A 57,671-nucleotide genomic window follows, 5' to 3' on the forward strand; every position below is an offset into this window, starting at 1 on the left:
AACACACCTGGCGCTGGTACGGCCCCAACGATCCGGTGTCGCTGGATGATGCCCGCCAGGCGGGCGCGACCGGTATTGTCACCGCCCTGCACCACATCCCGAATGGGGAAGTGTGGAGCATTGAAGAGATTAAGCAACGTCAGGCGTTGCTGGCGGAAAAAGGGCTGACCTGGTCAGTGGTGGAAAGCGTGCCGGTGCACGAATCCATCAAAACCCAGACCGGCGACTACCGGCGTTATATCGCCAATTACCAGCAGTCGCTGCGCAATCTGGGTGCCTGCGGTATCGATACCGTGTGCTACAACTTCATGCCGGTGCTGGACTGGACCCGTACCGATCTGGAATACCCGCTGCCAGACGGCTCCCGGGCGCTGCGTTTTGATCACACCGCTTTCGCGGCGTTTGAGCTGCACCTGCTAAAACGTGACGGTGCCGCGGCCGACTATACCGATGAAGAACAACGTCAGGCTGCCGCGTATTTCGCCGCCATGACCGATGCTGACAAAGACAAGCTGACCCGCAATATTATCGCCGGTCTGCCGGGTGCTGAAGAAGGCTATACGCTGGAGCAGTTCCGCGCCCAACTGGCGCAGTACGACGGTATCGACAAGGCGAAACTGCGCGAGCACATGGCGGAATTCCTGCGGGCAATCGTGCCGGTGGCGGAAGAAGCCGGTATCGTGCTGGCGGTACACCCGGACGATCCACCGCGTCCGATCCTCGGCCTGCCGCGCATCGTGTCCACCATTGAAGACATGCAGTGGCTGAAAGAGGCGGTAGACAGCATCCATAATGGCTTTACCATGTGTACCGGGTCTTACGGCGTGCGGGCAGACAACGATCTGGTGAAAATGATCGAAACCTTCGCTGATCGCATCCATTTCACCCATTTACGTGCTACCTGCCGTGAAGACAACCCGAAAAGTTTCCACGAAGCAGCTCACCTGAATGGCGACGTGGACATGGTGAAAGTGGTGAAAGCCATTCTGGCGGAAGAGTACCGTCGCCGTCAGCAGGGCAATACTCGCTCCATCCCGATGCGCCCCGACCACGGCCACCAGATGCTGGATGACCTGAAGAAGAAAACCAACCCCGGTTACTCTGCCATTGGGCGGCTGAAAGGGCTGGCGGAAGTGCGCGGCGTCGAACTCGCCATCAAACAGACGTTCTTTAACGACTGACCCGCACACTCCACATCTTATACCCTAAATAATTCGAGTTGCAGGAAGGCGGCGACGCAGCGAATCCCCAGGAGCTTACTCAAGTAAGTGACTGGGGTGAGCGAGGAAAGCCAACGCATCTGCAGCTTGAAGTATGACGGGTATATTCGTTTGGCCCGCCTGCGCCGGGGGTCAAACGTTCAACACAAACTTCTCAATCGCGTAAGCTACGCCATCTTCACGGTTAGAGCGGGTAACGAATTGGCTCACCGCTTTGACACTATCAATCGCATTGCCCATCGCTACACCCAGCCCGGCAAATTCGATCATCGCCAAATCGTTTTCCTGATCCCCCAGTGCCATCACTTCATCACGCTCCAGACCGAGGTGCTGCGCCAGCATTTTTACCCCTTCGCCTTTATTCACGCGCTTGTCCAGAATCTCCAGATAGAACGGCGCGCTTTTCATGATGGTATAACAGGCGAAATCGGGCGGTGGAATACGGGCGATAGCGGCATCCAGCACCTCGGGTTCATCGATCATCATCACCTTTGGAAAACGCAGGTTGCGGTCCATTTCCTCTACTGCACGGTATTTCAGTGGCATGCTGGTCAGGTGAGACTCATGCACGGTGTAGGCGCTAATGTCTTTGTTGGCGGTATACACATTATTGAAATCAAGCGCGTGGAAATGCACGCCCAGCTCGCGCGACAACGCCTCGAAATAGAGGTAATCCTCAAAGCTCAACGTCGTTTGTGCCACGCACTCACCCGTCAATGTGCTCTGCACTAACGCGCCATTGTTGGTGATGCAGTAATGTCCGTCCTGCTGCAACGCCAGTTGTTTCAAATAGCGCTCGATACCAATGAACGGACGTCCGGTCGCCAGTGCCACATACACACCCTTTTCACGGGCAGCCGTAATCGCTTGTTTTACCGCAGGCGAAATATGGTTTTCCGGCGTCAGTAACGTGCCGTCCATATCAATCGCAATCAGTTTTATCGCCATGAATAATCCCCAATAATCAACCTCATTGCCCGCATGCTAACGCGATCTTGCCGGGCGAAGCCAGAAAAACAGCCGCAAATCATGGTGCGAAAATTAAAGGAGCGTGCGGGTACGCCGATACTATAAATGTGATGTAGTTCACAATACGGACATCGTTCAGACTGCACACATTCACCTGCTGTTGATTTTTCTTTCATCCATTTGAATGGCTTCACACAGGGGAGTTCTTATCATGTCCATTGAACTGGTTTCCCATCTATCCTCTACTCAGACGCCGCTATCTTCACGCCCTGCCGCCAGCAAGGGAAAGTTATCTACCCGAGCGCTGGTGCTGATGGCCACGGTATTCATCATCATCTGCGGTTTTATCCTGACTATCGGTTTCCTGCTGTGGCAGTCCGGCCAGCAGCAAAAGGCCACCGCCCAGCAACTACTGGAACAGACGGCGTATACCAGCGCCTACTCGGTACAAAACCGGCTGGATGTCGCCCTGTTTGCCGCCCGGGATTTAGTGCAGAGTGTCATTAGCCTGCGGGAAGCCGGTGCGCCGGACCGTGCAGTTGCTGAGCGGTTGCTGGAAAATGCGCTCAAAAGCCACCCGGATTTACTGTCAATGTCGCTGGCATGGGAACCGAACGCGTTTGACGGTAAGGACCAGCAGTACGCCAGTCAGCCAGAACAAGACCCGAAAGGCCGGTTTGTTCGCTATGTGGACCGCGATAACGCCGGTCACGTGGCGTTGCACAACCTGACCGATTACGAAACCCCCGGCAGCGGTGATTACTACCTGTTGCCGCGAAAACTGCAAAAAGAGGTGATCCTCGAACCCTACAGCTACCCCTATAACGGGGTTGATGTTCTGCTCACGTCTATTGCGGTCCCTATCATCATTGACGGTAAGTTTTACGGTTCGGTCACCGCTGACTTCTCGCTGGACACGCTGCAAAAAATGGTCAACGACATTAAGCCGTTTGGCGGTGCCGGTTACGCCATGATGTTTTCATCAAGCGGCAGCTACATCACCCACCCGGATGCCAGCCGTATTACCAAAAAGCTCGATGATGACCCGAAACTGCTGGAAAGCATCCAGTCCGGTACGCCGCTTACCTCAATTCTTATGAGTTCCTTTACTCACCAGGAAATGATGAGCGCCTATCTGCCGATTGCTATCGGCAATACCGGCACGCCGTGGATGTTGGGCGTCACGGTACCCGAGCAGGTGGTCATGGCAGAATCCGTACGGTTGCGCTACATCGGCGCGGTCATGACGCTACTGAGTATTCTGGTTGTCTCCGGGGTGATTAGCGTTATCTTCACCCGCAAGGTGTTGCGCCCGATAGGTGGTGAGCCGACGGAAGCTGCTCGAATTGCCCTGGCGGTGGCGCAAGGTGACCTGACATTCCACATTCCGGTGCAGCCCAAAGACACCAGCAGCATCTTCTATGCGATGTCGGAAATGCAGCAGCAGTTACGCAATATTGTGGAGCAACTGATGTCCACCAGCGAATCCGTCAGCCACGGTGCCGCAGAAATTTCAGCCGGTAACGTCGACCTAGCTTCCCGCACCGAACAGCAGGCCGCGGCACTGGAAGAAACCGCCGCCAGCATGGAGCAAATCACCGCCACCGTGAAGCAAAACGCCGATAACGCCCACAGCGCTACCCGGCTGACACAAAACGCGGCGCACATTGCCCAGCGCGGTGATGAGATTGTCGGTCAGGTGGTGAGCGTGATGGGTAGCATTGACGACAGTTCGAAGAAAATCAGCGAAATCACCACCATCATCAGCAGCATTGCCTTTCAGACCAATATTCTGGCGCTCAATGCGGCGGTGGAAGCCGCCCGCGCTGGCGAACAGGGTCGTGGTTTCGCGGTAGTGGCAGGTGAGGTACGCAGTCTGGCCCAACGCAGCGCGGATGCCGTCAAGGATATCACGGCGCTGATCGGTGAATCTGCCGAACGGGTCGGTCATGGGGTCAGTATGGTGGAGAATGCCGGGAAAACCATGCGGGACATGCTGGCCGCCGTCACCTCGGTCAACGATATCATGAGCGAGATTGTCGCCGCCTCCGATGAACAATCACGCGGCATCAGTCAGGTCACGCAGGCGGTGCATGAAATGGACGGCGTCACCCAACAGAACGCCGCACTGGTACAACAGGCAACGGCGGCCGCGGCTTCTCTGGAGGATCAGGCCCGGCAACTGGCGCAACTGGTGCAGGTGTTCCGTATCCATTAGCTCAGGATAACGCTTACATCATAGCCATTGCTCAATAACAAACCTCCATAACAAATAAGGGCATAGTCATCGCTATGCCCTTATCGTCGGTTTGGTCTATCGTCGTCTATCTGTGCGCATCAGCCTGTGCAATCAGCACCGTTTTGGCTGCTTACACCTCTTCATCACGCAGCGGCACAATCAGCATGTCGATATGTACCGTATTGATCAACTGACGCGCGGACGACATCAATTTGCTCCAGAAATCCTGATGATGACCACACAACACCAGATCAACATCATATTTGCGAATCGCGTCGACCAGCACCTGACCCAGATCACCGCTGCCGCTCAGGGTTTCCGAAATAGGATAACCGGCACCGTCCGCCAGGTCTTTCAGGGCATTCTGGGTTTCTTCGGAAATGCGTTGCTGCATATCGCCCAGATTGACATCAATAAGCCCGGTGTAGAGATCGGAGTAATTCACGTCAACATGGATCAAAGAGACTTTGGCATCATACGGCCGCGCCATGGAGACCGCTTTTTCCACTAACACCTTACTTTCCGGTGACAAGTCAACCGCAATAAGGATGTGTTTGTAAGCCATGATTAAGCTCCTTCCTAATGACTAACTGATGGGTCAGCAGATATTTCTCCTGCCAGTCTGACAACCTATGGCAGTCATGAGCATAACACCCCCTCAATTTCGGGTTATGTTCAACGGATCACAACGCCACACATTTTGTAACGGTTCTGCGACGGCGGATAACCACTTCCCCTGAAGTGACCACCCATTTGCGCCGATAACTCTTTATACCCGCCATACTTCACGCTATACCCGTCATGTTTCACGTTGCAGGTGTAGTGGTTCCTGTAACACGAATAATTGAGGTATGCAGGGGGAAGCCTCTCGCCCGTGCGTAAAGTGTAGCTGAAAAGAACAAGGTCTATGGCAGAGAAAACAGCGCCAGATCAAAAGAAGTCATGATGTTTTTAGCTATCAGGAACCTTGCGCAAGGTATGGAAAAAAAGCGTCAGGCTCTTCTACAATGAAATTGGAGGGGGACTTTTCGGGTTCTTTTCCAGACAGGGATATCGAGGTGAAGAAGAATACCTGGGCAACTCGCCATGGTCTGGCAGCCCCATAACATCGCGTGAATAACGTGTGGCATAAATACCCACAGATGTGACGTCAGCAGGACCCGACGCCTACCCGCATCTGGAGGGTCATAATCCGGGAGGGAAGCATGATGATTAGTACATTTGCGCTTTTCTGGGCTTTATGTGTCGTCTGTGTCATCAATATGGCGCGATATTATTCTTCGTTGCGAGTGCTGCTGCTGATTCTGAGAGACTGTGATCCGCTGCTGTACCAGTATGTGGACGGAGGCGGTTTTTTCACCTCTCACGGGCAGCCCAGCAAGCAGTTACGGCTGGTTCGCTATATCTACGCACAACGTTATCTTGACCATCACGATCCGGAATTTATCCGTCGCTGCGCACGGGTACGCGGTCAGTTCTTGCTGACCTCCGCCTTGTGCGGGCTGGTGGTAGTTAGCCTCATCGGCCTTATCATGTGGCACTGAGGTTAACTACAGCAGCGGCGACAACGGACGCCTCAACCGGTCGTGTACCCCTATCAACCCTTAAATAACGTAACACTGAAAGCAGAAAGGCGACCGGGTGGCCGCCTTTCTTATTTGGTGATAACAGTCTTATTTAACGATAACAATGCGGTATCGTGGTGGCATATCGCCACCAGTCAGATAACCTTCAACGCCAGCCAGTACAGAACCCCGGACAGCACCATCGACACTGGCAGGGTAAACACCCAGGCCAGCATAATGTTTTTCACCGTTTTCCCCTGCACACCGCCGCCATCGACAATCATGGTTCCCGCCACGGCGGACGAGAGCACGTGTGTGGTAGAAACCGGCATGCCGGTATAACTGGCGATACCGATGGACACCGCCGCCGTTACCTGCGCCGAGACCCCCTGCGCATAGGTCATGCCTTTTTTACCGATCTTCTCACCGATAGTGACCGCCACGCGCTTCCAGCCCACCATGGTACCAAGCGATAACGCCAGCGCGACTGCGACAATAATCCACACGGGTGCGTACTCGACCGTGTAGAGCAGGTCACCGCGCAGATTGTTGAGCAGACGTTTGTCGTCAGCCGAGGTTTCCGGCAGTTTGACGACGCGATCCAGGGTATCGGAAATGCACATCAGTAGGCGACGAGCCCGGGCGCGATCGTCTGCGGCCAGCTCATCATAACTTTTCACATTATTCAGCAGCGTCAGGGCGCGGTCGACGGCGATCGACGCACGCGAGGTATCGCAGTGAAAATCCGGTTTGTTGCCGGTGGAAGGGATCACATTTTCCGGTGCCGGAATGATCGGCTGAGACAAATCAATCACATGAGCCAATGTCGCCTGATGAGACTGATAGTAGGTTTGCAGATTCGCCACCGCGTCGCGGGTACGGCTAATGTCATAACCGGAGGCACTCATATTCAGCACAAACCCGGCAGGAGCCACGCCAATCAGCACCAGCATGATAAGGCCAATGCCTTTTTGACCGTCGTTTGCGCCGTGAGAGAAACTCACCCCTACCGCAGACAGGATCAGCGCAGTACGGGTCCAGAACGGTGGCTTACGTTTGCCATCTTGTTTTTCACGCTCAACCGGCGTCAGGTGAATCCGCTGGCGCTTCTGATTGCCGCTCCAGTAACGACGCAGCAGATACACCATCAACCCGGCGATGATCATGCCGACCACTGGTGATACCAGCAGCGACAGGAAAATACTGACCATTTTGGGAATATTGAGTGCATCCACCACCGAGGTGTGGCTCACCAGCGCGTTGGTTAAACCAATACCGATGATGGCACCGATCAGGGTGTGGGAACTGGAAGCCGGTAAACCAAAGTACCAGGTTCCCAGGTTCCAAATGATCGCCGCCAACAGCATGGAAAACACCATCGCCAGCCCGTGGGTGGAACTGACGTTCAGCAGCAAATCGGTTGGCAGCAGGTGGACGATGGCATACGCCACACTCAGTCCCCCCAACAATACCCCGAGGAAATTGAAAATACCGGCCATGACAACCGCCAGTTGGGCACGCATCGCACGGGTATAGATAACTGTGGCTACCGCGTTGGCGGTATCGTGAAAGCCGTTGATGGCTTCGTAGAACAGAACAAACAGCAGGGCGAGAACCAGCATCAGACCGGTATGGAAATCAAGCCCGGCAAATAAATGTAACATAAGTGTTAGGCCATGTAGTGGTCATGAACGCGGCGCATTATCGGTGACAAGCTGAAACGGGAAAAGCAAAATATGACATTATTTTGACTTAAATTACGCCACTTCTGCCGGTGAATTTTATTTAGTTAATTAAAATCAATGCATTATTGATTTCACCCCTCCACATACTCTGTTACGGGTAAAGGCATCACCCCGCTGTCACGACATGGCGTCAGGCACCGGCAGGCAGATGACCGACGAAGGGACATCACCTATAATCGGCCACCCGGATATCACCGGCGCAAGAGCGGGAGAGCAATGTGGAACAGTTTGACGTCATCATCATTGGCGCGGGAGCAGCCGGGCTATTCTGCGCGGCACAGGCAGGCCAGAGAGGGTTACGTGTGCTGCTGGTGGACAATGGGAAAAAACCGGGCCGCAAAATTTTGATGTCCGGCGGCGGCCGCTGCAACTTTACCAATCTGTACGCCGAACCGGCGGCTTACCTGTCGCACAACCCGCACTTCTGTAAATCCGCCCTCGCGCGCTATACCCAGTGGGATTTCATCAGTCTGGTTAGCCGCCACGGCATCGCGTATCACGAAAAAACGCTCGGCCAGTTGTTCTGCGACGATTCCGCGCAGCACATCGTCGATGTGCTAATGAAAGAGTGCGATGCCGGTAAAGTGACGCTGCGCCTGCGCAGCGAGGTGCTGTCGGTAGAAAAAAACGCGCTGTTCCAGGTGAAGCTCAATACCGGTGTGGTAAAAGCGCCTGCGCTGGTTATCGCCACCGGCGGGCTATCGATGCCCGGTCTGGGTGCCACGCCGTTCGGTTATCAACTGGCGGCACAATTTGGCCTCAACGTGTTGCCAACCCGCGCCGCACTGGTGCCGTTTACCCTGCACAAACCGCTCCTCGAGCAATTGCAGACGCTCTCCGGCGTGTCGGTACCGGCGGTGGTCAGCGCCGCAAACGGCACCACCTTCCGCGAGAATATCCTGTTTACCCACCGCGGCTTGTCCGGCCCGGCCATTCTGCAACTGTCCAGCTACTGGCAGCCGGGGGAATTCGTTACCATCAATCTGTTGCCCACGCATGATCTGTCGGAATGCCTGAACGCCGAACGTCAGGCGCACCCGAACCAAAGCCTGAAAAATACGTTGTCGCAATGGTTGCCGAAACGGCTGGTGGAATGTCTGCAAGCATTGGGGCAGCTACCGGATGTCACCTTAAAGCAGCTCAATAAGTCGCAACAGGCCGAGGTGGAAGCGACGCTACAACAGTGGCGGGTACAGCCCAACGGCACCGAAGGTTATCGTACGGCGGAAGTGACACTCGGCGGGGTCGATACCCGCGAACTGTCGTCAAAAACGATGGAAGCCAGCAAGTGCCCGGGGTTGTATTTTATCGGCGAGGTCGTGGACGTCACCGGCTGGCTTGGCGGCTATAACTTCCAGTGGGCCTGGAGCTCCGCCTGGGCGTGCGCGCAGGCATTAGGATCAGCGCCCGTCATCACGTAACTCTCGATCACGCAACTTTCGCCTCCCAATCATACCCCCCCCAAAACAACAAAGCCGCCCGAAGGCGGCCATTGCGTACGTGATACTGGTGTTAGCGAATATCGGCGTTATTTTTTATATCGATGGGATTAGTTGTACAGTTCGGCCACACCGCGCAGTTGGCTATCGCTGCCAGTCGCGGAGATGATGCGGAACGATTTGGCACCCGCGGCACTCGCTTTTTCAGCCAGGTTAGCCTGCAGGCCGTCCAGAGTATTAGCGCTGGCACTGACGGTACCGACGGACTGGCTGGCAGAGTGCTGCACTTCTGTCGCGGCGAAGGTGCCGAAAGAAACGGTAGCCAGGGTGATAACTGCAACAATATTTTTGATAGCGTTCATGGTCTATATCCTTCACGTTGAATTCGGTTAACTTTCTTTTTGAAAGCGCCTTCGCTTTCGATGGAAGTGATAATAGACCTGTTATCTCGGCGTTAAAACCGGGTTTATTTGCAGATATCATTCAAATTTTATGAATTAAAAACACCCCTTTGTACTGTCTGCCACCTGCCTGTTTTTAGCGCAGATGGCAGAGCGGCTGGTTATTGCAGTTCGACCCACAGCGGGTGGTGATCGGAACCCTGATTCTCCGTATCGACCCAGCAACGACGCACCGTCACCCCCAGTGAGGGCGTCAGCAGGCAATGATCGATCCGGCCGCCAACATTCGGGTGCGTAGAGCCGCTACTCTCCAACTGACCTGCTGCAACCCAGGCATCCATCAGCCCGCGATGGCGAACCAACCGGCCGTGATGCGGTGACACTGGCCCCACCAAATGGCGGTATTCGTCGCTGTCCGGCAGGCAGTTCAAATCACCCATCAGGATCATCTCCTGTGGCATCACCGGCATGCGGCCTTCGGTCCAGCCCGCAGTCGGGTCAGGATGACCACCGCACCAGGCACCACCTTCCTCCGGGGCGCGGGCAAAAATCCCCAACATCGCGTCTACCTGCGGTAATCGGGTCTCGGCACACAGATGACTGAGATGGGTGTTATAAACGCGGATCGCCCCGCCATCGGTGTCGACAACCGTTTCCAGCACACCTTGCTGAATGGAGTGCTGGGTGAGCGTGCCGAATTTCGGCAGTGGGAAGTTGCGGCTGGAAAGAATTGGTCGGCGCGACAACGTCAGGGTACCAAACTGGCGACGGCGATTGAGAACCCGGCCGTCCGCGACCACAGTACTCGCGTCCATATCCAGATTAGCGCCATACACCCAGTGATACTCGCCCAGCAACGCGGCCAGTTCCGCCGGTTGGTCTGTCATACCGGAGCGCTGCCAGAAGCGTTCCACTTCCTGCATACAGATGATATCCGCACCGCGCACTTCATCGGCAATGCGAGCCAAATCGTAACGGCCATCGCGGCCAAGACCGTATTGAATGTTGTAGCTGACAATGAGCATGAGGCAACCTGTTGGTAAGAGAGGAAGATTAACCTGCCGTGCGGCAGACGGAAAACACATTGGCGGGCAGCACCACGCCGACATCACAAAGACGATTGCCGTCGGCATCAAACAGCAGCAGCGTGTCTGCCGACAGCGATACCCCGACGCGCATTCCCACGTCATACTGCGCTATCGAACCGGCTACCAACGCCTGCAAGGGGCCAAGCGGCGTGCGCAGGCGGTAGAGGATTTCCCGCCCCATCGGCTCAACGTGTTCGATATCCCCGGCCAACAGACCAGGTACTGCTGCCGTCAGCGTGACGTCTTCCGGCCGGATGCCGAGCGTCAAAGCACCCTGACAGGCCGATGACAGCCCCCAGCCAACCTCACCCACCGTCAACTGATGTCCACTGGCGTACCCCGGCAGCAGACAAATCGGCGGCGAGCCGATAAAGCTGGCGACAAAGGTATTGGCCGGCTGGCGATAGAGCTGTTGCGGGGTGCCAATTTGCTCCACCCGCCCCTGATTCATACAGATAATGCGGCTGGCAAGCGTCATCGCTTCCAGTTGGTCATGGGTGACCATCAATGTGGTGGCGCGCGAGCGTGCGTGAATCGCTTTCAACTCGGTACGCATCGTCATACGCAAGGTGGCATCAAGGTTGGATAGCGGTTCATCCAGTAATAGCAGCGATGGCCGTTTTACCAGCGCCCGTGCCAGCGCCACCCGCTGTTGCTGACCGCCGGACAGAGCCGACGGCTTGCGATCCAGCAATTCTGATACCTGCACCAGCGCGGCCGCCTCCCGCACCCGCTGGTCACGCCCGGCGCGCTCGTCGGGTTTAAAACGCAGCGGAAACGCAATGTTGTCGTACACATTCAGATGCGGGTAGAGCGCGTAAGACTGGAACACCACACCAACGTTACGATCGCGCGCATCGACGCCATTTACCCGCTGACCGTCGAACAGAATCTGCCCCTGTGTCGGCGCATACAACCCGGCCAGCAAGAATAAGGTGGTGGATTTACCACACCCCGACGGCCCGAGGATCGCCACAAACTCGCCGTCAGCCAGCGTCAGATTCACCGGGTACAACACCGGCGTATCGCCCCAGGCTTTGGTTACACCATCAAGCACAATCTCTGCCATCATTCAGCCTTTAATTCCGCCGACGCTCATCTGCGTCAGGTATTGTTGGGTTAACAGGTACAACGCCAGTACCGGCAGGATATAGACGACGCCAACGGCAGCAATAAGCCCGGAATCCGCGCCCATACTGTCTTGCGATGCCCAGAACAGGTACAGGCTCATGGTCATCCTGCTGCTGTCAATCAGCAGGGTGCGCACAAAAATGTACTCCTCCCAGCCGCGCAAAAAGGCAAAGGTGGCGATAGCGATGATGCCGCCGGTCACTTGTGGCAATACCACCAGCCGGAATGCCTGAAAACGACTGGCACCGTCGGTAATGGCGCTCATTTCGATGTCCCACGACACGCCGTCGAAAAAATTCTTCATCACGAAAATGGCGAACGGTAGCTCAAGGGCGCACATCACCAGCATCACACCCCACAGGCTGTTGAGCAGCCCCATCCAGTAGAGCTGAATAAAAATCGCCACCGTCAGCGCCATCACCGGAAAGGCGTGCAGCAATAACAAGGCTTTCAGCACCCCTTCGCGCCGTCGAAAGCCAAGCCGGGATAAGGCATAGGCGGCAGGTACCGCCAGTACAGTCACCAACACCGTATGGCCGGTCGCAAACAGCAGCGAATTGCCCAACGCCGTCCAGACAGACGGCAACGTACCGCTCTGTACACCGGTAGCCTGCACATCCGGGTTCCATAAAAAACGGTAGTTGTGGAATGTCAGTTCGGGAGCGACCCACAAGCCGCCCACCAGTAATGCCGCCAGACCAACCAGCCAGCGCAAACGACGGGCATGCTGTTCGGTACGCGCCCGCCAGGCGATCGCCAGCAACAAGGCGTATGCCAGCGCGGCAATCGTCAGTAATCGCCACAGCACCTGATACTCGCTGCCACCATCGCGGTGGGTAAACGAGATGGCCAACAGCCACAGGTACGGCGTCACAATCGGTATCGATACCAACGTCAGAAACAGCACCACGCTCGCCAGAAATCCCACCCGATTCCAGCGCGAACGCGCCGCCTGACGCGCCCAGTCAACCGTGTTCATCGTCGTCATCGCATCACCTCTATACGTGGCGGAGAAAACTGCGCACGCATGTTCATCATCCGCCACTGCAACAACGTCAGCAGCCCGCCGAAGACCATCAACCCCAGTGCCAGCATAGCGCCATAGCCATAAGCGCCGGACTCGAATGCCCGCCGGTAGATATAAAGTGCATAGGTGGTGGTGTCGTACACCGGGCCACCGCCGGTAATCAGCAGGATGTACTCGTAGGTCACCATCAGCGACAGCGCCTGATACAGCGCAATAAAGCACACCGGGCTTTTTAACGCTGGCAGCACCACATGACGAATCACCGACCATTCGCCAGCACCATCAACACGTGCGGCATGCCACAGGTGAGCCGGAATAGCGCGAATGGTGGAGGCAAGGATCACCATGGCAAAAGACGCACCCACCAGACCGTTAGCCACCACAATCAACACCATCGGATGGTCATTACGCAGGTTGAGTGGCGGCAACCCGAACACCCCCACCACCACCTGATTGATCAGGCTGTGGGGCGATGGGTCTGCCGCCCAAATCCACAACAGCGCGTACAACACCGAGGGGGAAATACGCGGCAAAAACCAGATACCGCGAAACAATGCCCCCAGCGCTGGCGGTACCGCCGTGGTGGCAATCGCCAGCACAATCCCCAGCCCCAGGTTGAACAACAGCAACGTACTGACCACATACACCAACGTGGTCAGCAAGATAGCGGGCAGGCGCTTGTCCGACACCAGCAACCGCATCAGGTTGTCGGTACCAAACGCGCTTATCTGCACGTTGCTGCCCATATCACTAAACGCAATCACCAGATTGAGCAGCATGGGCGCGACAAAAAACACCACCAGCACCGAGATAGCCGGGGCCAGCCAGCGCGCCGGATGTACCCCGGCCGTGCGGTTCGACAACGTCACAGACATACGCCACCTCGTTCATCAACGCGGATAACACCCGCGCCCACGACACCTGCCATCAATGCAGGCTATCGACGATTTCCACATCCTTGCCCAACTGGGTTTCCAGTTCGTCGGCAATAAAGTCCACCGCCTGCGCTGGCGTCATCCGTTTGGTTTCCACCGCCTGCAAGCCTTTAAACAGCACACGGTTATAGTCGCCAAACCGGGCATGATTCGGCACAAAGGTAATGTTTTTCATCATCTTGCCAGCTTCGCTCAGCGCCCAATTATCGGTGTACTGTGGCATGGCGGCCTGAGCGTGGCTGATAGCGGTGTGATAGGAGCTGATGTCGTGGCGATTGTTGTAGTAAGGCAGGCTGGCGATAGCCACCAACTGTGCCGCCAGATCCTTATACTGGCTCTTGTTGCTGACCACGTAAGCGATAGGGTGCGACAGGTTGGCGGGTTTACCGCCTTTCACCAACGCCGGGGCGGCTATCCAGCCAATCTTGTGGGTGTACCCTGCTTTATCGGCAGGCCACGCCGGGCCAAAGTTATCGTTCACCTGCCAGGCCATCGCCCAGATCCCCTGATGGAACAGGAAGGCTTTTTCCTGCTTGAACGCCGTCTGGATAGCGTCCCAGCTCATGGCGGTGTTATCAGTCGGCGTGACACCTGCTGCGACATTGCGGGCATACCAGCCGAGAGCCGCCTGGGTTTCTTTTTTCGCAAATAACAGTTTGCCAGTCTTCTCATCCATAAATCTGGCACCGCACGCGGCAAACACCATCAGGTAATCGATACCGACATTGGGGCGGTGCAACATGCCGATGGGCGCCACCTGACGGTCAACCACCTCTTTAGCCAGCGCCGTCAGGTCATCCAGCGTGAACTCACCGCTGTCGACACGGGCAGGCAGGCTATCGATAAACGTCTCGTCTTTGCCTATCTTGCGCAGCATGTCCTTGTTATAGAAAAACATGCGAATTTCAGCATCCTGCGGTATGCCGTACACCTTGCCCTGATACTTCATCGCCTCCCACAATACCGGCAGAATATCGGCGTACACCCACGGGTTCGCTTTGATTTGCGCCTCCATCGGCATGGCGTAACCATTGCGGGCAAACTCGCCAATCCACTCGTGCGGCAGCAGCACAATATCCGGCCCCTGATTCACACCAAAGGCTTTCAGCGTATCCAGCGCCAGATCATCCCAGCCCTGTACCGCGCTGGCATGGGTATCGATAACGATTTTGCGATCCACACCCGCATCGGCAAATTGCTGGTTGAGCACCGCCGCCGCCTCTTCAATATTGACGGTGCGCATCGGCGCGTTTCTGTCATTCAGGGTCCAGAGCTTGAGTTTGATAACATCCGCTACCGCCGTGTGGGCCATTAGCCCGCTCACCAGTAACGCCGTCAGAGATAACGAGACAAGTTTACGCACGGGTACCACCATCCTGTTATTGGGGTTGACGAATTAATTAAGTAGCTTAATTATATTGCAGACGTGTGAAGGAAACCGGACAGAACCGGGACAACGGTACCCATGGAAAAGCGAGAACTCACCACCACCCACCGCAAGCTGCTGGGGTTACTGCGCCGCTCGGGCAGCCTGTCACGCAGCGCATTGGCCGCCGCCAGCGGCCTGACGACCGCCGCCGTCAGTATGATGACCAGAGACATGTTCAACCTTGGCCTGCTGGAAGAAAGCGATCGGGCGCAAGGGCGGCGCGGCCCGCCGCAAATCAACCTGCGACCGGCGGCTCAGGCGGGCTATGTGCTGGGGGTGTACGCGGAATACGACCTGATTTGCCTGATCCTGATGGATTACGCCGGGCAATCCGTGGCACAAACCACCTTGCGTGGCGATTTCCGGATGGTGGCGTCAGTCGCGGACACACTGTCCAATGCGATTAATACCCAGCTTGATGCGCTACCACAGGCACGCGAGCGACTGCTGGCCGTCAGCCTGGCGCTGCCCGCCCGCTTTGACGGCGGTGCTATGCCGGTGTGGATCGCACCCGGTCTGGCGGCCTGGCGTGGGGTCGACATCGCCCGGCAATTGAGTGAGCGGCTGGGCTGCCCGGTGCTGGTGGAAAACGACGCCAACTGCGCCGCCATCGGTGAACTGCATTTTGGCTCCGCTGCCCCGGATGACAGTTTTTTTTACCTGTATATCGGTAAAGGGATTGGCGGTGCCCTGATCTTCAACGGTGAGCTCCACCGCGGCCGACTGGGTAACGCCGGTGAGATAGGCGCACTGCGCACGCGCGCGCAATCACGCCCGTCGTTTGACGATCTACAGGATTACCTGTTGGCGGCAGGCGAACCGCTGCCCGCCATAACTGCCGACGTCAACTGGCAGGCACTGGCAGCCTCACCCGCCGGAGTGCGCTGGGTTCAACGCGCGGCGGGCGAACTGTATCCGCTACTCTATGCCGTCACCGCGCTGCTCGACCCACCCAGCCTCTATCTGGGCGGCACTCTGCCCACCCCGTTCATGGCCGGTTTGCAAACCGCCGTCATGGCTCAGGTACCGGCACCAGACGATGACGCACCGCTCACGCTGCCGCCGGTACGCCTTTCCACATTACCCACACAAAATAGCGCCGCTTTCGGTGCTGCTGCGCTGGCATTGAGCCAGTACTGAAAACAACAAAGCCGCCCGAAGGCGGCCATTGTTGCGCATGATAACGATAAACCGGTTATCAGTTATAGAGTTCAGCCACACCGCGCAGTTGGTTATCACTGCCAGTAGCGGAGATGATGCGGAACGATTTGGCACCGACGGCACTCGCTTTTTCAGACAGGTTAGCCTGCAGACCATCCAGGGTATTGGCGCTGGCGCTGACGGTACCGATGGACTGGCTGGCTGAGTGCTGCACTTCTGTCGCGGCGAAGGTGCCGAAAGAAGCGGTAGTCAGAGCGATAACTGCAACAATATTTTTGATAGCGTTCATGGTCTATATCCTTCACGTTGAATTCGGTTAACTTTCTCGTTGAAAGCGTCTTCGCTTTCGATGGAAGTGATAATAGACCTGTTATCGCAGCGTTAAAATCGGGTTTATTTGCGCATAACTGTCAATTTTTTTGAATAAAATTCAGCGTTATCTGATCGCCATATCTTCCGCCAGACTTACTGCGGCGGGCACACCCACCGCATGTCGACGCACGGACTGCGCTTGCCGTTATCCGCTTTCGGATGTGACGGCACACAGCCGCCGCTCATCGTCGCCGACGTGTTCACCGTCCCATTGGACGGGTGCGCCAGCAGTGATTCCATCACGATCCGCCGGATTTCCGCTCGCTGCGCCTCGGTGAATTCATGGCTGCCATCAGCCGGATAAGGTGCGATAGCCAGCCCGTATAATGGCAGCAGCATGAGTATGCCGCCTGCCGCTAGTTTAGTGACGTTCATGGTGACGTCCTCCCCCATTGGGGGGTGCGCTATGGCAGACTCACTCCCCCTGAAATGAACCTGCCGCACAGCGTACCTGAGCTGTATCAAAGCCCATTATTTCGCCCCCGATACGACGTTCAGCCCGCCTTTGGTTGACGTCGCCCCACCCGGGGACACGTCATCAGATTACGAGCCAGACGGTAAATTTGTCGTAAAAGCCGTTTGTGTGGGTATAAAAATTCTGTATAGAGAACCCAAACACCTATCAATATGATTAAAAAAAGGAAAATCATAAAAATAGTATCTCAGCCACCACGCTGGCGGGCAAAACCCCGTCAATACGGGCATGATAAATAACAGGACAGGAAAAACGATGCAGACAGGAGACCACGATGACAGGTGATGCCTTGCACGGTAAAACGTTGCAGCAATGGTTCCACGACTTTCCACTACTGGCACCCCTGGTGAGTCGCCAGCCGGTATGCTGGTTTAACCCGGCCGCCGCATCCGTACATGAAGCCTTGCGTGATGTGCCGCTCACCCACGCCGATGTGACCGATGCCAGTCAGCGGTTACAGCGATTCGCCCCCTTTCTGCAACAAGCCTTTCCGGAACTGCAAGCCAGTGGCGGCATCATCGAGTCCGAGCTGGTGGCGGTGCCGACATTCGCGGCGGCGATCGCCCGACAGGCTGGTTTGGATACACCGCCAGCGGTGTTGCTGAAGCTGGACAGTCACTTACCGGTCGCGGGGTCCGTTAAAGCCCGCGGCGGTATTTACGAGGTACTGTTCCATGCGGAACAACTGGCGTTGCGTCACGGTTTGTTGCGCGAAAGCGATGATTATCGTCGCTTACTGGACGACGACTGCCAACGGTGTTTCCGCCGCCATAAAGTCGCTGTCGGCTCCACCGGCAATCTGGGTATGTCTATCGGCATCACCAGCGCCCGGCTGGGTTTTGACACCACCGTACATATGTCCGCCGACGCCCGGCAGTGGAAAAAAGACCGGTTACGCACACACGGTGTGCGAGTAGTGGAATACGATGGCGACTACGGTCAGGCGGTGGCGCAAGGTCGCCGGGAAGCCCAGTCCGACCCACTGTGCCACTTTATCGACGATGAAAACTCCACCTCGCTGTTTCTTGGCTACGCCGTAGCAGGCGAGCGACTAAAAGCACAGTTTGCCGCACAAGGCCGGGTGGTGGACATCGATCATCCGCTCTTCGTTTACCTGCCGTGCGGCGTCGGCGGTGCGCCCGGCGGCATCAGCTTTGGGTTAAAGCTGGCGTTTGGCGATCACGTACACTGTATTTTTGCCGAACCCACCGAATCACCCTGCATGCTGATGGGCGTTTACACCGGCCTGCTCGACAAGCTGGCGGTGCAGGATTTCGGCATCAGTAACCGTACCGCCGCCGACGGGCTGGCGGTCGGTCGTCCTTCCGGTTTTGTCGGCAAAGCCATGCAACGACTCATCGATGGTTACTACACGCTGACGGATGACGAGATGCTGGCATTGCTACATACCATGCACGACACGCAACAGATTCTGCTGGAGCCGTCGGCACTGGCAGGCGCGCCGGGCTTTCTGCGTCTGTTGCAGGAAAATCAGGGCTACCGCCAGCGTGCCCCGCTCACACCACTGCGTTGTCAGCAAGGCACGCATGTTATCTGGGCCACCGGCGGCGGCATGGTGCCGGAAGACGAAATGGCGCACTACCTGCAAGCGGGTGCCGCCTGTCGCCAGTCGACAACGCCGTAAATAAGCACAAAGGACACACTGCTCATGCCTCTTATCGATTTTACACCGGCAGATTACCCACGGCTGATTCGCTGGATAGACAGCGCTGAGCTGAATCTGTTGTGGGGTGGCCCCAGCTACTCGTTTCCGCTTACGGCCACACAAATTGCCGAGCATCTGGTACATCCCCAGTTTGCACCATACCTGTTCGAACATCAGGGCGATATGGTGGGGTTTGTCGAGCTCAATCAGGTGGAACCGGGTCATAGCCGCCTGTGTCGGGTGTTTATCGACCCGGCCTACCGTGGGCGAGGGCTGGCACAAGAGATGTTGCGGGCGACTATCCACCGCGCAGCGCAGCACTATCAGGCCCACACGGTGTCGCTATCAGTGTTTAGCCATAATCACAGTGCGCTGCGCTGTTATCAGTCACTCGGCTTTCACGCCACGGCCACCACCCCATTTGGCAATCAGGGACTGGCATTGACCACGATGCGCCTGACGCTGTGATGCCATGGTTTTCGACACATCTCGGTTTTTTCTTTCGTTACCGTGACCTACCCGAAAGTGGCAGCGATATTTTTCCTGCAATAATTTCGTTTACAGATTGAAAGAAAATCCTTGTTTATTAGATAGAAAAATAGGTTTCCCGCTGCCGCCGTCATGTCACTCTGGTGGCGACTAAAAGACAGGTACCTGAGGACTCATTATGGTATTCACACGCAAGATCATCGCCGGGCTGCTGCTCTCGGCACTTCCCTGGATGGGGGCACAGGCAGACACCCCGTCGTCAGGCTGGACGCTGGAAAAAGTGGTGGAAGTCAGTCGCCACGGTGTCCGCCCGCCGACGAAAGGCAATGTTAAAACCATTCAGGAAGGCACCGATCGCCAGTGGCCGACCTGGTTGACGCAGTACGGCGAGCTGACCGGTCACGGCTACGCGGCAGCAGTGTTAAAAGGGCACTACGAGGGGCAGTACCTCCGTCAGCATGGGTTACTGAGTCAGGCTTGTCCGGCTCCCGGCGACGTGTTCGTCTGGGCCAGTCCGCTACAACGCACGCGAGAAACTGCAATGGCGCTGATGGATGGCGTGTTCCCCGGCTGTGGTGTGGCGGTACAAGGCCCTGAGGATGAAGACAACGACCCGCTGTTTCATGCCGAGGCGGCGGGCGTGAAGCTCGATCAGCAGCAGGTGAAAGCCGACCTGCAAAACGCGATGCAGGACAAAAGCGCCGCGCAAATTCAGGCGCAATGGCAACCGGCTATCGATCGTCTGAAACAGGCAGTCTGCCTGCCGGATAAACCCTGCCCGGCGTTCAGTACGCCCTGGGAAGTGAAAGAGAGTAAAAAAGGGAATATTTCTCTGCACGGCCCTGAGGCGCTGGCTAACATCGCGGAGACTATCCGGCTGTCCTACAGCAACAATAATCCGCTCAGCGAGGTGGCCTTCGGTCATGCTAAAACCGCCGCAGAGGTGGCAGCGCTGATGCCACTTCTGACCGCCAATTACGATTTCACCAACGATCTGCCCTACATGGCACGCCGCGGTGCGTCGGTACTGATGAACCAGATAGCGCTGGCGCTAAACACCGAGCATCAGGCTGATGTCCCACCAGATGTCAAATGGCTACTGTATGTGGCGCATGACACCAACATCGCCAAACTGCGTACGATGCTGGGCTTTACCTGGCAGATGGGCGACTATCCGCGCGGCAATATCCCGCCCGCAGGTAGCCTTATCTTCGAACGCTGGCGCAATCAGCAGTCTGGTCAGCGGCTGGTGCGTATCTATTTCCAGGCACAATCGCTGGATCAGATTCGTGGGCTAGCGGCGCTGGATGACAGCCACCCGCCGTTACGCAGCGAGTTCTCGATGGCCGACTGCCAGAAAACCGACGTCGGCACCCTGTGTCCATATGACGCGGTGATGAAGCGCCTTAACGACGCGGTGGACCGTACCGCGCTGCTGCCAGTGCGCTATACGCCGTAAGAGCACGCCACACGTCGAGTTGCCGTACCGGTATCGAGTTGTCGTACCGGTAAATTGTCGTACCTGTATGGCCATCACGGGCGGGTCCCGCCCGTGATTAACGACGACTGGCCGCTGCCAGCGCCAGCAACGCCACCCCGCCAGCAAACACCGTCACCGGTAACCACCCGCCTGCCTGCCAGGCCGCCATCGCCCCGCTGGACCCCAGCGCCCCGCCAAGGAACATACCGCCCATAAACAAGGTATTGATACGACCGCGCGCAGCAGGCTGAAGCCCATAAATCACATGTTGATGAGCAATCAACGCGCTCTGTACCCCAAGGTCCAGCAGCACCACGCCGATAATCAGGCCCGCCACCGTTCCCCACACACCGATAACGCCCCATGCCAGCAACGTCAGCAACGCCCCCAGCAGAATCACCGGCCGACTGCCAATACGGTCCGCCAGCCGTCCTGCCACGGGTGCCGCCGTAATACCCGCCACACCGATGACGCCAAACAAACCTGCCGCTGCCGCACCGAGCGGATGGCTGCCGCTAGCAAGATACAGCGCCAGAATGCTCCAGAACGCGCTAAACGATGCGAACAGCGCGCCCTGAATCCAGGTTGCACGACGCAACATCGGCTCTGCGCGCCACAACGTCAGCAGCGAACGCATCAACGAACGCCAGGACAACACGGATGATGACGACAACACGGGTAACATACGCCCCATCAGCACCGCACCGGCCAACGCCAGCGGTACACTTAGCCAGAACATAGCGCGCCAGCCAGCGGCATCCGCCACTAACCCGGCCAGCGTCCGGCTAAGCAAAATACCGCTCAATAATCCGCTCATCACCGTACCGACCACAGCGCCGCGCTGGCCTTCACCCGCTATCGTCGCGGCAACCGGCACAATCTGCTGAGCGACCGTCGCCCCCACACCAATCAATACCGACGCGGCCAGCAACACCGGTGCCGATGGTGCCAGCGCCGCCAGCACTGAGGCCAATGCCAGCAGGAGAAATTGCCAGACGATCAGCCGCCGACGCTCAAATTTATCCCCCAGTGGTACCAGCATCAGCAATCCCAACGCGTAACCCAGTTGGGTGGCGGTGGGGATCATGGATGTCGCACTGCTGCCAGGAAAACTGGCGGTGATAAGGCCAAGCATCGGCTGGTTGTAATAAATATTGGCGACTGCTGCGCCACTGGCGGCGGCCATCGCAAAAATCAGCGGCTTACCCGTTCTTACGGTGTCATCGCTGTACGATAATGTGCTCATGGTTATCTCCGTGGTTGCCTGTCTGACGGTCATTTTCCCCTCAGGCCGCAAGCACCATCACGCGGTACGACAGAAGGGACAGGCTCAGAATAGGGAAAGCGACTTCACCGCAGAAGATAGCTATTTGCCATAATATTTATTCCAGAATGGAATAGATGGAAGGACACTCAGGCAGGCGTGGATAAATGGCGGGCCACAAACCCGGTAAATGCCTGGGCACGAACTGAGGTTAACCGACCGCCGGGGTAAACCGCCCACACATCCCTCACACCGATATGCCAGTCGGTCAGCGCGGTGACCACCGTACCGTTCGCCAGCTCTGGCGCAAACATCCACGCCGAGGCTACCGTCAGCCCATTGCCCGCCAGCACCGCTTCCCGCACGCCTTCCGCCGCCGTAGTACGGATACGCCCAGACAGCGTCACCCTATGCTGCCTGTCCCCCTTCTGAAAGCAAACACTACCCGGCGCTTCATCTTGCAGGTAGATAACCGCATCATGGTGTTCCAGCGCGTCGGGTGATGTTGGTGTGCCGTGAGCCGCGAAATACGCCGGTGTAGCCAGCAACCGCATCGGTGCCGATCCTATCTTTCGAGCAGTCAATCCGGAGTCTTTCAGGTCACCGACTCGCAACGCTACGTCAATACCTTCGGCAATCAAATCCACCGGACGATCATCCAGAATGATGTCGGCCTTCAGGTTGGGATGTTGCGACAGAAACGTATGCAGATGAGGCAGGACATGCAACCGGGCGAAAGTCACCGGTGCCGACACCCGCAAATAGCCGCTCAGTTCACCGTTGCCGCCTCGCACCGCATCCTGCGCCTCCTGCAATTGCCGCAGTGCCGGAGCGACCTGACGATAAAACTGCTGTCCGGCTTCCGTGGGTGTCAGGCCACGGGTGGAGCGCAGCAACAATTTGACGGCCAGTTGCTGCTCAAGCTGCATAATAGCTTTGGAGATGGCTGGCTGACCGATGCCCAGACGGCTCGCCGCCGCAGAAAAAGACCCGCACTCGTACACACAGACAAAGGTTTCCAGCGTTACCAGACGATCCATTTTCTCCTCCGGTCATTCACTACCCCGGCACACTCGCAGTACTCGTGCGCTACAGTACTAGTCTGTCACAGTACTACTCCGCCAAAGTACTACTCCACTACGGCACTACTCCGCCACTTCCTGATTCGCTGTTCTGTCGGCGTAGCGCGTCGTCATCGTCGGCAAGGCGTTAGCCGCCAGAAACAGCAATCCCAGTAACACCAGAATCACGATGAGCCCATCACGACCGTACCACTGCATCAGCGAACCGCTCACCAATGGCCCGCTAAAACTGCCAACGCCCCACAACACACCGAACAACGCGTTGATCGCCACCAAATCGACGCCATTGAACAACTTACCCGCCCGCACCAGCGACAAGGTATAAATACTGCCCGCTACCGCACCCAGCACAAAAACATTCGCCCACACCCAGCCAGTGCCGTAGCTAAACGGCAAACCCGCTAACATCAGCACGAACATCCCGCCACAGGCCAGGTGTACCCGTACCGTACCCAACTTGTCGGATATCCAGCCCAATGGCACTTGCAATAAGGCATCGCCGATAAACAGCACGGTGACCAGCAGCACGGCCAGAGACTCCTCGTAACCGTGCGCCATGCCGTACAGTGGCAACATTGACAGTACCGCGCCGTCAAAAAAAGCGAAGGCGAACACCGCCATCGCCAGCGCAGGGGCGGACAGTAACAAAGAAAACAGGTTATGTTGCCGATGCGCGCTCAGCACCAGCCGGGAAAATGACGCACCGGGCACCATCAGCAGGCATACGCCATGCAGCGCCAGAATCAGCAACAACCCAGTCGGGTCATCCAGCCCTGTCAGAGAGATCAGCAACGGCCCCAGCAGTTGCAGGCCGGTAAACGCGGTGGCGTACAACCCGACCAGCACCCCACGGCGATGCTCGGCGGTATGGCCACTGACCCAGGATTCGCCAATGACGATAATCAGGCCGCAGCAAAACCCCATCATAAAACGGGGAACCGCCAGCAGCGCGACATTATCGAGATAAAACGACAACGTCAGGCTTATCCCCATTCCCCACGTCGACAACGCCAGCAACCGGCCAACCGGCAGGCGCATAGCCACCGGTGCAGCTACCCACGAAGAGACAAACACGCCTATCGCCGGTAGTGCGGACATCATGCCGGTTAGTGCAGAACCGTATCCCAGCGCCGTGAGTTTCAACGTCACCAGCGGGATGGAATACCCCTGAACCAGCCCCACCAACGAGGCGCTGGTCATCACCACCAGAATCGCCAGTTGATGCGCACGGCGCGATGTCGACATGCTTTTTCTCCGTTGTGTCATTTTTGTCATTGCGTATCGGGCGCTCAGTATAGCGGATGTCAGTCTTCTCTTTGGGATATCCACATCACCTGCAGATTTTGACGTCAAATCCAGGAGTAAAACGATTTTTTAATCGTCTTAAGTCTCTCTTAATGCTCCCCCGCTAGCATGACACCATCGCATCCTTAGCGGCCGCTTTACGACTGTCAACGCGCCATTCAGGAGTAAGACATGAGCTTTTACCAACAACTACAATCCGCCACCTCAGCCTCGCAGCAACTCATGATGTCCGCGCCGGTTATTCACGCCTGCCGCCAGGGGACCATTACCGGGGAAATGTACGTTGCTTTTCTGACGCAGATTTATCACCACGTCAGCTATACCGTGCCACTGTTGATGGCCGCGAGCGGGCGTGTTCCCCAGCATCAGGAGTGGGCACGTCAGGCACTAACGACGTACCTCGACGCCGAGTATGGCTACAAGGCGTCGCTTCGCCGCAAAATTCGTGCCTGTGGTATTGAAATGGATACCTGGCGTCAGCGTGCGGTCGCTGAGTGGATCGAGTTGATGGCCGCTTACTTTTACGATCAGATCCAGCGCGGCAACCCCATGAGCATCTTCGGCCTGATGCACGTACTGGAAGGTCTCAATCTCAACATTACGACCAGCACCACAGGTCAATCGCCATCACGGGCTCCGACGAATCAGACGCCGCTTCCTTGCTTCGCCACACTGATGGATAACATTAACGACTCAGCCGATCAGGCCGCCATCATCCACGCCGCTCACGTGGTTTATCGGCTGTACGGCGATATGCTGCACAGCCTCACGGAGCACTAAGCTATGAAACTCGACAATAAACGTATTCTATTGACTGGCGCCAGCAGCAACCTGGGTCAGGCGCTGGCGATGGCACTGGCCGCCAAAGGCGCCAGGTTATACCTGGTAGGCCGTAACGAACAGGCGTTGCTGGCGTTACAGCGCAGACTGCCTGATGCCGGTCATCACAATATTTTGCTGGCAGACCTCTGTAACGAACAGGATCTCGACGCGCTGGCAGAGTGTTTTCCGGAAAACGCCAGGCTGGACGTGCTGATTAACAACACCGACACCTCGACCTTTAGCGCGTTTAACGATCAAAGCCACGACACGATTCGCCAGCAGCTCATGCTAAACACCGAGGTGCCGATCCTGCTGACGCATGCATTGCTCGGCTGTATCAACACACCCGGCATTATCATGAATATTGGCTCCACGCTGGACGGGATCGGCTACCCTGGATACAGCGTATATTGCGCCAGCAAATTCGCTTTACGCGGATTTAGTGAGGCACTGCACCGCGAACTGTCATCAAAAGGCGTTAAAGTATTGCACCTTGCTCCCAGAGCCGTCGACACCAAAGGCAATACATCCACCGCCAGCAGGCTGATGCAGGAACTGGGCTATCGTAGCGACCGTCCTGACTGGGTAGCCGATCGCATGGTTAACGCGCTGGAGCGGGAAACGTTACGCCAATGGCTGGGGTGGCCAGAAAAAGTGTTTGTGGCGCTAAATGCACTATTGCCCACGGTGGTGGATAAAGCCATCCGGCGCCAGTTGGCCGTGATCCAGCGTTATATAACATCACAAAAAAAATAGGGAAATCGTACATGACTCTGCGTTCGATGGTGCTACTGTTTAGCGGATTACTGGCAACCGGCATGACCTATGCCGGCGATATGTCGATGGATATCCATCGGCAATGGTCAGTCTGCCAGTACAGAACGCCAGCGAGCATGAAAGAAGCCTGTTTCGCCACACTCAGCCAACAGGCGCAGGAACTGGCGGAAAATTACCCCAACCGCGCGGACTATTTGATCTCGTCGGCAATGGTGGAGAGTAGCTGGGCGGGAGTCAAAGACGGTATGGAAGCGCTCAATCTGGCCGGGCAAGCCAAAAGCCTGCTGGAACAAGCCATTGTTATTGATCCACAAGCACTCAATGGCGCGGCTTATACCATCCTCGGGGTACTTTACTATCAGGTACCGGGCTGGCCGCTAGGGTTTGGTGACGATAAAAAAGCGGAGCGATACCTCAAAACCGCCTTGAAAGTGAACCCCACCAGCATTGACGCTAACTTCTTTTACGGCGACTTTCTGCTGAAAGCCGGGCGCAAAACGGAAGCCAGACAATACCTGAACACTGCGCTGACCGTCGCGCCGCGTCCGGGGCGTGAAATTGCCGATCAGGGGCGTCGCGCAGAGGCCGAAAAGGCGCTGGCGCAGTTAAGATAAACAACAGCGACTCCCTTCGGGTTCAACCTACACGGTGGTTTCGTGCCACCTCTGTCATTACTTAACCGCCTTGTACTTCCTCGTGTCGTTTTTTTCACCTTTTATTGATACATCCAGATTAAAACAGCTAACATCTTCACGAGGAAACGGGGTAGCGGACCGCTTTAATGTAAATAAAGGTAAAAGCCGACAAAAAGGCACCACCAGTGACGAAAACCAGAATAAAAACAAAAAATTATAGAAAAAAATGAGGAGAATATCTGTGGTGAAAACAGCGTGCTTCACATAAAAGCAACAGAGAAATAGCGTCTACAGTGGGATTTAGGATAGCGAAGTCTGAAAAGCAAAGGAAACGGTGAAAAAAACACCACACCAGACAATAAAAACAAAAAAACTCGCTATCGGTAAGATGCGAGTTTCATGTTAACGATAATCGGGTTTTATCGTTTTAAAATGGTCGGTGAGAGAGGATTCGAACCTCCGACCCCTTCGTCCCGAACGAAGTGCGCTACCAGGCTGCGCCACTCACCGAATGCGGGGCGCATATTACTGCTCCCCTACTATAGCGTCAATCCTTTTTCATAGGCTTTTTTATAAAAGCCGACAGGTTGATGACAAAGTGTCCGACCCGGCAGCCAGACGCCGTATACGCGCCTAAACGCGCTTATTCCCGTCATGATTTCACGCCTTGCTCATTAAGCCACGTCAGTTGACGGACTATCTCGGGGTGGTGCAGAAAATCCCGAATACGTTGTGCTCGCCGCACGCCAATCCCCGAAAATTGCTGCCATTGTGCGACAGATCGTTGCTGTAATTGCTCGAACGAAGCGCCATCCAACGCCTGTCGGGCACTGGATGGTAACGGCAACCCTAACGCCAGCAACCACTGACGCAACGGCTGGCGACGCGCCCGCTGGAACTGGTGATAAATCCGCTCTACGTGTTGTTTATCAAAATCACCGCCTGCCGCCAGCTGCGCAGGCTCAAGCGCCAGCCAGGAAACGACATCAATGACCTTACCCTGCTGTATCAGCCGTCGCCAGGTGCCCTCACTGATACCGCTGAGCGACAGCCCATTACGTCCGCTCATCCACACCAGTCGGGCCAGAAACTGTGGCTGACATGCCTTGCTCCATTGCAAGCAACTGAATACATCAAAAGATGACGCCACCGGAACGCTAATCGCCTCACGTACCGCACCGCGCCACACCACCGCGTCCAGTCGGGGAATCCCCAATCCTGCCAGACTGATGCTGACCCGATCACCCGGTAATACATCCCACTGCCGCCAGCGGGATACCGAACCGAGATTGACCCGACTCACGTTCTTGTCATCCAGCATCATGGGTTGTACCTGCAACACGACCGTCATTCTGCCGGTACGCCCGATCTCGACATCAACACCGGTGACTTCCGTTACCCGATTCACTAACGGGTATTTCCAGGCTACGGCCCACTCAGCTGGCGTATCCTGCCAGTAACGCCCGGCGGGCTCCTGCGACTGATGCAATACCACGCCATCGGTTACAAACGGCAGCGGCGCTTGATACCAGCGTTCACGCCATCGCGCCGCCTCTTCAAAGGAAGCAATGGGCTGGGTGTAGTCTGCTGTTAGCCCAAATCCCAGTTCCCGTAATGCCGCAAGCCGCGTCGACATGTCTGCCGGGCCGTCAGGCCAGGCCCAGATGAACACGTCAATGCGAGACAACAACGGTGACGGTTGTTTTCGCCGCATTTCACCCGCGACCTGAGCCCGTGCATTGATGCCGCCGGTCTGCTGCTGACGGTGCGCCGTCACCGACAAATACAGCTCCCCCTGCAACACCAGACGACCCGATATACCGGAAAGTTGCTGCGGCACGGCATTCATCTGACGTACTTTATCTGTCCAGTCTTCCCCCTGCCGACCGTTGCCGCGACTGATGGCGCTAACCAATTTTCCTTGTTCATACACCAGCGTCACCGCTACACCGTCGATTTTAGGTTGTATCCACAGGTTACGATGCTGGGCTATCCACTGTTTCAGTTCCGCCGGTTCAGTCAGTTTTTTCAGGCCGGTATGCGCCACCGGGTGTGGTTGCTTACCACTTGATGGCAGGCTAACCGCAAAGCCGTCGGCGTCCGCCTGAAAACACACCTGCCAGGTCGCCAGCGTTTGGCGCAGTTGATCATAGACCTGATCGTCAACCGGGCTCTGGCCACGGTCATAATAAGCATTGTCCCACTGCGTCAGTTGTTGCCCCAGCCGGGCTATCTCCTGTTCAGCCCGTGCGGGGGACCATGCCGGACAAGGCTCTGCCTTAACCCATCCGCTGGTCACACACCACAACATGACGACCAACGCGTATCGATATCGCATCACTTTTCCTCCCTGAGCGAAAACCCAGGCATTAATCCGCAGACAACCAGAAAATACGAGCGTAAAAATCAGGCGATGCGAACTAAGCCGCACAGTATTGGGTACTTTGCAGCAAGCGGCAGAAAAACGGGAAAGCGGCCCGCAAAGTAAACAAAGGTGGGGTGACAGATAACGGGTGGAGTATCAGGCTATGTTTCACCACGCGACGGCCTACACAGCGGCGTGTATAATGCGGAAAAACGCGCAACTGGTTGCATCTCTTCTTCCATCTTTATCAGACGCAGAATTCATTATGGCTCAAGGCACGTTGTATATTGTTTCCGCCCCCAGTGGTGCAGGGAAATCGAGTTTAATTCAGGCGCTGTTGAAAACACAGCCGCTCTATGACACCCAGGTTTCCATTTCGCACACCACACGCGCCATGCGCCCGGGTGAAGTTCACGGTGAACACTACTTCTTCGTCCCGACAGATGAATTTAAGCAGATGATCGCAGCGGATGACTTTCTGGAATACGCTGAGGTTTTCGGCAATTATTACGGTACGTCCCGCGCGGCTATCGAACAGGTGCTTTCCACCGGCGTTGACGTCTTTCTGGACATTGACTGGCAGGGCGCACGCCAGATCCGCGAGCGCATGCCGCAAGCCCGCAGTATTTTCATTCTGCCGCCTTCGCAAGACGAACTGGAACGTCGCCTGCGCGGGCGCGGTCAGGACAGCGAAGAGGTCATTGCCCGCCGGATGAAGCAGGCGGTGGCAGAAATGAGCCATTACGCTGAATACGATTATCTTATTGTGAATGACGATTTCGATCTGGCATTACTGGATCTGAAAACCATTATTCGCGCCGAGCGTCTGCGCCTGAGCCGCCAGAAAGTTCGACATGACGCTTTAATCACCAAACTATTGGCAGACTGACGGCACTTTCAGTATGATGCCCAGTCATTTTATTTCCCCACTGGAGTACACACTATGGCACGCGTAACTGTTCAGGACGCTGTAGAAAAAATTGGTAACCGTTTTGACCTGGTGCTGGTCGCCGCTCGTCGCGCCCGTCAGATCCAGGTGGGTGGCAAAGATCCACTGGTTCCGGAAGAAAACGATAAGTACACCGTGATTGCCCTGCGCGAAATTGAAGAAGGCCTGATCAACGGTCAGATTCTGGACACCCGTGAACGCCAGGAACAACAGGAACAGGAAGCAGCGGAAATTCAGGCAGTTACCGCCATCGCTGAAGGTCGTCGTTAATTCGCATTCGGTCGTGAGTCGCCCTTGTATCTGTTTGAAAGCCTCAATCTGCTGATTCAGCGTTATCTGCCAGAAGAGCAGATAAAACGTCTCAAGCAGGCTTATCTCGTTGCACGTGACGCTCACGAGGGCCAGACACGCTCCAGCGGTGAGCCCTATATCACGCATCCGGTGGCGGTAGCCTGTATTTTGGCTGAAATGCGTCTCGACTATGAAACGCTGATGGCCGCCTTGCTGCATGATGTCATCGAAGATACGCCCGCCACCTACCAGGATATGGAACAGCTGTTCGGCAAAAGCGTGGCTGAACTGGTGGAAGGCGTCTCCAAGCTGGATAAGCTGCAATTCCGCGATAAGAAAGAAGCGCAGGCAGAAAACTTCCGCAAAATGATCATGGCGATGGTGCAGGATATCCGCGTCATTCTGATCAAACTGGCCGACCGCACCCATAACATGCGAACACTGGGATCGTTGCGTCCGGACAAACGCCGACGCATCGCCCGGGAAACGCTGGAAATTTACAGTCCGCTCGCGCACCGTCTCGGTATTCATCATCTGAAGACTGAGCTCGAAGAGCTGGGCTTTGAAGCGCTCTACCCCAACCGCTACCGCGTCATTAAAGAGGTGGTGAAAGCCGCCCGCGGCAACCGTAAGGAGATGATTCAGAAGATCCTCTCCGAAATTGAAGGGCGTTTGAAAGAAGCGGGCATCAGTTGTCGCGTCAGCGGCCGCGAAAAGCATCTGTACTCCATTTATTGCAAGATGCACCTGAAAGAACAGCGCTTTCATTCAATTATGGATATCTATGCCTTTCGGGTGATCGTGCGGGAAGTCGATACCTGCTATCGCGTGCTGGGGCAGGTACACAGCTTATACAAACCGCGCCCGGGCCGCGTGAAAGACTATATCGCTATCCCTAAAGCTAACGGCTATCAGTCGCTCCATACCTCCCTTATCGGGCCACATGGCGTACCGGTGGAAGTCCAGATCCGTACCGAGGACATGGACCAGATGGCGGAAATGGGGGTTGCGGCGCATTGGGCTTACAAAGAAGGCGAAAGCAGCAGCACCACGGCACAGGTGCGCGCTCAACGCTGGATGCAAAGCCTGTTGGAACTGCAGCAAAGCGCCGGGAGCTCTTTCGAATTCATCGAAAGTGTTAAATCAGACCTGTTCCCAGACGAAATTTACGTGTTCACGCCAGAAGGCCGCATTGTCGAGCTGCCTGCTGGCGCGACACCGGTGGACTTCGCTTACGCGGTACACACCGACATCGGTCACGCCTGCGTCGGTGCACGCGTCGACCGCCAGCCTTATCCGCTGTCTCAGGCGTTGTCCAGCGGGCAAACCATCGAAATCATCACCGCGCCGGGTGCTCGCCCGAACGCTGCCTGGCTCAACTTTGTCGTCAGTTCGAAAGCCCGCGCCAAGATTCGCCAGATGCTGAAAAACCTCAAGCGTGACGATTCTGTCAGCCTGGGGCGCCGTCTGATTAACCATGCATTGGGCAGCGGCCGCAAACTGTCCGACATTCCGGAGCAAAACATTCAGCGAGAGCTGGAGCGTATGAAGCTCGCCTCCCTGGATGACCTGTTGGCGGAAATCGGTCTGGGTAATGCCATGAGCGTGGTGGTAGCGCGCAATTTACTGGAAGAACACACTGAAAACGGTACGACCGGCATCCGCAAACTGCCTATCAAGGGTGCCGACGGCGTCTTGATCACCTTCGCTAAGTGCTGCCGCCCCATCCCCGGCGACCCGATTATCGCGCATGTCAGCCCCGGCAAAGGGCTGGTGATTCATCATGAATCCTGCCGCAACATCCGGGGCTACCAGAAAGAGCCTGAGAAATTCATGGCGGTAGAGTGGGATGAGGTAACCGAGCAAGATTTCATGACGGAAATCAAGGTCGACATGTTCAACCATCAGGGGGCATTGGCCAACCTGACGGCGGCGATCAGCGCATCGAACTCCAATATTCAGAGTATCAACACTGAAGAACGGGATGGCCGGGTGTACAGCGCCTTTATTCGCCTCACCACACGCGACCGTATCCATCTTGCGAATATTATGCGCAAGATCCGCGTGATGCCGGACGTGATTAAAGTCAACCGTAACCGAAATTAGCCAGTTATGACCCCAGAACGTTATACGCGTATCCGCGAGATGCTTAACAACCGTCAGCCTGACCTGACTGTGTGCATGGAGCAGGTGCATAAGCCACACAACGTATCCGCCGTTATCCGTACCGCCGATGCCGTTGGTGTACATCAGGTGCATGCCGTGTGGCCCACCAGTCGCATGAAAACCCTGGTGTCTACCGCGGCTGGCAGCAACAGTTGGGTTCAAGTCAAAACCCACCGTACGATTCAGGACGCTGCCCGCCATCTGAAAACGCAGGGGATGCAAATTCTGGCGACCAATCTGTCCGCCGACGCGGTCGACTTCCGCGATGTGGATTACACACGCCCGACCTGTATCCTGCTTGGCCAGGAAAAAACCGGTATCTCTGGCGAGGCGTTGGCTCTCGCTGATCAGGACATCATCATTCCGATGATCGGTATGGTGCAGTCGCTGAACGTGTCGGTGGCTTCCGCCCTGATTCTGTATGAAGCGCAACGCCAGCGTCAGTTGGCAGGGATGTACCAGCGTGAAGACAGCCCCCTGGATGAGGAAGAGCAACAGCGCCTGCTGTTTGAGGGGGGTTATCCGGTACTGGCCCGCGTCGCCAAACGCAAAGGGCTGCCGCGCCCGCATATTGACCAGACCGGCCAGGTGATTGCCGATGCGCCCTGGTGGGCGGCGATGCAATCCACGGAGCAATAATGGATAGCCGCCTGCTGCATACCCAGCCGTTGAGCACCCTTGCCGGCGTCGGGGCCAGCCAGGCGGAAAAACTGGCCCGCCTTGGTCTGGAAACGGTGCAGGATCTGCTGCTGCATCTGCCTCTTCGCTACGAAGACCGCACCCATCTTTATCACATTAACGATCTGTTGCCGGGCATGTACGCTACGGTAGAAGGCGATGTGCTGCGCAGCGATATCACCTTCGGCCAACGCCGAATGCTGACCTGCCAAATCAGCGACGGCAGCGGCATGCTCACGCTACGTTTCTTTAATTTCAACGCGGCTATGAAAAATAGCCTGTCGCCGGGCCAGCGCGTACTGGCTTATGGGGAAATACGACGCGGCAAGCTGGGCGGCGAAATGATCCATCCGGAATACCGGGTGCAGGGCGAAAGCGCGACTGTCGAGCTGCAAGAAACACTGACGCCGGTTTATCCCACCACCGAGGGCGTGCGGCAGGCGACGCTGCGTAAGCTGACCGACCAGGCGCTCAAACTGCTGGATACCCATCCGATTGACGAACTCCTGCCCCAGGAAATGCGCCACGGATTGATCAGCCTGCCAGATGCGTTACGCACCCTGCACCGCCCACCACCGGATGTAAAGCTGGCGGAATTGGAACAGGGGAAGCACCCGGCACAGCAACGTCTGGTGATGGAAGAACTTCTGGCACACCACCTGAGTATGCTGGCGGTACGCGCGGGTGCACAGCGCCACCGGGCGCTGGCGCTGGATACCAAAGACGACCTGAAGCAACAACTGCTGGCCGCGCTGCCGTTCAGCCCGACCGGCGCGCAACAACGGGTGGTGGCGGAAATCGAACAGGATATGAATCAACCCTTTCCGATGATGCGTCTGGTTCAGGGCGATGTCGGCTCCGGTAAAACACTGGTCGCAGCGTTGGCGGCGTTGCGGGCCATCGCTCACGGCAAACAGGTGGCGTTGATGGCACCAACGGAATTGCTGGCTGAGCAACATGCCGCCAATTTCCGTCGCTGGTTCGAACCACTGGGCATTGAGGTGGGCTGGCTCGCGGGCAAGCAAAAGGGTAAGGCGCGGCAAGCCCAGCAGGAGGCTATCGCCAGTGGACAGGTTTCCATGGTGATCGGCACCCATGCTATTTTTCAGCAACAGGTTCAGTTCAGCGGCCTGGCGTTGGTGATTATCGACGAACAACACCGATTTGGCGTGCATCAGCGGCTGGCGTTGTGGGAAAAAGGCGAAGAGCAGGGCTTCCACCCTCACCAGTTGATCATGACTGCCACACCGATTCCCCGCACACTGGCGATGACCGCCTATGCCGACCTGGACACCTCGGTCATCGATGAGCTGCCACCGGGCCGCACACCGGTAACCACCGTCGCCATTCCCGACACCCGCCGCGCCGACATCATTGAGCGGGTGCGCCATGCCTGTCTGCAAGAAGGGCGGCAGGCATACTGGGTCTGCACCCTGATTGAAGAATCCGAACTGTTGGAAGCACAGGCGGCCGAAGCGACCTGCCAGGAACTAAAAGCCGCGTTACCCGAGCTCACGGTTGGTCTGGTACATGGCCGGATGAAAGCCCAGGAAAAACAGGCCGTCATGGAAGCATTCAAAACCAACCAACTGCACCTGTTGGTCGCAACGACAGTAATTGAAGTGGGCGTGGATGTGCCGAATGCCAGCCTGATGATCATCGAAAACCCGGAGCGACTGGGGTTGGCGCAGTTACACCAGTTGCGTGGCCGCGTCGGCCGTGGTGCCGTCGCCTCCCACTGCGTATTACTGTACAAATCGCCACTAAGTAAAACCGCGCAAATGCGGCTTCAGGTTCTGCGCGATAGCAATGATGGCTTCGTCATCGCCCAGCGCGACCTGGAAATTCGCGGGCCCGGCGAACTGCTCGGCACCCGTCAGACCGGTAACGCTGCCTTCAAGGTGGCAGATTTACTGCGCGATCAGGCTTTGATTCCGCAAGTCCAACGGGTATCACGCCATATCCATGAGCACTACCCGGAACACGCCAGAGCACTGATCGAGCGCTGGCTGCCAGAACGCACCCGTTATACCAACGCCTGATAACGTAGAAAGCATTTTTATTGCTTTGCCCTCATCCCGGCATTGTTACCCATATCATGAATAAAAGGATTATGCCCCGGTTGGGTTTATCTGTTTGCGACGATGATTCCCGGTGATAAGTAAATCCCATTCCGCAATCGATTGCTTTTACAGAGCAGATGATTAAAATGCGTTTTTTGCCGTTCAGGAGCGCCCCGCAATATGAGTCTTTCCACCACCGAGCTACCCCAGACTGACGCCGTTACCCCGGCAAACAGCGAGCTGATTTACCGTCTGGAGGACCGGCCTCCTTTACCGCAGACGCTGTTCGCCGCTTGCCAGCATCTGTTGGCGATGTTCGTCGCGGTCATCACCCCGGCGTTACTGATTTGTCAGGCGTTGGGCCTGCCAGCACAGGATACGCAGCACATCATCAGCATGTCACTGTTCGCTTCCGGTCTGGCTTCCATTTTGCAAATCAAAACCTGGGGACCGGTCGGCTCCGGCCTGTTGTCCATTCAGGGGACCAGCTTCAACTTTGTTACCCCGCTGATTATGGGCGGTATGGCGCTGAAAAATGGTGGTGCGGATGTGCCGACGATGATGGCGGCGCTATTCGGCACGCTGATGGTAGCCTCTTGCACCGAAATTCTGCTGTCACGCGTTTTGCACCTGGCTCGCCGCATTATTACACCGCTGGTTTCCGGTATCGTCGTGATGATCATCGGCCTGTCGCTGATTCAGGTTGGCCTGACATCAATCGGCGGTGGTTTTGCCGCTATGAGTAACCATACGTTTGGGGCACCGAAGAACCTGCTGCTGGCAGCCATCGTTCTGGTGGTGATTATCATCCTGAACCGCCAGCGTAACCCTTATTTGCGCGTGGCATCGCTGGTTATCGCAATGGCCGTCGGTTATCTGGCCGCCTGGCTGATGGGTATGCTGCCGGAAAGCACTGGCACATCCAGCCACTCGCTGATTAACGTCCCCACCCCGTTGTACTATGGCCTTGGTTTTGACTGGAATCTGTTGATCCCACTGATGCTGGTATTCATGGTGACCTCGCTGGAAACCATCGGTGATATCACCGCCACTTCCGACGTCTCCGAGCAACCAGTCAGCGGCCCGCTCTACATGAAGCGCCTGAAGGGCGGCGTACTGGCAAACGGCCTCAATTCTTGCCTGTCTGCCGTGTTCAATACCTTCCCCAACTCCTGCTTTGGGCAAAACAATGGCGTGATTCAGCTAACCGGGGTTGCCAGTCGCTATGTCGGTTTCGTGGTGGCATTGATGCTGATCGTACTGGGTCTGTTCCCGGCGGTGAGCGGTTTTGTGCAGCATATTCCAGAACCGGTACTGGGCGGCGCGACTATCGTCATGTTCGGTACTATCGCCGCGTCTGGGGTGCGCATTGTCTCCCGCGAGCCGCTTAATCGTCGCGCTATTATGATTATCGCGCTGTCGCTGGCCGTTGGTCTGGGTGTCTCCCAACAGCCATTGATTTTGCAGTTCGCGCCAGACTGGTTGAAAACCCTGCTGTCATCAGGTATTGCTGCGGGCGGTATCACAGCAATCGTGTTGAATCTGGTGTTCCCTCACGAAAAAGAGTAAAGCGCGCTTCCAGAAATTTTTCCTCTTACGTGATAATAAGGGCCGATGGCGGTATACCCTAAATAGTTCGAGTTTCAGGACAAAACGTGTTGCGTTTTGAACAACGCAACGCGTTGGCCCTTCAGGGCAAGGCGCATTGAGCCTTGTAACGTGGCAAGGGAAGGAATCCCGATGAGCTTACTCAGGTAAGTGATTCGGGTGACTGAGCGCAGCCAACGCACCTGTAACTTGAAGTATGACGGGTATAACATCGGCCCTTATTTATTGTCTGTAATAAGTTACCTGTTGAGATGACTGGATAATTACGGCATAACACGATCATCCCTTGCGAATGGCGCGGACTTAAGCAATGAAATTTATCGGGAAACTTCTTCTCACACTGCTGTTACTGGCGCTACTGGCTGTGGTGGTGCTGTATGTCCTGGCCCAGACTGAATGGGGAGCCAGGCATATCAGTCAGTGGGTTAATCAACGTACCGAATACCACGTGTCATTCAGAAAGATGGCGCATGAGTGGTCTTCGCCCGGCAGTATTCAATTGCTGGATGTCAGTTTCGGCCACAAAAACCAACCGATAACACTGGTCGCGCAACGTGTTTCGGTGGGGTTCAGCGTACGCCAGATTACCGACCCTCGTCATTTTTCCAGTCTGGTGCTGGAAGGCGGAACTCTCAATCTGGGACAGACCGATTTCACCTTGCCGATTGAAGCCGATGTTCTGCAACTGAAAACCATGGCGCTGCATGCGCAAGATGGCGACTGGCGCCTGAAAGGCGAGCAGGTCACCGGGGGGATAACCCCGTGGCAGCCGGAGCCCGGCTACCTTTTGGGTAAGAAAGCCGCTTTCCAGCTTAGCGCTCACTCTTTGCTGCTCAATGATCTGCCCGCCAGCAAGGTCTTGGTACAAGGGCAGTTTGCCAACCAACAACTGACGCTGGAGAATTTCGGGGCCGACGTGGCGCGTGGGGAACTGACGGGAAATGCTTCCCGAGCTGCGGACGGCAGTTGGCTGGTCAATAATCTGCGACTGAGCAATGTCCGGTTGCAAACCCGACAGTCGATGGCGGATTTCTGGCAACCCGTCACTCGTCTGCCTGCCGTCACCGTCAATCGCTTTGACCTGATTGATGCCCGCATCGAAGGGCAAAACTGGGCATTTACCGATCTGGACGTCACCCTACAGAATGTGACATTCCGGCAAAATAGCTGGCAGAGTGACGACGGCTCGCTGTCATTCAACGCCACCGATATCGTCAATGGCAACATGCATCTGGTTGATCCGATCGTCAGTCTGGATTTGTCAAAACAGGGCGTAAACATCAAACAGTTTTCCACCCGTTGGGAAGGCGGCCTGCTGCGTACCAGCGGCAACTGGCAGCGCAGCAATCAACGACTGACGCTGGATGAGCTGGTGGTGGCAGGCATGGAATACACGCTACCGGAAGATTGGCGCCAACGCTGGCAACAAACGCTACCCGACTGGCTGTCAGAAGTGGAATTGCGGAAATTCACCGCCAATCACAACCTGCTGATTGATATCACCCCCGCGTTCCCGTTCCAGCTCACCGCCCTGGACGGCTTCGGCAGTAATCTGCTGCTGGCACGTAACCATCAGTGGGGCGTGTGGCAAGGCTCGTTGAACCTGAATGCCAGTGACGCCACCTTCAACAAGGCGGATGTTCGTCGTCCCTCACTGGCGTTAAACGCTAACGACAACCAAATCACGCTAACGGACCTGAGCGCGTTTACCCAAACCGGCTTACTGGAAGCCAAAGCGGTGATCGCACAGCAGCCCGCGCGAGCATTTACGCTGGACCTGAACGGCAAAGCCGTCGCATTTGATATTCTGACTCGCTGGGGCTGGCCGACACCTACCAGTGCACCCACCGGCAACACCAATCTGCAGTTACATCTGAATGGTCGACTGGAAGCGGCAAGCCCGCTGAAACCTACACTCAACGGTACGCTGCAAGGCGTCGATAGCGCCGGACATCCCATCAATCAGACGATGCATCAGGGCACAGTGGCAGACAGTGCGCCCGCCGCCCCTTCGGTACCTGCTGAACCCGCCTCGGCACCAACGGCGCCTGCCGTACAGCCTTAATTACCAAACCGCATAAAAACACACAGCCACCGTCCTGGTGGCTGTTTCAATTTATCGTCATCACTTATCGTCGGCGTTGAATCAACGAATGGCAGAACCGCCTTGCTCCAGTGATTCATTCTGATCTGGCGGCAACACAATGTAGGTACCATCAAATACGGCACCTTTTTTATCATTGCCGAACAGTTCCACCTGTAACTGAACCCGTGCTTTACGACCACGAGCCAGCCTATCCAAATCACCACTCAGCGACCCTAAATCCGCCACCGCGCTGGGACGTCCGGTTACCGGTGTGCTGTAGCGAATATGCGCATCCGCCAGAATAATGGTGCCGCCCAGTTGCCGTTCGCGCAGCAGCAACCAAATAAGCCCCCACCCGGTCAGGGTCGCCAGTGAGAACATGCTACCGGCAAACAGCGTATGGTGCGGATTCTGGTTCCCCGTTTCCGGCATCGTGGTAATAAATTTCTGCCCGGTGTACTGGCTGATGCGCACACCCATTTTTTCACTCAACGGAATATGGTTGTACCATGCCTGCTGTAACTGACCACACCAGTCAGGGCGATGCAGAATGTCATCCAGCGTTGCCACTGGTTTAATCATCAGAAAATGACGCACCGGCGTGGTCATCGGTGTGGTGATTTCACCCTGATTCACAAAGCCAAGGCGGGAAAAAAACGCCATCGCATCCTCGCGGGCGCTACACACCACCCGCTTTACGCCTTCCTGACGCGCCACCGACTCCAACGCCATCGCCATCAGGGTTCCGAGCCCTTTACGCTGAACATCCGGATGAACCGCCAGAAATCGTATCGATGCTTCATTTTCAGCATTGATTGAGAGACGGCCAACCGCCACCAAATTACCTTGCCCATCGACAATAGTTTGATGGTGCGCCAGCGCATCATAGGCATCCCGTTCGGAGCCAAGTGGCTGATGTAGCGGTTTACGCAACATTTCCCAGCGAAACTGGTAATAAGCGTCCAGCTCTTCAGCGCTTTCCGGTACTCTCAGGTAGTACATAACCGCCCCTCTCAACGCATACTTATATTGCTGCTAACAGCGTAATATTGCTGCTTAACGTCAGCCTACACCCGCAATCAGGCCATACCTACCGCCAGGACTATACCTATCACAAAGCTATACCTGTCACTAAACTACACCTGCAGCCAAAACGTAACAGGCCCGTCGTTTACCAGAGAAACCTGCATGTCTGCGGCAAAACGGCCTGTTTCCGTCGTCAGCCCATGCTCACGACATTGACCGACAAAATACTGATACAGGCGATCGGCCTCTGCTGGCGCGGCACCACGGGAAAAACTGGGGCGCATCCCTTTTTGCGTATCCGCCACCAGCGTAAACTGCGACACCACCAGCACACTGCCGCCAGCTTGCTGAACATTCACATTCATCTTGCCGTTATCATCACTGAAAATCCGATAGCCGATCACCTTTTCACATAAACGGGTCGCCTTTTGTTCATCATCGCCCTGCTCTACGCCCAGTAATACCAACAGCCCGTGGTTTATCTCCCCGACTATCGCTCCCTCTACCGCCACACTGGCGGCGGAGACTCGCTGAATTAATGCGATCATAACGGCCTTACGACTCCTGCTTAAAAACCTGGCTGGCAAAAAAATCCGGCACCACCTGCCGATCGCTGACCAGAATAGAACGGATACCTAGCGCATTCGCCGCCTCAACATTAGCGGCATTGTCATCAAAAAAGAGTGCGTCACCGGCTGCAAATCCCTCTTCGCACAACACATGGTGGTAAATCGCCGCCTCCGGTTTACGCATACCGATATCCTGAGACAAATAAAGCCTGTCGGCGGCTTGTTGTACTTCGGGGTATTCGCCCGGCCAGAATTGACAGTGCAGGCGATTGGTATTGGAGAGTATTACCACGCGATGGCCTTCCTGCCGCAACCGATGCATGATATCGATCACATCTTTGCGCACACCGATGAAAATTGCCTGCCAACCGGTCGAAAACTGCTCAAAACTGAGTGATATCCCCAACTCATGGCACAATCGCGACGCAAACTCCTCATCGCTAATTTCACCACGCTCGTGCAGCTCGACGGTGTATCCCAGCTCAAAACGCTTACGCAGGGTCGCCAGCGGTGCGCCGCTCAGATTGCTCCACACCCCCAGAACACGATTGAAGTCGATGTCGATTACGACGTTACCTAAATCAAAGATATACAGCATGTGTCCTCCAGACAGGCCAGTAGGGTTTTCACTGTAGCGAGAAAAATCCGTACTGAATAGGGAGGATAAGCAGGATCATAATAAGGTTAAAAAGGGGGCGGGCCAGATACAAGCGCAGGAGCGGTTGCCTTAAAAAAACAAAGGCCCCATAAAGGGGCCTTATCGTAAGGCAGCGCCGTCAAATCCCGTCGTCCGCCTTAGGTATCACTAAAAATAGTGAATTATTCTTCCTTGGTAGAACGGTTCGCACGGCGGCGATCGTTTTCCGTCAGGTGACGCTTACGCAGACGAATCGAGGTCGGCGTTACTTCAACCAGTTCATCGTCATCAATGAACTCCAGCGCCTGCTCCAGTGACATTTTTACCGGCGGTACCAGTACGGTAGCTTCGTCAGTACCAGAAGCACGCATGTTGGTCAGCTTCTTACCGGTCAGACAGTTAACGGTCAGGTCGTTAGAACGTGTATGAATACCGATGATCTGGCCTTCGTACACTTCAGCGCCGTGACCCAGGAACAGCTTACCGCGCTCCTGCAAGCTAAACAGCGCATAAGCAACCGCTTTACCCTGGCCGTTGGAGATCAGCACACCGTTTTGACGCTGGCCGATTTCACCCGGACGGATGTCATCATAGTGGCTGAAGGTGGAATACAGCAGACCGGTACCAGAGGTCATAGTCATGAACTCGGTACGGAAGCCAATCAGGCCACGGCTTGGGATCACGTAATCCAGACGTACGCGACCTTTACCATCGGGGATCATGTCACGCATTTCGCCTTTACGCAGACCCAGCGCTTCCATTACTGAACCCTGATGCTGCTCTTCGATATCCACGGTCACCTGCTCGAACGGCTCCTGACGGCGGCCATCGATGGTACGGAAGATAACTTTCGGGCGGGATACCGCCAGTTCGAAACCTTCACGACGCATGTTTTCGATCAACACGGACAGGTGCAGTTCACCACGGCCAGATACACGGAACGCATCCGGATCTTCGGTTTCTTCCACACGCAGCGCCACGTTGTGCACCAGCTCTTTACGCAGACGATCCAGAATCTGACGTGACGTGACGTATTTGCCTTCCTTGCCGCAGAACGGCGAGGTGTTAACGCAGAAATACATGGTCACGGTCGGTTCGTCTACCGACAGCGCCGGCAGCGCTTCCACGCAGGACGTATCGCAGATAGTGTCGGAAATGTTCAGTTCGCCCAGACCGGTGATAGCAATGATATCGCCCGCTTCTGCCAGTGAACTTTCAATACGCTGCAAACCCAGGTGGCCCAGCACCTGGCTCACTTTACCGTTGCGTACTTTGCCTGCGCTGTCGATGATGCTGACCTGCTGGTTCGGTTTCACCACGCCGCGTTTAATACGGCCGATACCGATAACGCCAACATAGTTGTTGTAGTCCAGCTGGGAGATCTGCATCTGGAACGGACCGTCGAGGTCGACATTCGGCGCTTCAACGTGTTTCACGATGGCTTCAAACAGCGGGGTCATGTCTTCGGCCATATCGTTATGGTCCAGACCGGCGATGCCGTTCAGCGCGGACGCATAAACAATCGGGAAGTCCAACTGCTCGTCGGTGGCACCCAGATTAACAAACAGGTCGAACACCTGATCAACCACCCAGTCAGGACGAGCGCCAGGACGGTCAACCTTATTAATGACAACAATCGGCTTCAGGCCATAGGCAAAAGCTTTCTGGGTCACGAAACGCGTCTGCGGCATCGGGCCGTCCATCGCGTCTACCAGCAGCAGTACAGAGTCCACCATGGACATCACGCGTTCTACCTCGCCGCCGAAGTCGGCGTGCCCTGGGGTATCCACGATATTGATGCGGTAGTCATTCCAGTTGATGGCGGTATTTTTAGCGAGGATGGTAATTCCGCGCTCTTTTTCCAAATCATTGGAGTCCATAACACGTTCAGTGGCGTCATTACGCTCACCCAACGTACCGGACTGTTGCAGCAACTTATCAACCAGGGTTGTTTTTCCATGGTCAACGTGCGCAATAATAGCGATGTTACGCAAATTTTCGATCACAGCTTTGCCTCAGGCATTTTAGAAATAGCGCGCTATTGTACACGTATTAATCGAGCGACTGAACAAGATCACAATCATCTTCCACAAACAACCTGCGAATTACGGGTCTGTGATCCCTTTCACGGTGCAATAAAGCAGCACCCCACAAACTCAGAGCACTAATTAAGTGCAATAACACCAAAATGGTGCACACTTTTGGTGCAGTTAACTATCTTGGTGCAGTTCAGGAGGAGACAAAAAACCAGCAGGAATGCTGGTTAGAACTATTCTTTAAAGTTGGCACAGTTTTCGCTATATGTTTTGTACGGTAACAACATCATTCCACAACGATATTCGTTCCACGACGATAAATGACACAATCGGGAGAACCAAGTATGTCAGTAGAACACGTTTTGACGATGCTGAATGAGCATGAGGTGAAGTTTGTTGACCTTCGCTTCACGGATACCAAAGGCAAAGAGCAGCACGTCACTATTCCGGCCCACCAGGTTAATGCTGACTTCTTCGAAGACGGTAAAATGTTTGATGGTTCCTCGATTGGCGGCTGGAAAGGCATCAACGAATCCGACATGGTGTTAATGCCGGACGCGACTACTGCGGTTATGGATCCGTTCTTCGAAGAACCGACTCTGATCATCCGTTGTGACATTCTGGAACCGGGCACCATGCAGGGTTATGACCGTGACCCTCGCTCCATCGCTAAACGTGCTGAAGACTTCCTGCGCTCTTCCGGTATCGCTGATACCGTACTGTTCGGGCCAGAGCCGGAATTCTTCCTGTTTGACGACGTACGTTTCGGCAGCAGCATCTCCGGTTCCCACGTTGCTATCGACGACATCGAAGGTGCCTGGAACTCCAGCACCAAATACGAAGAAGGCAACAAAGGCCACCGTCCGGCAGTGAAAGGCGGTTACTTCCCGGTTCCGCCGGTAGACTCTGCGCAGGACTTGCGTTCTGCCATGTGTCTGACCATGGAGCAGATGGGCCTGGTAGTTGAAGCGCATCACCACGAAGTAGCGACCGCTGGTCAGAACGAAGTGGCTACCCGCTTCAACACCATGACCAAGAAAGCCGACGAAATCCAGATCTACAAATACGTTGTACACAACGTGGCACACGCCTTCGGCAAAACCGCAACCTTCATGCCGAAACCGATGTTCGGCGATAACGGTTCCGGTATGCACTGCCACATGTCTCTGGCTAAAGACGGTACTAACCTGTTCTCCGGCGACAAATACGGCGGCCTGTCTGAAACCGCGCTGTACTACATCGGCGGTGTAATCAAACACGCTAAAGCCATCAACGCGCTGTCCAACCCGACCACCAACTCCTACAAGCGTCTGGTCCCGGGTTACGAAGCGCCGGTTATGCTGGCTTACTCTGCCCGTAACCGTTCTGCCTCCATCCGTATTCCGGTGGTATCGAGCCCGAAAGCACGTCGTATCGAAGTACGCTTCCCGGACCCGGCTGCTAACCCGTACCTGTGCTTCGCTGCACTGCTGATGGCTGGTCTGGACGGCATCATCAACAAGATCCACCCGGGCGATGCCATGGACAAGAACCTGTACGATCTGCCGCCGGAAGAAGCGAAAGAGATCCCAACCGTAGCAGGCTCTCTGGAAGAAGCGTTGAACGCCCTGAACGCAGACCGCGAGTTCCTGACCCGTGGCGGCGTATTCACTGACGACGCTATCGATGCTTACATCGAACTGCGTATTGCTGAAAACGACCGCGTTCGCATGACGCCGCACCCGGTTGAGTTCGAACTGTACTACAGCGTGTAACATCCCACGCTCTTGACGGCAGGACGAAGAAAATGATGTTCATACTGCCGTCTGATAGCTGTTTTTTATTTATGTTTATTTTTGTTGCCGTGGAAACTTTTCAGCCCATCTTCGGATGGGCTTTTTTCTCCACAAGACATATGACCGTTGCGACTTAACCTACAATCGAGAATAGTGTGCACTAAAATAGTGCGGGAGTCTGCGTTATGGCAACAGGCACGCTGCCCGATGCTGGGCAGATCCTTAATTCTTTAATAAACAGCATCTTGTTGCTGGATAAAGATCTGGCTATTCACTACTCAAACCCAGCGGCGCAACAACTTCTGGCTCAAAGTTCACGTAAACTGTCTGGAACGCCCCTGCCGGATCTGCTCGGTTACTTTTCGTTAAATCTCGACCTGATGCGGGAAAGCCTCGACTCTGGACAAGGTTTTACCGATAACGAAGTCACCATCGTGGTAGATGGTCGGGCACATATCATGTCGCTGACGGCTCAGCGCATTCAGCACGATTTTATCCTGTTGGAAATGGCGCCGATGGATAACCAACGCCGCCTCAGTCAGGAACAGCTACAACATGCCCAGCAACAGGCGGCACGCGATCTGGTGCGCGGTCTGGCGCATGAAATCAAGAACCCACTTGGCGGCCTGCGTGGCGCGGCACAGTTGCTGTCCAAAGCCCTGCCGGACCCGGCGCTGATGGAATACACCAAAGTCATTATCGAACAGGCCGACCGCCTGCGTAATCTGGTAGACCGCTTACTCGGCCCGCAACAGCCTGGGTTGCATGTTACGCAAAGCATTCATCAGGTGGCTGAACGGGTATTCCAGTTAGTCTCGATGGAAAAAGCCGACAACGTGACGCTGGTGCGCGACTACGACCCCAGCCTGCCGGAATTGATGCACGACCCGGATCAGATTGAACAGGTATTGCTGAACATTACTCGCAATGCCATGCAGGCGCTGGGAGAGGAAGGCGGCACCATTACCATACGTACCCGTACCGCGTTTCAGTTGACGCTACATGGCGTGCGCTACCGTCTGGTGGCCCGTATCGACATCGAAGATGACGGCCCCGGTGTGCCAGCCCATCTGCAAGACACGCTATTCTATCCCATGGTGAGTGGTCGTGAAGGCGGTACCGGGCTGGGGTTGTCGATTGCCCGTAACCTTATCGATCAACATTCCGGAAAAATTGAATTTAACAGTTGGCCAGGTCATACCGAATTCTCGGTGTATCTGCCCATTCGCCAGTGAGGTTCACGATGCAACGAGGGATAGTCTGGATTGTCGATGACGATAGCTCGATCCGTTGGGTGCTTGAACGTGCGCTTACCGGGGCGGGATTAACCTGCGCAACCTTTGATAACGGTACCCAGGCGTTAAACGCGCTGACCACGCAAACACCGGATGTCCTGCTGTCCGATATCCGCATGCCCGGTATGGACGGGCTGGCATTGCTGCAACAAATCAAACAGCGCCACCCGATGCTGCCCGTTATCATCATGACAGCGCATTCCGATTTGGACGCAGCGGTCAGCGCCTACCAACAGGGGGCTTTCGATTATCTGCCCAAACCGTTCGACATTGATGAAGCGGTAGCGCTGGTTGAACGTGCCATCAGCCATTACCTGGAGCAGCAGCAACCGGTACGCAGTCAGCCCATCAGTGGGCCAACCACCGATATTATCGGTGAAGCACCGGCTATGCAGGATGTGTTTCGAATTATCGGTCGCCTCTCACGCTCATCAATAAGCGTACTGATCAACGGTGAATCCGGCACCGGTAAAGAGCTGGTCGCCCATGCATTACACCGCCACAGCCCACGCGCTAAAGCACCTTTTATTGCGCTGAATATGGCGGCAATCCCTAAGGATTTGATCGAATCGGAACTATTCGGCCATGAAAAAGGCGCGTTTACCGGCGCCAATCAGATTAGGCAAGGGCGTTTCGAGCAAGCAGATGGCGGAACGTTGTTCCTTGATGAAATCGGCGACATGCCGCTGGATGTGCAAACCCGCTTGTTGCGCGTACTGGCTGACGGTCAGTTTTATCGTGTCGGCGGCTATGCAGCCGTGAAAGTGGATGTACGCATTATTGCCGCCACACATCAGAATCTGGAATTGCGGGTTCAGGAAGGCAAATTTCGCGAAGACTTGTTCCACCGTTTGAACGTGATTCGTGTTCATTTACCGCCGCTACGTGAACGTCGGGAAGATATTCCGCGTCTGGCGCGCTACTTCCTGCAGGCAACAGCCAAAGAACTGGGTGTGGAGCCGAAAAACCTGCACCCGGAAACTGAAGCGGCGCTCACCCGTTTACCCTGGCCGGGTAACGTGCGCCAGCTTGAAAATACCTGCCGGTGGCTGACAGTGATGGCCGCGGGACAGGAGGTGCTGATTCAGGATCTGCCGCCGGAGCTGTTTGAAACGACAGCGCCAGACGCCACCGTACATGTTATGCCTGATAGCTGGGCGACACTGCTGGCACAGTGGGCCGACCGTGCACTGCGTTCCGGTCATCAAAATCTGTTGGCCGAAGCGCAACCGGAAATGGAACGCACACTACTGACAACCGCGTTACGCCATACGCAAGGGCATAAACAGGAAGCGGCAAGACTGCTGGGCTGGGGGCGAAACACGCTGACGCGTAAGCTTAAGGAACTGGGCATGGAATAACGGCAATCTGCCGTTTTCCCGCTACCGTTCATCACAAGGAACAGCGCCCACGGATGGGTTGCGTTATGAAACCCACACATCTGCAATTTACGTCATCATGGATATATTTTGTACTTTACTTGCGCCGCGCCAGCAGTATGATCATGTCGCTGACTGGAGAGGGTAACCATGCTGGAATCCATTTTTTCTGCCGTAACGCACGGCGCTGAGATCAGTAGTGCGATGGGTCCATCATCGCAAACTGCGATTGCAGCCGTGTTGTGCGCAGCACTGATCAATTTCTTCAGCTAACACACGCTGACACAATAAGAAAAGAGCCAGTCATACGACTGGCTCTTTTCTTTTATCTCTAACCACTTCCCATCTACCATAACAAGGTCATGCCAGATTCGGTGGCCAACACATTTTCGATTCCCGCAGGAATTACCCGGTGGAATTAAATAACTCGGGAAAATTGGCGCTCACGCATTTTGTTGCGGAAATACACATCAAAACACATACAAATATTACGAATAAGCAGCCGTCCTTTCGCCGTCACCCGAATACCGTCAGCCTGAATCTCCACCAGTCCATCCTGTGCCATTGGTGCCAGCAACGCCAGGTCTTCACGGAAGTAATCGCCGAATGACAGACCATATGCCTGCTCAATCGCCGCAAACTCCAGTTGGAAATGACAAATCAGCGCTTTAATGACATCACGGCGAATACAATCATCACGAGTCAGGGACAAACCACGCCACAATGCATGCCCTCGTTGTTCAACATCAGCGTAGTACAGCTTCAATTCTTTTTGGTTCTGTGCATAACTGTCGCCAATCATACTGATGGCAGACACGCCCAACCCCAGTAAATCGGTATCGCCTTGTGTGGTATACCCCTGGAAATTACGGTGCAATTTGCCCTCGCGCTGTGCTACCGCCAGCTCATCATCTGGCCGGGCGAAATGATCCATGCCGATGAACTGATAACCTGCTGCCGTCAGGCTTTGAATGGTTTGCTGCAAAATGGCCAGTTTTTGTTCCGCATCCGGCAGATCCGCTTCTTTAATTTTTCGCTGTGCGGCAAACAAACTGGGCAAATGGGCATAATTAAATACGCTCAGACGATCCGGGCGTAACTCGGCTACCCGCTGTAAAGTAAACGCAAAACTGTCCGGCGTTTGTTTGGGCAGACCATAAATCAGGTCGATATTAGTCGAGGTAAACCCTAACGCCTTGGCCCGCTCAATCAGCGCAAAAATGAACGCTTCATCCTGTTCGCGGTTAACCAGCCGCTGCACCTCTTTATTGAAATCCTGCACGCCCATGCTAAGGCGGTTGAATCCTTCAGCGCGCAAATGATCGAGCACATCCAGTTCAATTTCCCGCGGATCCACTTCCAGCGACATCTCGGCGTGCTCAGAAAAATGGAAATGCTGGCGAAGCAGCGACATCAGCCGACTAATCTGTGCTTTATTCAGAAATGTGGGGGTGCCGCCGCCCCAATGCATTTGGGTGACCGTGCGGTTGGCAAATAACGGTGCGCGTTGATGAATCTCCAACGCCAGCCGATCGAGATATTCATCGGCTTTATGCAGCTGCCGGGTTACCAGCTTATTGCAACCACAGAAGTAGCACAGGCGGTAACAAAACGGAATATGCAGATACAGCGACAACGGGCGGTGGGGATAACGGACCACCGCCTCGGTAAACGCCGCGTCGTCATAGCTGTCGCTGAATTCCAGCGCGGTAGGGTAGGAAGTGTAGCGCGGCCCCGAATAGTTATATTTCTGGATCAGGGATAAATCCCAGTCGATAGTCTGTTCGGACATAGAGCTTACTCCTTCCTGTAACCGGTCCTCACCGTACGACGCCGGGGCAACCGATGCTGCCCAGCCAATACGGCACGCTGTAATCTGCCTTTCCGTTTCGACAGGCACCACAGTTTAACCAACAGGCCACCCAAAAAACACAGAACTAATAGGGTGATGAGCAGAAACAGCGCTTTTAACATTAATAACCGTCTTTCGGGTTACCACGACGAAGCAGTTGCAGCATGTCTTCTTCCTGCTGTTCATCTTCGTCGTCATCGTCCAGGCTAATCCCCAGTTGCTCCATCAGGATATCAATGCGATCCAATGTTTCATCCAGCCAGGACTGTTCTTTAGCCGGCAGCGTTTCACCTTTCTCGAGCCTGTCCAGCAGCTCATCAAGACGCGGATCATTTTCCAGCATCTCCAGTTCTTCCTGCGGTGACAGGCGAACCGGTTTCTCTTTCGGCATGGTTACCGGTTTTGTCGGCGCAACTGCGCTTTCCGGCAGCAGCGATACCGGCTTTTTACTGCCAATACGCGGGTCTTTGCCTTGACCAGAAGAGGCATTGTGCTGATGACCACCAGACGGCTGCGCACGGCTGCCTGCGGCATGACCACGGTGTTTTTTCTGGCGTTTGCGATCGCGAGCTTCAAGATCCAACTGCTCGCGACTTTTTCTTTTGGCCTTTGGAGCAGGAGCTTTGCGTCCCGCCCCTTGTGATGGTTGTTTCATAGCGTCAATCTCAGGTTCGGATGAGCAAATATAGGAAGAATTGCGGCGGAATCTAGCAGAAAGCATACCAATAAAAAAGTGCTCCAGGCGCTCTGTACCGGTTTTATTTTTTCAGTCTGTTACCGCGGCAACACCCTGTGCAAAACAGATAAACGCCGCCTTTCTCATCAGTTACAGGTATAATCAGCTATATAGAACCGTGATCCAGACAGAGACGCACACCGTGACCCAGCAATACAACTATCATGTGACTCATTTCGTCACCAGCGCGCCGGACATTCGTCATCTTCCTGCCGACAGCGGTATTGAAGTCGCTTTTGCCGGCCGCTCCAATGCGGGAAAATCCAGCGCACTCAACACGCTGACCAACCAAAAGAGCCTGGCCCGTATCAGTAAAACGCCAGGTCGTACCCAGCTCATCAACCTGTTTGAAGTGGCTGAGGGGATACGCCTGGTCGACTTGCCGGGTTATGGCTATGCCGAAGTACCGGAAGAAATGAAACGCAAATGGCAGCGAGCGCTTGGCGAGTACCTGCAAAAGCGTAACTGTCTGAAAGGGTTGGTGGTATTAATGGATATCCGTCACCCGCTCAAAGATCTGGACCAGCAGATGTTAGAATGGGCCGTTGATGCCGGACTGCCGGTACTGGTGTTACTGACTAAAGCGGACAAACTGGCTCAGGGAGCCCGTAAATCCCAGTTAAACATGGTGCGGGAAGCCGTGTTGCCATTAATGGGAGATATTCAGGTTGAGACGTTTTCTTCGCTGAAAAAAACCGGTGTAGATAAATTACGTCAGAAATTAGATAACTGGTTCAGCACATTACCACCCGCAGATGAGTCTTCTCTTCCCGAGTCTGAGCAGTAACGTCTCCATCAAGGACAGGTGAGCTTTCTGAGACGCCGTCCTTACCCACACAACTACCGGCAAATTTTTTTGTCGGTAGCATAAGCTTTGGTTATCCAAGACAATTTATTATCAGACAATAAAAAACGCCCCGGTCAGAAAACTGACCGGGGCGGCTAACATTCAGCCAAATCCGATTACGTGAAGTAAAAGGTCTGAAAGATAGAACATCTTACCTCTGTACCCTACGTGTTTAACTCTACCCCATTTCTTTTCTGGAAAAAAGCATTTTTTGTTGTTTAATTTCATAAAAAATGGCGATGAATTAGACAAACCCAAACCAGGTCACACAATCATGTAGCTTAATTACAGAATCCCCCATACCCTAGCCGAAAAAACCGACAAAAAAAAGAAACCGCTATTTCTGTCGGTATTCACAACCAAACACCATATAACTCACGAATGCGTCAGACCCGTTTTTTCACCGAAGACATTAATGGGCCTGATCCCAGTTACTGCCGGTACCGATATCCACCTGTAATGGCACATCCAACTGCATGCAGCCTTCCATCAGGTTACGAATCTTCGCACTGACTTCATCCAGTACTGAATGGTGCACTTCAAACACCAATTCATCGTGTACCTGCATCAGCATCGTCGCCAATGGCTTTTCCTGCTGCAACCAGTCATCAATGGCAATCATCGCTTTTTTAATGATGTCTGCGGCGGTTCCCTGCATCGGTGCGTTAATAGCAGCACGCTCCGCGGCCTTACGACTCATGGCATTACGGGAGTGAATATCCGGCAGGTAGAGGCGTCGACCATCCAGCGTGGAGACATACCCTTGATCTGCCGCCTGCTGACGTGTGCGCTCCATGTACTCCTGTACCCCTGGATAGCGCTCAAAATAGAGATTCATGTACTTCTGCGCTTCATTACGTGCAATGCCCAACTGGCGAGACAAACCAAAAGCACTCATCCCGTAGATCAGGCCAAAGTTGATGGCTTTAGCACTGCGGCGCTGTTCCGTCGTCACTTTATCAAGCGGTAAACCGAATACTTCGGCAGCTGTAGCACGGTGAATATCCAGTCCATCGGAAAACGCCTTCAGTAATCCGGCATCCCGTGACAGGTGCGCCATAATGCGTAACTCTATCTGCGAGTAGTCAGCCGCCAGAATTTGGTATCCTTGCGGGGCAATGAACGCCTGACGAATACGGCGCCCTTCTTCATTACGCACAGGAATGTTTTGCAAGTTAGGATCACTGGAGGACAGACGCCCCGTGGCCGTTACCGCCTGGTGATAGGAGGTATGCACCCGTTTAGTCAACGGGTTGATCATCTGCGGCAACTTATCCGTGTAAGTCGATTTCAGTTTGGCCAACTCACGATGTTCTAAAATCAACTTCGGCAGCGGATGATCCAGCGCCAGCTCAGCCAGCACTTCTTCATTGGTAGAAGGTGCGCCTTTCGGCGTTTTCTTGATAACCGGCAACTGCAGCTTTTCGTACAGAATGGCACCTAACTGTTTAGGCGAAGCCAAATTGAAAGCCTCCCCCGCCAGCTCATGGGCCCGAACTTCCAGCTCCGCCAGACGTTGCGTCAGTTCCTGCGAATGCTCGGCCAGAATCGTGGTATCGATCAGCACCCCGGTGCGTTCCATACGTGACAACACTGGCACCAGTGGCATATCGATATTCTTGAATACCTGGCACAGCTCCTGTTGCGGCTCCAGCTTCGCCCATAACGTTTCATGCAAACGCAACGTCACGTCGGCATCTTCCGCGGCATAAACCGCCGCCTGCTCAAGTGGGATCTGATTGAAGGTTAACTGGTTCTTGCCCTTACCAGCGATCTCTTCAAAGGTAATGGTCTTATGCTGCAGATAGCGCTCTGACAGGCTATCCATATCATGGCGACCCGCCACACTATCAAGCACGTAGGACTCCAGCATGGTATCAAACACAATGCCGCGCAGATCGATGCCGTAACGGGCCATCACGCCTTTATCGAATTTCAGGTTTTGCCCGATCTTACCGATGGCTTCATTTTCCAGCAGTGGCTTTAATTGCGCTAACACGGTATCTCTATCCAACTGTGTCGGCGCATCAAGATAATCATGGCCTAATGGCAGGTAAGCGGCCTCACCGGGTTTGATAGCCAGAGAGATACCTACCAGATTAGCCGTTAGCGTATCAAGGCCATCGGTTTCGGTATCAAACGAAAACAGACCAGCAGCGTTAATTCTGGCAATCCAGTCCTGCAAGGATGACTCATCCAGAATGGTGACATAACCATCCTGAGACAATACGCTGGACGCCTCTTTAGGTGCATCTTCTTCAGATTCTGGTTTCACAAACGGTACCGCAGCCGGACCCTTTTTACCGCCCTGCAACCATTTGCCATCTTCCACATCTGCCAGCCAGCGTTTGAATTCATAACGGGCGAATAACTCACGCAATTCCGTTACATCCAGCTCATTCACCGTCAGTTGTTCGCAACCGAGCTCCAGCTCAACATCGGTTTTAATCGTCGCCAGTTGGTAAGAAAGGTAAGCCACGTCTTTATGCTGCTCGAGTTTCGCCGCCATGGTTTTAGCACCACGGAAGGTCAGCGTCGCAATCTTATCCAGATTGTCATAGAGCGCATCCAGCCCCCCCACGCCCTGCAGTAGCGCCTGCGCGGTTTTTTCACCCACACCAGGCACGCCGGGAATGTTGTCGGAGGAATCCCCCATCAGCGCCAGAAAATCGATAATCAGAGAGGGAGGAATACCATATTTGGCACACACCTCATCCGGCCCCAGAATAGTGTTATTCATGGTGTTGATCAGGGTTATCTGCGGCGTCACCAGTTGGGCCATATCTTTATCGCCAGTGCTGATCAACACGGGCTTACCGGCGCGTTCCGCCTGTTGTGCCAGTGTTCCAATCACATCGTCAGCCTCAACGCCGGAAACAGACAGCAGCGGCAACCCCATCGCTTTCACCATACGGTGCAATGGCTCAATCTGCGCGCGGAGATCATCCGGCATCGGCGGACGATGAGATTTGTAGTGTTCAAACAAATCATCACGAAATGTCTTCCCCTTCGCATCAAACACCACCGCCACATGGCTGGGATGATACTGCTGCAACAAACTACGCAGCATATTGAGCACGCCGTACATCGCTCCAGTTGGCTCGCCAGCACCGTTGGTCAAGGGAGGAAAGGCGTGGTAAGCACGGTAAAGGTACGATGAACCGTCAACCAGAATGAGGGGGTTTTCTGCTATTTGAACCATGATATTTCGTGATCGTTGTTTTCTGCCATGGGGGTAAGGATGCCATAGCTGGCAGTCAGAGACGAATATTAACGATCGTTCATTACGCTTTTTGCACAACGTCTCGCAAAAATTCTGTGGATAACTTTGTGCATAGAAATTGAAAGATAATTAACAGTGATATAGACAGAGTTGTTCGGTATATGTATTCCATTATAAATCAATACTTTAATAAAAAAGCATTGACATTATAGTTATATCAAAACGTTGTTATTAATGTGGATAGATATGAAATCACCACGTCCGGCAGTAAGCAGAAATGTCCAGACGTTAGCGGCAGAAGGAAATAAAAACGCCATATGTACTAAGGCATATGGCGTATAGACAAAGCAGAAAACTATTTCTGAGAGAGCAGAAATTTCACTACATCAGCATACTGTTTGACATAGCCGTCCATAGAACTGGTATCAAGCCCGTCGCTTTTCACCATGTACTTACCGTTAACAAACACCGCTGGTACACCACGCAGTTGCAAATCGGCAGCCGCTTTTTCCTGTTGCGCGACCAGTGATTTCACCACGAAGCTATTCAACGCACTGTCATAGTCTTCAGCTTTTACACCCGCTGCCACAAAGACCTGACGAATATCTTCTGTCGTTTTCACCGTCTGAGTTTTCTGGACGGCATCAAACATCAACGGGCTGACTTTATCTTCCACGCCCAGAGCAATCGCAACCGCCCAGGCCTGGGTCAACTCTTTACCCAATGGGCCCAGGAAATCGACATGATATTTGGTCAACTTAGCATCAGCAGGTAAGGCTTTCTGGATAGCATCAGGAATGTGGTAAACCTGAGCAAACTGGTAGCAGTGTGGGCAGTAGAACGAGAAGAATTCCAGCACCTGAGGGGATTGGGGAACCGGTTTATCCAGGGTAGTGAACTGTTTACCATCGGAAAAATCAGCAGCTGACGCACTGAACGCCAACACCACACCAACCAGCGCAAGCCATATTTTCTTCATATCAAGGTTATCTCCATAATTGTCAGTACATCGGTGCCAGCTGCAACGGTGGTTCCTGCAACAGCCTGACCTGTTCAGTAAAAATAGCGGTCTGCTTTGCCCAAAAATCAGCGTCTTGCATCCACGGAAAACTACGGGGAAAAGCCGGGTCATGCCAGCGGCGGGTCACCCAGGCCAGATAATGGACCATACGCATGGCGCGTAGCGGCTCAATCAGCGCCAGTTCTGACTCATCAAAAGAAGCAAACTCGCTGTAGGCATCCAGCAAAATATCCAATTGAATACGCTGCTCCTGACGCTCGCCATGCAGCAACATCCACAGATCCTGAACAGCAGGGCCATTACGCGCATCATCCAGATCGACAAACAATGGGCCATCGCGCCAAAGAATATTCCCGGGATGACAGTCACCATGCAGGCGTCTGGCTTGCCAGTGGGTATGCCAGTGTAATTTCACTTCCTCGATAAGCCGGGTTGTCGCGGCCAGAAAGGGCGCTTTCTGCACACCAGCAATCAGAGAACTATCCGTTAATGTGAGCAATGGGTCATCAAGGTATTCCTGTAACCCAATAGTAGGACGCGTTGAAAACAGATTTCGACTACCAGTCTGATGGATTCGGCCCAGATAGCGCCCGACTTCCTCCAACTGGTTATCATTGTCCATTTCATACTGGCGCCCGCCAACGCTTGGGAATACCGCAAACCAGAAACCATCATGCGCATGCAACGTATTGCCCTGTAAGGCCAGCGGGGCGACCACCGGCACTTCGTCATCAGACAACTCGACCGCAAAGCGATGCTCTTCATTAATCTGACCAGCATCCCAACGTTGCGGCCGATAAAACTTCACCACATAACGCTTGCGATCTTCATCGCTAAACTGGTAAACCCGATTTTCATAGCTGTTAAGTGCTGTCAGGCCGGAGTCAACGCGGATCCCCACAGACCACAGCGCGTCCATGATGACATCCGGCGACAGTGTATGAAAATTGAATACGGCGTCATGCATGGTAAGCGCTGCTCCATAGCATCAGGTCCTGGCCGTCAATCCTTGATAACGCCGCGGGCACGCAGTAATGCGGTTTTGAAATCTTCTTCATAATCCTTCTGCAAGCCAGGGATAGGCTGTGTGCTATCTGCGTCACGTAACTTTAGATGATAAATAAGGATATCATCAGTCAAATCACTAAGCGCCCCCTCAAACCCGGCTTCCTGTGCAAGTTTTTGTAAAAATTGCACCAAATTCAAATCAGGCTCTTTTTGCCAGGCTGGATGCAGCAACTCAATCAATTCATTTACACGATGGCACTTCATTATCATGACCTCAAACATTGATGATTGTTTATCTAGTATGGGGAAAGGACTTGGCCTTACGCCATAGTTTTCCGACAATAACGCATTAAATCATTATGGATACCAATACGATGATAACAGGTGTGATTCTGGCTGGGGGTCAGTCATCCCGTATGGGCGGAAATGACAAAGGATTAATCGAACTGGAAGGCAAGCCACTCTATCAACATGTTCTTGATCGCCTGAAACCACAGGTTGATACCCTGCTCATTAACGCTAATCGGCATCAGGCTCGTTATCAGCAAAGTGGTTATCCGGTGATCGGCGATATTAATCGTGATTTTTCCGGCCCTTTGGCTGGCATCTTTACCGGGTTGAGTATCGCCGAAACAGAATGGGTGATATTCGTCCCCTGTGATGTACCGGCATTACCCTACGATTTAGTCTCACGTTTACGGCAATCCTGTGGCAATCAATCCAGTGACAATCATTGTGCCTCCTATGCCACAGATGGAGAACGCGAGCACCCGACACTTTTGTTGATCCACACATCCCTGACCGAAAAGCTGGAACGTTATCTGAATAACGGCGACCGAAAACTAATGCTATTCCTGGAACAGGTAGCGGCAAAAGCCGTTTCTTTTGCCGATCAGCCTTTATCATTCCGTAATCTCAATACGCCGGAGGATCTCGCCCACTGGCAGGAGAAAGCACATGACTGATACCCCGCTTTTAGCTATTGCCGCTCACAGTGGTACGGGTAAAACCACATTACTAAAACAGCTTATCCCCCTGCTTAACGCGATGGGGATCCGTGTAGGTATCATCAAGCACACTCATCACGACATGGATATCGATAAACCAGGTAAAGACAGCTATGAGCTGCGCAAAGCCGGTGCCGATCAAACACTGGTTGCCAGTAATACTCGCTGGGCATTAATGACAGAGACACCCGAACAACAAGAACCCGACTTGTTTTTTCTGGCCAGCAGAATGGATAGTTCAAAGTTGGATTTAATTCTGGTGGAAGGCTTCAAGCATGAGTCTGTCGATAAAATCCTGCTTTACCGCCATAAGTCTGGAAATAATGAGGTGATAGAGA

At 54.7% G+C, this 57,671-nt stretch carries 51 protein-coding genes and 1 tRNA gene (2 of these 52 only partly in view); 25 read left to right on the forward strand and 27 right to left on the reverse strand.

What is annotated here, in order from left to right:
* Positions 1-1,181 carry the 3' portion of a mannonate dehydratase gene (gene uxuA / locus DD586_RS20380; protein ID WP_012886681.1) on the forward strand. 4 nt of this gene lie to the left of the window's left edge, so only the last 1,181 of its 1,185 coding nucleotides appear in the window; its start codon lies beyond the left edge, outside the window; it ends in the stop codon at positions 1,179-1,181.
* A gap of 171 nt (positions 1,182-1,352) precedes the next feature.
* Here uxuA and yidA read toward each other — a convergent pair whose 3' ends face one another.
* Positions 1,353-2,168, reverse strand: coding sequence for a sugar-phosphatase (gene yidA / locus DD586_RS20385; RefSeq protein WP_012886682.1), 816 nt, complete (start codon positions 2,166-2,168; stop codon positions 1,353-1,355).
* 232 nt (positions 2,169-2,400) lie between these two features.
* On the opposite strand from yidA, the gene DD586_RS20390 reads away from it, so the two are divergent.
* Positions 2,401-4,407, forward strand: coding sequence for a methyl-accepting chemotaxis protein (locus DD586_RS20390; protein ID WP_012886683.1), 2,007 nt, complete (start codon positions 2,401-2,403; stop codon positions 4,405-4,407).
* A gap of 151 nt (positions 4,408-4,558) precedes the next feature.
* Here DD586_RS20390 and uspA read toward each other — a convergent pair whose 3' ends face one another.
* Positions 4,559-4,993 carry a universal stress protein UspA gene (gene uspA / locus DD586_RS20395; RefSeq protein ID WP_012886684.1) on the reverse strand — a complete coding sequence of 145 codons (435 nt, stop codon included), beginning with the start codon at positions 4,991-4,993 and terminating at the stop codon, positions 4,559-4,561.
* Between the two features lie 643 nt (positions 4,994-5,636).
* Between uspA and uspB the strand changes: the two genes are divergently transcribed.
* On the forward strand, positions 5,637-5,972 hold the full coding sequence (gene uspB / locus DD586_RS20400) for a universal stress protein UspB (RefSeq protein ID WP_023641072.1): 336 nt from the start codon (positions 5,637-5,639) through the stop codon (positions 5,970-5,972).
* 176 nt (positions 5,973-6,148) lie between these two features.
* Here the strand turns inward: uspB and pitA are convergent, their stop codons facing one another.
* Positions 6,149-7,657: an inorganic phosphate transporter PitA gene (gene pitA, locus DD586_RS20405; protein WP_012886686.1), complete on the reverse strand. Its 1,509-nt coding sequence runs from the start codon at positions 7,655-7,657 to the stop codon at positions 6,149-6,151.
* Between the two features lie 299 nt (positions 7,658-7,956).
* Between pitA and DD586_RS20410 the strand changes: the two genes are divergently transcribed.
* Positions 7,957-9,159, forward strand: a complete 1,203-nt coding sequence (locus DD586_RS20410) for a BaiN/RdsA family NAD(P)/FAD-dependent oxidoreductase (RefSeq protein ID WP_012886687.1) — start codon at positions 7,957-7,959, stop codon at positions 9,157-9,159.
* A 128-nt stretch (positions 9,160-9,287) separates the two neighbouring features.
* On the opposite strand, the gene DD586_RS20415 is transcribed toward DD586_RS20410, so the two are convergent.
* The 6 genes from DD586_RS20415 to DD586_RS20440 form a co-directional block, all read right to left on the reverse strand.
* Positions 9,288-9,539, reverse strand: coding sequence for a YdgH/BhsA/McbA family protein (locus tag DD586_RS20415; RefSeq protein WP_012886688.1), 252 nt, complete (start codon positions 9,537-9,539; stop codon positions 9,288-9,290).
* A 200-nt stretch (positions 9,540-9,739) separates the two neighbouring features.
* Positions 9,740-10,603 (reverse strand): endonuclease/exonuclease/phosphatase family protein, encoded by an 864-nt coding sequence (locus DD586_RS20420; RefSeq protein ID WP_012886689.1) that lies wholly within the window; start codon positions 10,601-10,603, stop codon positions 9,740-9,742.
* A 28-nt stretch (positions 10,604-10,631) separates the two neighbouring features.
* Positions 10,632-11,735, reverse strand: coding sequence for an ABC transporter ATP-binding protein (locus DD586_RS20425; RefSeq protein ID WP_012886690.1), 1,104 nt, complete (start codon positions 11,733-11,735; stop codon positions 10,632-10,634).
* A gap of 3 nt (positions 11,736-11,738) precedes the next feature.
* Entirely contained in the window at positions 11,739-12,785 is a 1,047-nt protein-coding gene (locus DD586_RS20430; protein WP_012886691.1) for a carbohydrate ABC transporter permease, read from the reverse strand.
* Positions 12,782-13,699: a carbohydrate ABC transporter permease gene (locus tag DD586_RS20435; protein ID WP_012886692.1), complete on the reverse strand. Its 918-nt coding sequence runs from the start codon at positions 13,697-13,699 to the stop codon at positions 12,782-12,784. The genes DD586_RS20430 and DD586_RS20435 overlap by 4 nt, the downstream gene beginning before the upstream one ends.
* A gap of 52 nt (positions 13,700-13,751) precedes the next feature.
* The gene (locus DD586_RS20440) at positions 13,752-15,122 is read right to left on the reverse strand and encodes an ABC transporter substrate-binding protein (RefSeq protein ID WP_012886693.1); all 1,371 of its coding nucleotides are present in this window, start codon (positions 15,120-15,122) and stop codon (positions 13,752-13,754) included.
* A gap of 102 nt (positions 15,123-15,224) precedes the next feature.
* Between DD586_RS20440 and DD586_RS20445 the strand changes: the two genes are divergently transcribed.
* Entirely contained in the window at positions 15,225-16,328 is a 1,104-nt protein-coding gene (locus tag DD586_RS20445) for an ROK family transcriptional regulator (RefSeq protein ID WP_012886694.1), read from the forward strand.
* A gap of 58 nt (positions 16,329-16,386) precedes the next feature.
* Here the strand turns inward: DD586_RS20445 and DD586_RS20450 are convergent, their stop codons facing one another.
* Together DD586_RS20450 and DD586_RS20455 are read right to left on the reverse strand one after the other, a co-directional pair.
* Positions 16,387-16,638 (reverse strand): YdgH/BhsA/McbA family protein, encoded by a 252-nt coding sequence (locus DD586_RS20450; protein ID WP_012886695.1) that lies wholly within the window; start codon positions 16,636-16,638, stop codon positions 16,387-16,389.
* A 176-nt stretch (positions 16,639-16,814) separates the two neighbouring features.
* Entirely contained in the window at positions 16,815-17,096 is a 282-nt protein-coding gene (locus tag DD586_RS20455) for a hypothetical protein (protein ID WP_012886696.1), read from the reverse strand.
* A 374-nt stretch (positions 17,097-17,470) separates the two neighbouring features.
* On the opposite strand from DD586_RS20455, the gene DD586_RS20460 reads away from it, so the two are divergent.
* The 3 genes from DD586_RS20460 (at position 17,471) to DD586_RS20470 (ending at position 20,810) form a co-directional block, all read left to right on the forward strand.
* Positions 17,471-18,841 carry a D-serine ammonia-lyase gene (locus tag DD586_RS20460; RefSeq protein ID WP_012886697.1) on the forward strand — a complete coding sequence of 457 codons (1,371 nt, stop codon included), beginning with the start codon at positions 17,471-17,473 and terminating at the stop codon, positions 18,839-18,841.
* Between the two features lie 24 nt (positions 18,842-18,865).
* Complete coding sequence (locus tag DD586_RS20465; RefSeq protein ID WP_012886698.1) at positions 18,866-19,330, forward strand: GNAT family N-acetyltransferase; 465 nt, start codon at positions 18,866-18,868, stop codon at positions 19,328-19,330.
* 199 nt (positions 19,331-19,529) lie between these two features.
* Positions 19,530-20,810, forward strand: coding sequence for a histidine-type phosphatase (locus DD586_RS20470; protein ID WP_012886699.1), 1,281 nt, complete (start codon positions 19,530-19,532; stop codon positions 20,808-20,810).
* Positions 20,811-20,907: 97 nt separating this feature from the next.
* On the opposite strand, the gene DD586_RS20475 is transcribed toward DD586_RS20470, so the two are convergent.
* The 3 genes from DD586_RS20475 to DD586_RS20485 all read right to left on the reverse strand — a co-directional run bounded on the left by DD586_RS20475 (position 20,908) and on the right by DD586_RS20485 (position 24,422).
* Positions 20,908-22,077: an MFS transporter gene (locus DD586_RS20475; protein WP_041164690.1), complete on the reverse strand. Its 1,170-nt coding sequence runs from the start codon at positions 22,075-22,077 to the stop codon at positions 20,908-20,910.
* 167 nt (positions 22,078-22,244) lie between these two features.
* Entirely contained in the window at positions 22,245-23,135 is an 891-nt protein-coding gene (locus DD586_RS20480; RefSeq protein ID WP_012886701.1) for a LysR family transcriptional regulator, read from the reverse strand.
* A gap of 105 nt (positions 23,136-23,240) precedes the next feature.
* Entirely contained in the window at positions 23,241-24,422 is a 1,182-nt protein-coding gene (locus DD586_RS20485) for an MFS transporter (RefSeq protein ID WP_012886702.1), read from the reverse strand.
* 231 nt (positions 24,423-24,653) lie between these two features.
* On the opposite strand from DD586_RS20485, the gene DD586_RS20490 reads away from it, so the two are divergent.
* Genes DD586_RS20490 through DD586_RS20500 form a run of 3 tightly spaced genes read left to right on the forward strand, consistent with a single transcriptional unit; the run spans position 24,654 to position 26,695 of the window.
* A complete protein-coding gene (locus DD586_RS20490) occupies positions 24,654-25,262 on the forward strand; it encodes an iron-containing redox enzyme family protein (protein ID WP_012886703.1) in 609 nt (202 codons plus the stop codon).
* 3 nt (positions 25,263-25,265) lie between these two features.
* Positions 25,266-26,060, forward strand: a complete 795-nt coding sequence (locus DD586_RS20495; RefSeq protein WP_012886704.1) for an SDR family oxidoreductase — start codon at positions 25,266-25,268, stop codon at positions 26,058-26,060.
* Positions 26,061-26,071: 11 nt separating this feature from the next.
* The gene (locus DD586_RS20500) at positions 26,072-26,695 is read left to right on the forward strand and encodes a tetratricopeptide repeat protein (RefSeq protein ID WP_012886705.1); all 624 of its coding nucleotides are present in this window, start codon (positions 26,072-26,074) and stop codon (positions 26,693-26,695) included.
* 454 nt (positions 26,696-27,149) lie between these two features.
* On the opposite strand, the gene DD586_RS20505 is transcribed toward DD586_RS20500, so the two are convergent.
* Both DD586_RS20505 and ligB read right to left on the reverse strand, forming a co-directional pair.
* Positions 27,150-27,226 (reverse strand) — tRNA-Pro (locus DD586_RS20505).
* A gap of 142 nt (positions 27,227-27,368) precedes the next feature.
* Positions 27,369-29,054, reverse strand: coding sequence for an NAD-dependent DNA ligase LigB (gene ligB / locus DD586_RS20510; RefSeq protein WP_012886706.1), 1,686 nt, complete (start codon positions 29,052-29,054; stop codon positions 27,369-27,371).
* A gap of 292 nt (positions 29,055-29,346) precedes the next feature.
* Between ligB and gmk the strand changes: the two genes are divergently transcribed.
* From gmk to DD586_RS20545, 7 genes are all read left to right on the forward strand, one after another.
* Positions 29,347-29,970: a guanylate kinase gene (gene gmk, locus DD586_RS20515; RefSeq protein WP_012886707.1), complete on the forward strand. Its 624-nt coding sequence runs from the start codon at positions 29,347-29,349 to the stop codon at positions 29,968-29,970.
* Positions 29,971-30,024: 54 nt separating this feature from the next.
* Positions 30,025-30,300, forward strand: a complete 276-nt coding sequence (gene rpoZ / locus DD586_RS20520) for a DNA-directed RNA polymerase subunit omega (protein WP_012886708.1) — start codon at positions 30,025-30,027, stop codon at positions 30,298-30,300.
* A 24-nt stretch (positions 30,301-30,324) separates the two neighbouring features.
* Positions 30,325-32,427 (forward strand): bifunctional GTP diphosphokinase/guanosine-3',5'-bis pyrophosphate 3'-pyrophosphohydrolase, encoded by a 2,103-nt coding sequence (spoT, locus tag DD586_RS20525; protein WP_012886709.1) that lies wholly within the window; start codon positions 30,325-30,327, stop codon positions 32,425-32,427.
* Between the two features lie 6 nt (positions 32,428-32,433).
* Positions 32,434-33,126, forward strand: a complete 693-nt coding sequence (gene trmH / locus DD586_RS20530) for a tRNA (guanosine(18)-2'-O)-methyltransferase TrmH (protein ID WP_012886710.1) — start codon at positions 32,434-32,436, stop codon at positions 33,124-33,126.
* Positions 33,126-35,207, forward strand: coding sequence for an ATP-dependent DNA helicase RecG (gene recG / locus DD586_RS20535; protein ID WP_012886711.1), 2,082 nt, complete (start codon positions 33,126-33,128; stop codon positions 35,205-35,207). Before trmH ends, recG begins: the two co-directional genes overlap by 1 nt.
* Before the next feature lie 201 nt (positions 35,208-35,408).
* Positions 35,409-36,797, forward strand: a complete 1,389-nt coding sequence (locus DD586_RS20540; protein ID WP_012886712.1) for a nucleobase:cation symporter-2 family protein — start codon at positions 35,409-35,411, stop codon at positions 36,795-36,797.
* A gap of 349 nt (positions 36,798-37,146) precedes the next feature.
* Entirely contained in the window at positions 37,147-38,901 is a 1,755-nt protein-coding gene (locus tag DD586_RS20545) for an AsmA family protein (RefSeq protein WP_012886713.1), read from the forward strand.
* An 81-nt stretch (positions 38,902-38,982) separates the two neighbouring features.
* On the opposite strand, the gene fabY is transcribed toward DD586_RS20545, so the two are convergent.
* The 4 genes from fabY to typA form a co-directional block, all read right to left on the reverse strand.
* Positions 38,983-39,924 carry a fatty acid biosynthesis protein FabY gene (gene fabY, locus DD586_RS20550; RefSeq protein WP_012886714.1) on the reverse strand — a complete coding sequence of 314 codons (942 nt, stop codon included), beginning with the start codon at positions 39,922-39,924 and terminating at the stop codon, positions 38,983-38,985.
* Between the two features lie 134 nt (positions 39,925-40,058).
* Positions 40,059-40,496 (reverse strand): D-aminoacyl-tRNA deacylase, encoded by a 438-nt coding sequence (gene dtd, locus DD586_RS20555; protein ID WP_012886715.1) that lies wholly within the window; start codon positions 40,494-40,496, stop codon positions 40,059-40,061.
* A gap of 7 nt (positions 40,497-40,503) precedes the next feature.
* Complete coding sequence (gene yihX, locus DD586_RS20560) at positions 40,504-41,115, reverse strand: glucose-1-phosphatase (RefSeq protein WP_012886716.1); 612 nt, start codon at positions 41,113-41,115, stop codon at positions 40,504-40,506.
* A 221-nt stretch (positions 41,116-41,336) separates the two neighbouring features.
* The gene (typA, locus tag DD586_RS20565) at positions 41,337-43,160 is read right to left on the reverse strand and encodes a ribosome-dependent GTPase TypA (protein ID WP_012886717.1); all 1,824 of its coding nucleotides are present in this window, start codon (positions 43,158-43,160) and stop codon (positions 41,337-41,339) included.
* Positions 43,161-43,534: 374 nt separating this feature from the next.
* Between typA and glnA the strand changes: the two genes are divergently transcribed.
* The 4 genes from glnA (at position 43,535) to DD586_RS22100 (ending at position 47,912) form a co-directional block, all read left to right on the forward strand.
* Positions 43,535-44,944, forward strand: coding sequence for a glutamate--ammonia ligase (glnA, locus tag DD586_RS20570; protein WP_012886718.1), 1,410 nt, complete (start codon positions 43,535-43,537; stop codon positions 44,942-44,944).
* A 206-nt stretch (positions 44,945-45,150) separates the two neighbouring features.
* Entirely contained in the window at positions 45,151-46,200 is a 1,050-nt protein-coding gene (gene glnL, locus DD586_RS20575; RefSeq protein ID WP_012886720.1) for a nitrogen regulation protein NR(II), read from the forward strand.
* Positions 46,201-46,208: 8 nt separating this feature from the next.
* Positions 46,209-47,621 (forward strand): nitrogen regulation protein NR(I), encoded by a 1,413-nt coding sequence (gene glnG / locus DD586_RS20580; protein WP_012886721.1) that lies wholly within the window; start codon positions 46,209-46,211, stop codon positions 47,619-47,621.
* Positions 47,622-47,789: 168 nt separating this feature from the next.
* On the forward strand, positions 47,790-47,912 hold the full coding sequence (locus DD586_RS22100; RefSeq protein WP_012886722.1) for a YshB family small membrane protein: 123 nt from the start codon (positions 47,790-47,792) through the stop codon (positions 47,910-47,912).
* Positions 47,913-48,057: 145 nt separating this feature from the next.
* On the opposite strand, the gene hemN is transcribed toward DD586_RS22100, so the two are convergent.
* Positions 48,058-49,431 (reverse strand): oxygen-independent coproporphyrinogen III oxidase, encoded by a 1,374-nt coding sequence (gene hemN, locus DD586_RS20585; RefSeq protein WP_012886723.1) that lies wholly within the window; start codon positions 49,429-49,431, stop codon positions 48,058-48,060.
* Between the two features lie 181 nt (positions 49,432-49,612).
* Entirely contained in the window at positions 49,613-50,146 is a 534-nt protein-coding gene (gene yihI, locus DD586_RS20590) for a Der GTPase-activating protein YihI (protein ID WP_012886725.1), read from the reverse strand.
* Positions 50,147-50,369: 223 nt separating this feature from the next.
* Between yihI and yihA the strand changes: the two genes are divergently transcribed.
* Positions 50,370-51,014 (forward strand): ribosome biogenesis GTP-binding protein YihA/YsxC, encoded by a 645-nt coding sequence (yihA, locus tag DD586_RS20595; protein ID WP_012886726.1) that lies wholly within the window; start codon positions 50,370-50,372, stop codon positions 51,012-51,014.
* 162 nt (positions 51,015-51,176) lie between these two features.
* Here the strand turns inward: yihA and DD586_RS22550 are convergent, their stop codons facing one another.
* The 5 genes from DD586_RS22550 to DD586_RS20615 form a co-directional block, all read right to left on the reverse strand.
* Positions 51,177-51,224, reverse strand: coding sequence for a spot 42 RNA, inhibition of DNA synthesis (locus tag DD586_RS22550; RefSeq protein ID WP_071892919.1), 48 nt, complete (start codon positions 51,222-51,224; stop codon positions 51,177-51,179).
* A gap of 262 nt (positions 51,225-51,486) precedes the next feature.
* Positions 51,487-54,276, reverse strand: a complete 2,790-nt coding sequence (gene polA / locus DD586_RS20600) for a DNA polymerase I (protein ID WP_012886727.1) — start codon at positions 54,274-54,276, stop codon at positions 51,487-51,489.
* Between the two features lie 376 nt (positions 54,277-54,652).
* A complete protein-coding gene (gene dsbA, locus DD586_RS20605) occupies positions 54,653-55,276 on the reverse strand; it encodes a thiol:disulfide interchange protein DsbA (RefSeq protein WP_012886728.1) in 624 nt (207 codons plus the stop codon).
* 22 nt (positions 55,277-55,298) lie between these two features.
* Positions 55,299-56,285, reverse strand: a complete 987-nt coding sequence (locus DD586_RS20610) for a serine/threonine protein kinase (RefSeq protein WP_012886729.1) — start codon at positions 56,283-56,285, stop codon at positions 55,299-55,301.
* A 35-nt stretch (positions 56,286-56,320) separates the two neighbouring features.
* On the reverse strand, positions 56,321-56,590 hold the full coding sequence (locus tag DD586_RS20615) for a YihD family protein (RefSeq protein WP_012886730.1): 270 nt from the start codon (positions 56,588-56,590) through the stop codon (positions 56,321-56,323).
* A 110-nt stretch (positions 56,591-56,700) separates the two neighbouring features.
* Here DD586_RS20615 and mobA point away from each other — a divergent pair, with 110 nt between their 5' ends.
* Both mobA and mobB read left to right on the forward strand, forming a co-directional pair.
* Positions 56,701-57,291, forward strand: coding sequence for a molybdenum cofactor guanylyltransferase MobA (gene mobA / locus DD586_RS20620; RefSeq protein ID WP_012886731.1), 591 nt, complete (start codon positions 56,701-56,703; stop codon positions 57,289-57,291).
* Positions 57,284-57,671: the 5' portion of a molybdopterin-guanine dinucleotide biosynthesis protein MobB gene (mobB, locus tag DD586_RS20625; protein ID WP_012886732.1), read on the forward strand. It continues 149 nt past the right edge of the window; 388 of the gene's 537 nt are visible here — the first part of the coding sequence; the start codon lies at positions 57,284-57,286; the stop codon falls past the right edge of the window. Before mobA ends, mobB begins: the two co-directional genes overlap by 8 nt.

Origin of the sequence: Dickeya parazeae Ech586 (genome assembly GCF_000025065.1) — a bacterium.
Taxonomy (GTDB): Bacteria; Pseudomonadota; Gammaproteobacteria; order Enterobacterales; family Enterobacteriaceae; genus Dickeya; species Dickeya zeae.

Bases quoted from the DNA above. Each gene is read 5' to 3' on its own strand.
- DD586_RS22100 (WP_012886722.1), top strand. From the start codon at position 47,790: ATGCTGGAATCCATTTTTTCTGCCGTAACGCACGGCGCTGAGATCAGT.
- DD586_RS20470 (WP_012886699.1), top strand. From the start codon at position 19,530: ATGGTATTCACACGCAAGATCATCGCCGGGCTGCTGCTCTCGGCACTT.
- yidA (WP_012886682.1), bottom strand. From the start codon at position 2,168: ATGGCGATAAAACTGATTGCGATTGATATGGACGGCACGTTACTGACG.
- DD586_RS20415 (WP_012886688.1), bottom strand. From the start codon at position 9,539: ATGAACGCTATCAAAAATATTGTTGCAGTTATCACCCTGGCTACCGTT.
- DD586_RS20430 (WP_012886691.1), bottom strand. From the start codon at position 12,785: ATGACGACGATGAACACGGTTGACTGGGCGCGTCAGGCGGCGCGTTCG.
- pitA (WP_012886686.1), bottom strand. From the start codon at position 7,657: ATGTTACATTTATTTGCCGGGCTTGATTTCCATACCGGTCTGATGCTG.
- dtd (WP_012886715.1), bottom strand. From the start codon at position 40,496: ATGATCGCATTAATTCAGCGAGTCTCCGCCGCCAGTGTGGCGGTAGAG.
- uspA (WP_012886684.1), bottom strand. From the start codon at position 4,993: ATGGCTTACAAACACATCCTTATTGCGGTTGACTTGTCACCGGAAAGT.
- DD586_RS20490 (WP_012886703.1), top strand. From the start codon at position 24,654: ATGAGCTTTTACCAACAACTACAATCCGCCACCTCAGCCTCGCAGCAA.
- DD586_RS20465 (WP_012886698.1), top strand. From the start codon at position 18,866: ATGCCTCTTATCGATTTTACACCGGCAGATTACCCACGGCTGATTCGC.
- ligB (WP_012886706.1), bottom strand. From the start codon at position 29,054: ATGCGATATCGATACGCGTTGGTCGTCATGTTGTGGTGTGTGACCAGC.
- DD586_RS20435 (WP_012886692.1), bottom strand. From the start codon at position 13,699: ATGTCTGTGACGTTGTCGAACCGCACGGCCGGGGTACATCCGGCGCGC.
- dsbA (WP_012886728.1), bottom strand. From the start codon at position 55,276: ATGAAGAAAATATGGCTTGCGCTGGTTGGTGTGGTGTTGGCGTTCAGT.
- rpoZ (WP_012886708.1), top strand. From the start codon at position 30,025: ATGGCACGCGTAACTGTTCAGGACGCTGTAGAAAAAATTGGTAACCGT.
- DD586_RS20425 (WP_012886690.1), bottom strand. From the start codon at position 11,735: ATGGCAGAGATTGTGCTTGATGGTGTAACCAAAGCCTGGGGCGATACG.
- yihX (WP_012886716.1), bottom strand. From the start codon at position 41,115: ATGCTGTATATCTTTGATTTAGGTAACGTCGTAATCGACATCGACTTC.
- DD586_RS20450 (WP_012886695.1), bottom strand. From the start codon at position 16,638: ATGAACGCTATCAAAAATATTGTTGCAGTTATCGCTCTGACTACCGCT.
- DD586_RS20455 (WP_012886696.1), bottom strand. From the start codon at position 17,096: ATGAACGTCACTAAACTAGCGGCAGGCGGCATACTCATGCTGCTGCCA.
- DD586_RS20540 (WP_012886712.1), top strand. From the start codon at position 35,409: ATGAGTCTTTCCACCACCGAGCTACCCCAGACTGACGCCGTTACCCCG.
- DD586_RS20545 (WP_012886713.1), top strand. From the start codon at position 37,147: ATGAAATTTATCGGGAAACTTCTTCTCACACTGCTGTTACTGGCGCTA.
- trmH (WP_012886710.1), top strand. From the start codon at position 32,434: ATGACCCCAGAACGTTATACGCGTATCCGCGAGATGCTTAACAACCGT.
- gmk (WP_012886707.1), top strand. From the start codon at position 29,347: ATGGCTCAAGGCACGTTGTATATTGTTTCCGCCCCCAGTGGTGCAGGG.
- mobA (WP_012886731.1), top strand. From the start codon at position 56,701: ATGATAACAGGTGTGATTCTGGCTGGGGGTCAGTCATCCCGTATGGGC.
- DD586_RS20445 (WP_012886694.1), top strand. From the start codon at position 15,225: ATGGAAAAGCGAGAACTCACCACCACCCACCGCAAGCTGCTGGGGTTA.
- fabY (WP_012886714.1), bottom strand. From the start codon at position 39,924: ATGTACTACCTGAGAGTACCGGAAAGCGCTGAAGAGCTGGACGCTTAT.
- glnL (WP_012886720.1), top strand. From the start codon at position 45,151: ATGGCAACAGGCACGCTGCCCGATGCTGGGCAGATCCTTAATTCTTTA.
- hemN (WP_012886723.1), bottom strand. From the start codon at position 49,431: ATGTCCGAACAGACTATCGACTGGGATTTATCCCTGATCCAGAAATAT.
- DD586_RS20485 (WP_012886702.1), bottom strand. From the start codon at position 24,422: ATGTCGACATCGCGCCGTGCGCATCAACTGGCGATTCTGGTGGTGATG.
- DD586_RS20480 (WP_012886701.1), bottom strand. From the start codon at position 23,135: ATGGATCGTCTGGTAACGCTGGAAACCTTTGTCTGTGTGTACGAGTGC.
- DD586_RS20420 (WP_012886689.1), bottom strand. From the start codon at position 10,603: ATGCTCATTGTCAGCTACAACATTCAATACGGTCTTGGCCGCGATGGC.
- glnA (WP_012886718.1), top strand. From the start codon at position 43,535: ATGTCAGTAGAACACGTTTTGACGATGCTGAATGAGCATGAGGTGAAG.
- DD586_RS20495 (WP_012886704.1), top strand. From the start codon at position 25,266: ATGAAACTCGACAATAAACGTATTCTATTGACTGGCGCCAGCAGCAAC.
- recG (WP_012886711.1), top strand. From the start codon at position 33,126: ATGGATAGCCGCCTGCTGCATACCCAGCCGTTGAGCACCCTTGCCGGC.
- uspB (WP_023641072.1), top strand. From the start codon at position 5,637: ATGATTAGTACATTTGCGCTTTTCTGGGCTTTATGTGTCGTCTGTGTC.
- DD586_RS20615 (WP_012886730.1), bottom strand. From the start codon at position 56,590: ATGAAGTGCCATCGTGTAAATGAATTGATTGAGTTGCTGCATCCAGCC.
- yihI (WP_012886725.1), bottom strand. From the start codon at position 50,146: ATGAAACAACCATCACAAGGGGCGGGACGCAAAGCTCCTGCTCCAAAG.
- DD586_RS20500 (WP_012886705.1), top strand. From the start codon at position 26,072: ATGACTCTGCGTTCGATGGTGCTACTGTTTAGCGGATTACTGGCAACC.
- DD586_RS20460 (WP_012886697.1), top strand. From the start codon at position 17,471: ATGACAGGTGATGCCTTGCACGGTAAAACGTTGCAGCAATGGTTCCAC.
- DD586_RS20475 (WP_041164690.1), bottom strand. From the start codon at position 22,077: ATGAGCACATTATCGTACAGCGATGACACCGTAAGAACGGGTAAGCCG.
- DD586_RS20610 (WP_012886729.1), bottom strand. From the start codon at position 56,285: ATGCATGACGCCGTATTCAATTTTCATACACTGTCGCCGGATGTCATC.
- polA (WP_012886727.1), bottom strand. From the start codon at position 54,276: ATGGTTCAAATAGCAGAAAACCCCCTCATTCTGGTTGACGGTTCATCG.
- glnG (WP_012886721.1), top strand. From the start codon at position 46,209: ATGCAACGAGGGATAGTCTGGATTGTCGATGACGATAGCTCGATCCGT.
- DD586_RS20390 (WP_012886683.1), top strand. From the start codon at position 2,401: ATGTCCATTGAACTGGTTTCCCATCTATCCTCTACTCAGACGCCGCTA.